At 71.9% G+C, this 55,521-nt stretch carries 53 protein-coding genes (2 of these 53 running past the window's edge); 20 read left to right on the top strand and 33 right to left on the bottom strand.

Translation table 11 applies throughout. The features are described from left to right. From ABZZ74_RS13665 to ABZZ74_RS13655, 3 genes are all read left to right on the top strand, one after another. A protein-coding gene (locus tag ABZZ74_RS13665; protein WP_356764345.1) for a hypothetical protein crosses the window boundary here: on the top strand, positions 1-716 show its 3' portion. 175 nt of this gene lie to the left of the window's left edge; 716 of the gene's 891 nt are visible here — the last part of the coding sequence; its start codon lies beyond the left edge, outside the window; the stop codon is at positions 714-716. A gap of 120 nt (positions 717-836) precedes the next feature. After that, on the top strand, positions 837-1,424 hold the full coding sequence (locus ABZZ74_RS13660; protein WP_356764343.1) for a pyridoxamine 5'-phosphate oxidase family protein: 588 nt from the start codon (positions 837-839) through the stop codon (positions 1,422-1,424). Between the two features lie 3 nt (positions 1,425-1,427). Then, positions 1,428-2,132, top strand: a complete 705-nt coding sequence (locus ABZZ74_RS13655; protein WP_356764341.1) for a L,D-transpeptidase family protein — start codon at positions 1,428-1,430, stop codon at positions 2,130-2,132. On the opposite strand, the gene ABZZ74_RS13650 is transcribed toward ABZZ74_RS13655, so the two are convergent. Together ABZZ74_RS13650 and ABZZ74_RS13645 are read right to left on the bottom strand one after the other, a co-directional pair. After that, positions 2,119-3,576, bottom strand: coding sequence for a HAMP domain-containing sensor histidine kinase (locus ABZZ74_RS13650; RefSeq protein WP_356764339.1), 1,458 nt, complete (start codon positions 3,574-3,576; stop codon positions 2,119-2,121). The two genes, ABZZ74_RS13655 and ABZZ74_RS13650, sit on opposite strands and share 14 nt — an antisense overlap. Further along, the gene (locus tag ABZZ74_RS13645; protein ID WP_356764337.1) at positions 3,573-4,313 is read right to left on the bottom strand and encodes a response regulator transcription factor; all 741 of its coding nucleotides are present in this window, start codon (positions 4,311-4,313) and stop codon (positions 3,573-3,575) included. Before ABZZ74_RS13645 ends, ABZZ74_RS13650 begins: the two co-directional genes overlap by 4 nt. A 149-nt stretch (positions 4,314-4,462) precedes the next feature. On the opposite strand from ABZZ74_RS13645, the gene ABZZ74_RS13640 reads away from it, so the two are divergent. From ABZZ74_RS13640 to ABZZ74_RS13620, 5 genes are all read left to right on the top strand, one after another. Beyond that, complete coding sequence (locus ABZZ74_RS13640; RefSeq protein ID WP_356764335.1) at positions 4,463-5,815, top strand: ferredoxin reductase family protein; 1,353 nt, start codon at positions 4,463-4,465, stop codon at positions 5,813-5,815. 19 nt (positions 5,816-5,834) lie between these two features. Then, positions 5,835-6,314: an FMN-binding protein gene (locus tag ABZZ74_RS13635; RefSeq protein WP_356764333.1), complete on the top strand. Its 480-nt coding sequence runs from the start codon at positions 5,835-5,837 to the stop codon at positions 6,312-6,314. Between the two features lie 75 nt (positions 6,315-6,389). Further along, complete coding sequence (locus ABZZ74_RS13630) at positions 6,390-7,772, top strand: ferredoxin reductase family protein (protein WP_356764331.1); 1,383 nt, start codon at positions 6,390-6,392, stop codon at positions 7,770-7,772. Positions 7,773-7,801: 29 nt separating this feature from the next. After that, positions 7,802-8,596 carry an FMN-binding protein gene (locus ABZZ74_RS13625; protein ID WP_356764329.1) on the top strand — a complete coding sequence of 265 codons (795 nt, stop codon included), beginning with the start codon at positions 7,802-7,804 and terminating at the stop codon, positions 8,594-8,596. A gap of 55 nt (positions 8,597-8,651) precedes the next feature. Beyond that, positions 8,652-9,389 (top strand): FAD:protein FMN transferase, encoded by a 738-nt coding sequence (locus ABZZ74_RS13620; RefSeq protein ID WP_356764327.1) that lies wholly within the window; start codon positions 8,652-8,654, stop codon positions 9,387-9,389. Positions 9,390-9,470: 81 nt separating this feature from the next. Here the strand turns inward: ABZZ74_RS13620 and ABZZ74_RS13615 are convergent, their stop codons facing one another. From ABZZ74_RS13615 to ABZZ74_RS13580, 8 genes are all read right to left on the bottom strand, one after another. Then, positions 9,471-10,010: an arginine repressor gene (locus ABZZ74_RS13615; RefSeq protein ID WP_208779647.1), complete on the bottom strand. Its 540-nt coding sequence runs from the start codon at positions 10,008-10,010 to the stop codon at positions 9,471-9,473. 19 nt (positions 10,011-10,029) lie between these two features. Then, complete coding sequence (locus tag ABZZ74_RS13610; protein WP_356764324.1) at positions 10,030-11,208, bottom strand: acetylornithine transaminase; 1,179 nt, start codon at positions 11,206-11,208, stop codon at positions 10,030-10,032. Next, positions 11,205-12,149 (bottom strand): acetylglutamate kinase, encoded by a 945-nt coding sequence (gene argB / locus ABZZ74_RS13605; RefSeq protein WP_356764322.1) that lies wholly within the window; start codon positions 12,147-12,149, stop codon positions 11,205-11,207. Before argB ends, ABZZ74_RS13610 begins: the two co-directional genes overlap by 4 nt. Further along, positions 12,146-13,297: a bifunctional glutamate N-acetyltransferase/amino-acid acetyltransferase ArgJ gene (gene argJ / locus ABZZ74_RS13600; RefSeq protein WP_356764320.1), complete on the bottom strand. Its 1,152-nt coding sequence runs from the start codon at positions 13,295-13,297 to the stop codon at positions 12,146-12,148. Before argJ ends, argB begins: the two co-directional genes overlap by 4 nt. Before the next feature lie 88 nt (positions 13,298-13,385). Continuing rightward, positions 13,386-14,414 carry an N-acetyl-gamma-glutamyl-phosphate reductase gene (gene argC, locus ABZZ74_RS13595; protein WP_356764318.1) on the bottom strand — a complete coding sequence of 343 codons (1,029 nt, stop codon included), beginning with the start codon at positions 14,412-14,414 and terminating at the stop codon, positions 13,386-13,388. Positions 14,415-14,459: 45 nt separating this feature from the next. Further along, a complete protein-coding gene (locus ABZZ74_RS13590) occupies positions 14,460-14,852 on the bottom strand; it encodes a GtrA family protein (RefSeq protein WP_356764316.1) in 393 nt (130 codons plus the stop codon). A gap of 11 nt (positions 14,853-14,863) precedes the next feature. Next, a complete protein-coding gene (locus ABZZ74_RS13585) occupies positions 14,864-15,814 on the bottom strand; it encodes a glycosyltransferase family 2 protein (RefSeq protein ID WP_356764314.1) in 951 nt (316 codons plus the stop codon). Positions 15,815-15,835: 21 nt separating this feature from the next. After that, positions 15,836-18,451 (bottom strand): YfhO family protein, encoded by a 2,616-nt coding sequence (locus ABZZ74_RS13580; RefSeq protein ID WP_356764312.1) that lies wholly within the window; start codon positions 18,449-18,451, stop codon positions 15,836-15,838. 221 nt (positions 18,452-18,672) lie between these two features. Between ABZZ74_RS13580 and ABZZ74_RS13575 the strand changes: the two genes are divergently transcribed. After that, positions 18,673-19,116 (top strand): DUF6314 family protein, encoded by a 444-nt coding sequence (locus tag ABZZ74_RS13575; RefSeq protein WP_356764511.1) that lies wholly within the window; start codon positions 18,673-18,675, stop codon positions 19,114-19,116. Here ABZZ74_RS13575 and ABZZ74_RS13570 read toward each other — a convergent pair. The 3 genes from ABZZ74_RS13570 to ABZZ74_RS13560 form a co-directional block, all read right to left on the bottom strand. Continuing rightward, entirely contained in the window at positions 19,098-19,691 is a 594-nt protein-coding gene (locus ABZZ74_RS13570) for a histidine phosphatase family protein (RefSeq protein WP_133044961.1), read from the bottom strand. The two genes, ABZZ74_RS13575 and ABZZ74_RS13570, sit on opposite strands and share 19 nt — an antisense overlap. A gap of 103 nt (positions 19,692-19,794) precedes the next feature. Then, positions 19,795-20,232 carry a GNAT family N-acetyltransferase gene (locus ABZZ74_RS13565; protein ID WP_356764310.1) on the bottom strand — a complete coding sequence of 146 codons (438 nt, stop codon included), beginning with the start codon at positions 20,230-20,232 and terminating at the stop codon, positions 19,795-19,797. A gap of 40 nt (positions 20,233-20,272) precedes the next feature. After that, entirely contained in the window at positions 20,273-21,709 is a 1,437-nt protein-coding gene (locus ABZZ74_RS13560; RefSeq protein WP_356764308.1) for a PLP-dependent aminotransferase family protein, read from the bottom strand. Here ABZZ74_RS13560 and ABZZ74_RS13555 point away from each other — a divergent pair. After that, positions 21,708-22,640 (top strand): DMT family transporter, encoded by a 933-nt coding sequence (locus ABZZ74_RS13555; protein ID WP_356764306.1) that lies wholly within the window; start codon positions 21,708-21,710, stop codon positions 22,638-22,640. The genes ABZZ74_RS13560 and ABZZ74_RS13555 overlap by 2 nt on opposite strands. 90 nt (positions 22,641-22,730) lie before the next feature. Beyond that, positions 22,731-22,925: a DUF1918 domain-containing protein gene (locus tag ABZZ74_RS13550; RefSeq protein WP_133044965.1), complete on the top strand. Its 195-nt coding sequence runs from the start codon at positions 22,731-22,733 to the stop codon at positions 22,923-22,925. Positions 22,926-22,934: 9 nt separating this feature from the next. Here the strand turns inward: ABZZ74_RS13550 and ABZZ74_RS13545 are convergent, their stop codons facing one another. Continuing rightward, on the bottom strand, positions 22,935-24,209 hold the full coding sequence (locus ABZZ74_RS13545) for a family 10 glycosylhydrolase (RefSeq protein ID WP_356764303.1): 1,275 nt from the start codon (positions 24,207-24,209) through the stop codon (positions 22,935-22,937). A 187-nt stretch (positions 24,210-24,396) separates the two neighbouring features. Between ABZZ74_RS13545 and ABZZ74_RS13540 the strand changes: the two genes are divergently transcribed. Further along, positions 24,397-25,257, top strand: a complete 861-nt coding sequence (locus ABZZ74_RS13540; protein WP_356764301.1) for a 3-hydroxybutyryl-CoA dehydrogenase — start codon at positions 24,397-24,399, stop codon at positions 25,255-25,257. 224 nt (positions 25,258-25,481) lie between these two features. Beyond that, positions 25,482-25,739, top strand: a complete 258-nt coding sequence (locus ABZZ74_RS13535) for a hypothetical protein (RefSeq protein WP_133044968.1) — start codon at positions 25,482-25,484, stop codon at positions 25,737-25,739. A gap of 2 nt (positions 25,740-25,741) precedes the next feature. Here the strand turns inward: ABZZ74_RS13535 and ABZZ74_RS13530 are convergent, their stop codons facing one another. From ABZZ74_RS13530 to infC, 10 genes are all read right to left on the bottom strand, one after another. Next, the gene (locus ABZZ74_RS13530) at positions 25,742-26,287 is read right to left on the bottom strand and encodes an NUDIX hydrolase (RefSeq protein ID WP_356764298.1); all 546 of its coding nucleotides are present in this window, start codon (positions 26,285-26,287) and stop codon (positions 25,742-25,744) included. A 75-nt stretch (positions 26,288-26,362) separates the two neighbouring features. Continuing rightward, complete coding sequence (locus tag ABZZ74_RS13525; protein ID WP_356764296.1) at positions 26,363-27,703, bottom strand: transcriptional regulator; 1,341 nt, start codon at positions 27,701-27,703, stop codon at positions 26,363-26,365. A 275-nt stretch (positions 27,704-27,978) separates the two neighbouring features. Beyond that, positions 27,979-29,055, bottom strand: a complete 1,077-nt coding sequence (locus ABZZ74_RS13520) for a PP2C family protein-serine/threonine phosphatase (protein ID WP_356764294.1) — start codon at positions 29,053-29,055, stop codon at positions 27,979-27,981. Positions 29,056-29,218: 163 nt separating this feature from the next. Then, complete coding sequence (gene pheT / locus ABZZ74_RS13515; protein WP_356764292.1) at positions 29,219-31,732, bottom strand: phenylalanine--tRNA ligase subunit beta; 2,514 nt, start codon at positions 31,730-31,732, stop codon at positions 29,219-29,221. Continuing rightward, positions 31,732-32,853, bottom strand: coding sequence for a phenylalanine--tRNA ligase subunit alpha (pheS, locus tag ABZZ74_RS13510; RefSeq protein WP_356764290.1), 1,122 nt, complete (start codon positions 32,851-32,853; stop codon positions 31,732-31,734). The genes pheT and pheS overlap by 1 nt, the downstream gene beginning before the upstream one ends. A gap of 150 nt (positions 32,854-33,003) precedes the next feature. After that, positions 33,004-34,149 carry an ATP-binding protein gene (locus ABZZ74_RS13505; protein ID WP_133044974.1) on the bottom strand — a complete coding sequence of 382 codons (1,146 nt, stop codon included), beginning with the start codon at positions 34,147-34,149 and terminating at the stop codon, positions 33,004-33,006. A 53-nt stretch (positions 34,150-34,202) separates the two neighbouring features. After that, the gene (locus ABZZ74_RS13500) at positions 34,203-35,045 is read right to left on the bottom strand and encodes an RNA methyltransferase (protein ID WP_356764287.1); all 843 of its coding nucleotides are present in this window, start codon (positions 35,043-35,045) and stop codon (positions 34,203-34,205) included. A gap of 157 nt (positions 35,046-35,202) precedes the next feature. Beyond that, positions 35,203-35,586 (bottom strand): 50S ribosomal protein L20, encoded by a 384-nt coding sequence (rplT, locus tag ABZZ74_RS13495; protein WP_004002577.1) that lies wholly within the window; start codon positions 35,584-35,586, stop codon positions 35,203-35,205. A 112-nt stretch (positions 35,587-35,698) separates the two neighbouring features. Beyond that, entirely contained in the window at positions 35,699-35,893 is a 195-nt protein-coding gene (gene rpmI / locus ABZZ74_RS13490; protein ID WP_004933563.1) for a 50S ribosomal protein L35, read from the bottom strand. A 112-nt stretch (positions 35,894-36,005) separates the two neighbouring features. After that, positions 36,006-36,683 carry a translation initiation factor IF-3 gene (infC, locus tag ABZZ74_RS13485; protein ID WP_356764509.1) on the bottom strand — a complete coding sequence of 226 codons (678 nt, stop codon included), beginning with the start codon at positions 36,681-36,683 and terminating at the stop codon, positions 36,006-36,008. Positions 36,684-37,046: 363 nt separating this feature from the next. On the opposite strand from infC, the gene ABZZ74_RS13480 reads away from it, so the two are divergent. Then, on the top strand, positions 37,047-37,427 hold the full coding sequence (locus ABZZ74_RS13480; protein ID WP_356764285.1) for a DUF1844 domain-containing protein: 381 nt from the start codon (positions 37,047-37,049) through the stop codon (positions 37,425-37,427). 14 nt (positions 37,428-37,441) lie between these two features. On the opposite strand, the gene ABZZ74_RS13475 is transcribed toward ABZZ74_RS13480, so the two are convergent. Continuing rightward, the gene (locus ABZZ74_RS13475; protein WP_356764283.1) at positions 37,442-38,179 is read right to left on the bottom strand and encodes an SseB family protein; all 738 of its coding nucleotides are present in this window, start codon (positions 38,177-38,179) and stop codon (positions 37,442-37,444) included. Positions 38,180-38,329: 150 nt separating this feature from the next. Here ABZZ74_RS13475 and ABZZ74_RS13470 point away from each other — a divergent pair, with 150 nt between their 5' ends. Further along, entirely contained in the window at positions 38,330-39,310 is a 981-nt protein-coding gene (locus tag ABZZ74_RS13470) for a serine hydrolase (RefSeq protein WP_356764281.1), read from the top strand. Positions 39,311-39,335: 25 nt separating this feature from the next. Here the strand turns inward: ABZZ74_RS13470 and mycP are convergent, their stop codons facing one another. Further along, a complete protein-coding gene (mycP, locus tag ABZZ74_RS13465) occupies positions 39,336-40,508 on the bottom strand; it encodes a type VII secretion-associated serine protease mycosin (RefSeq protein ID WP_356764279.1) in 1,173 nt (390 codons plus the stop codon). Next, on the bottom strand, positions 40,505-41,320 hold the full coding sequence (locus ABZZ74_RS13460; protein WP_356764277.1) for a hypothetical protein: 816 nt from the start codon (positions 41,318-41,320) through the stop codon (positions 40,505-40,507). The genes mycP and ABZZ74_RS13460 overlap by 4 nt, the downstream gene beginning before the upstream one ends. 2,662 nt (positions 41,321-43,982) lie before the next feature. On the opposite strand from ABZZ74_RS13460, the gene ABZZ74_RS13455 reads away from it, so the two are divergent. Continuing rightward, a complete protein-coding gene (locus ABZZ74_RS13455; RefSeq protein WP_356764275.1) occupies positions 43,983-45,185 on the top strand; it encodes an amino acid deaminase/aldolase in 1,203 nt (400 codons plus the stop codon). Between the two features lie 26 nt (positions 45,186-45,211). Here the strand turns inward: ABZZ74_RS13455 and ABZZ74_RS13450 are convergent, their stop codons facing one another. From ABZZ74_RS13450 to ABZZ74_RS13435, 4 genes are all read right to left on the bottom strand, one after another. After that, positions 45,212-46,102, bottom strand: a complete 891-nt coding sequence (locus ABZZ74_RS13450; RefSeq protein WP_356764507.1) for a DUF2510 domain-containing protein — start codon at positions 46,100-46,102, stop codon at positions 45,212-45,214. A 61-nt stretch (positions 46,103-46,163) separates the two neighbouring features. Beyond that, positions 46,164-46,955, bottom strand: a complete 792-nt coding sequence (locus ABZZ74_RS13445; RefSeq protein WP_356764273.1) for a 3-oxoacyl-ACP reductase — start codon at positions 46,953-46,955, stop codon at positions 46,164-46,166. Then, positions 46,952-48,325, bottom strand: coding sequence for an aldehyde dehydrogenase family protein (locus tag ABZZ74_RS13440; protein ID WP_356764271.1), 1,374 nt, complete (start codon positions 48,323-48,325; stop codon positions 46,952-46,954). Before ABZZ74_RS13440 ends, ABZZ74_RS13445 begins: the two co-directional genes overlap by 4 nt. 8 nt (positions 48,326-48,333) lie before the next feature. Next, positions 48,334-49,692, bottom strand: coding sequence for a glutamine synthetase family protein (locus ABZZ74_RS13435; protein ID WP_356764269.1), 1,359 nt, complete (start codon positions 49,690-49,692; stop codon positions 48,334-48,336). 91 nt (positions 49,693-49,783) lie between these two features. Between ABZZ74_RS13435 and ABZZ74_RS13430 the strand changes: the two genes are divergently transcribed. Next, the gene (locus ABZZ74_RS13430) at positions 49,784-50,518 is read left to right on the top strand and encodes an FCD domain-containing protein (protein WP_356764267.1); all 735 of its coding nucleotides are present in this window, start codon (positions 49,784-49,786) and stop codon (positions 50,516-50,518) included. Between the two features lie 85 nt (positions 50,519-50,603). Beyond that, positions 50,604-51,290, top strand: coding sequence for a gamma-glutamyl-gamma-aminobutyrate hydrolase family protein (locus ABZZ74_RS13425; RefSeq protein ID WP_356764265.1), 687 nt, complete (start codon positions 50,604-50,606; stop codon positions 51,288-51,290). Here the strand turns inward: ABZZ74_RS13425 and ABZZ74_RS13420 are convergent. Further along, entirely contained in the window at positions 51,259-52,233 is a 975-nt protein-coding gene (locus ABZZ74_RS13420) for an aminoglycoside phosphotransferase family protein (RefSeq protein WP_356764263.1), read from the bottom strand. The genes ABZZ74_RS13425 and ABZZ74_RS13420 overlap by 32 nt on opposite strands. A 200-nt stretch (positions 52,234-52,433) precedes the next feature. Here ABZZ74_RS13420 and rox point away from each other — a divergent pair, with 200 nt between their 5' ends. After that, a complete protein-coding gene (rox, locus tag ABZZ74_RS13415; RefSeq protein ID WP_356764261.1) occupies positions 52,434-53,885 on the top strand; it encodes a rifampin monooxygenase in 1,452 nt (483 codons plus the stop codon). Between the two features lie 7 nt (positions 53,886-53,892). Here rox and ABZZ74_RS13410 read toward each other — a convergent pair whose 3' ends face one another. Beyond that, entirely contained in the window at positions 53,893-54,816 is a 924-nt protein-coding gene (locus ABZZ74_RS13410; protein ID WP_356764259.1) for a LysR family transcriptional regulator, read from the bottom strand. A 70-nt stretch (positions 54,817-54,886) separates the two neighbouring features. On the opposite strand from ABZZ74_RS13410, the gene ABZZ74_RS13405 reads away from it, so the two are divergent. Then, on the top strand, positions 54,887-55,521 hold the 5' portion of the coding sequence (locus ABZZ74_RS13405) for a TDT family transporter (protein WP_356764257.1). The gene runs 529 nt beyond the window's last position; 635 of the gene's 1,164 nt are visible here — the first part of the coding sequence; the start codon lies at positions 54,887-54,889; the stop codon falls past the right edge of the window.

Below are 55,521 nucleotides of genomic sequence, written 5' to 3'. Positions count from 1 at the left end.
GCCCGGACGTCGCTTCGAAGCTCCCTGCGATCCCGGCCTCCGCCCAGGCCGAGGTCACCCGGAACCTCACCCTGCTGCAGACCCAGATCGACGAGGCCAACAAGCGCCTGGTCGACACGGTGGGCCAGGGCGGACCGAACTTCGTGAACAACGCCATCCTGGGCCCGCTCAAGGACAAGCGCGTCGCCACGATCAACCGCATCGCCACGGCCATCGGCCGTACGGCGGCCAAGCCCACCGGCCTGGACTCGCTCGCGCCGTGCGCCCTCAACGCGGCCGGCGGGGGCAACCCGAACACGGGCAAGGCCAACGCGGGCAACAACGCGAACGCGGGCGGCAAGGCCAACAACGGCGGCAACGCCAACGCCGGCGGGACCGCGAACACCAACGCGGGCGGACAGGCCGGCACCGGCGCCGCCGGCGTGGGCACCATCACCTGCCCGGACGTCGCCTCGAAGCTCCCCGCGATCCCGGCCTCCGCCCAGGCCGAGGTCACCCGGAACCTCACCCTGCTGCAGACCCAGATCGACGAGGCCAACAAGCGCCTGGTCGACACGGTGGGCCAGGGCGGACCGAACTTCGTGAACAACGCGATCCTCGGCCCGCTGGCGGACAAGCGGAAGTCGACGATCGACCGCATCGCCATCGCGATCGGTCGCACCTCGACCAAGCCGACCGGCCTGGACTCCCTGGCCGCCTGCACGCTCACCAAGTGACGTGACAGGCGCTGTGGCCGCCCCGATGGAACGCCGGCCGGGGCGGCCGCGGCGGGATCCGGCATCCGGACCCCGCAATTCCTTAGACGGGCGAAAGGATCGCGTTCATAATCGTCAGGCGTGGGAAAGACTTATGAGCGCATAGACGGCAGGCTGCGTACGTTCATCGAGGCGCAGCCTCTTTTCTTCACCGCGACCGCCCCGCTCTCCGGCGACGGCACGGTCAACCTCTCCCCCAAGGGCCTCAAGGGCTCGTTCGCCGTCCTGGACGAACTCACCGTGGCCTACCTGGACTTCGCCGGGTCCAACGCCGAGACCATCGCGCATCTGCGGGAGAACGGGCGGATCACGCTGATGTGGTGCGCGTTCCAGGGACCGCCGAACATCGTGCGGGTGCACGGGCGCGGCGAGCCGGTCTTCCGTGACGACCCGCGGTTCGGGGAACTCCTCGCCCGCTTCCCGGACATCGACGAGACCCAGCACGGGCTGCGCGCGATCATCGTGGTGCACGCCGAACTCGTCCGTGACACCTGCGGTTACGCGGTGCCCTTCATGACGTACGACGAGGACCGCGACCTGCACGGCAAGCGGTTCGCGCGCGAGGACGACGCCTCGCTGAACGCCTACTTCACCAAGAAGGAGCACATCGCGACCAGCCTGGATGGCCTACCCGGGCTGCCGTTGCCGCTGCCGCCCTCTACGGTCTGAGCCATGCGAACCTCTGCCGTCGCCGGCGCTCTGGCGTCCGCGTCCCTGCTGGTCCTCGGTGCCGCCGCGCCGAACGCCGTGGCACCGCTTCCCGCGCGCATGGCCGACACCGGGGGCGGTACCCAGCTGATCACCGCCGTGGCCCCGACGAAGAGTTCGACCACCGGCACCCTCACCTGGTGGGACCGCAGGAACGGGCGGTGGGTGAAGGTCGGTTCCGCCTCCGCCCGCTTCGGGGCGAAGGGGCTGGTCGAGGGGGCCTCACGGAAGCAGAACACGAACACGACGCCCACCGGGCTGTACGACCTTCCCTTCGCCTTCGGGATCAAGGGCGCACCGAGTGGCACCGCGTACAAGTACCGCCCGGTGCACGCGAGTTCGTGGTGGTGCGAGGACAACGCGTCGCGCTCCTACAACCGTTGGACCGAGCCGCGTCCGTCCGACTGCCGGGCGTCGGAGTCGGAGCGGCTCGGCGCCTACCCGACGCAGTACGCGTACGCCCTCGTCATCGGGTTCAACTACCAGCAGCCGGTGCGGGGACGCGGAGCCGGCATCTTCCTGCACGTCAACGGGCGCGGGGCGACGGCGGGTTGCGTGTCCGTGCCCGGTGACGCGATGCGGGCCATCCTCCGGTGGGCCGCTCCCGGGAAGAAGCCGCACATCGCGATCGGCACGACGAGCGGGAGCACGGCGATCACCCGGTACTGATGCGCACGGTGAATGTCGTCGACCCCGGCCTGCTCTCCAGCTCCACGCTCCCGCCGTGCGCCTCGGTGACCGCCGCCACGATCGACAGGCCCAGGCCCGCTCCACCGCCCGAGGAGTCGGCGCGGCGGCGGTGGTCGGCCCGGGTGAAGCGTTCGAAGACGCCGGGCTGGACGTCCTCGGGGACTCCGGGGCCGTCGTCGTGGACGTGCAGGACGGCGGCGGAGTCCTCGGTCTCCAGGGTCACCGTGACCTTCGTGCCCGCGGGAGTGTGCAGACGCGCGTTGGCCAAGAGGTTGGCCACCACCTGGTGGAGGCGGTGCCTGTCGCCGACGACGCTGACCGGTTCCTCGGGCAGGTCCAGCTCCCAGCGGTGCTCGGGGCCCGCCGCCCGGGCGTCGGTGACGGCGTCCAGGACCAGCATGGTGAGGTCGACGGGCTGCCGTTCCAGCGGGCGGCCCGCGTCCAGTCGGGCCAGCAGCAGCATCTCGTCGACCATCTCGCCCATCCGGGACGACTCCGCGGCGATGCGTTCCAGGGCGCGATGGATCTCCGGCGGTACCGGGCCGGGGTGCAACAGGGCCAGTTCCGCGTGGCCGCGGACCGAGGCGACCGGGGTGCGCAGTTCGTGGCTGGCGTCGGCCGCGAAGCTGCGCAGCCGCTCCTCGCCGGCGTGCCGTTTGGTGAGCGCGTCCTCGACATGGCCCAGCATCCGGTTGAAGGCTCCGGCCACCTGGCCCACCTCGCTGCGCGGGTCGGACTCCGGTGCCCGGGGCGGCAGGGCCACCTCGCCGCTGGCGAGCGGGAGTTCGCTGACCCGGGTTGCGGTGGCCGCGACCCGGCTGAGCGGGCGCAGCGACCAGCGGACCCAGAAGGCGCCGACCACGCCGGTGACGGTGAGCGCGGCGCCGAAGACGATCCCCGAGACCAGCTCCAGTCGGTGGACAGCGGCCTCCACCGGCTCCAGCGGCAGTCCGGTGAGCAGTACGTCTCCGTCGGCGCCCCGGGAGGAGACGATCCGGTAGGCGTGCAGGGCGGAGAGGCGGACGGTGTGTCCCCGGCCGTCGGCGGGGATCCCGGCGAGCCGCTTCTTGTCCTGCGCGCTCAGCGGGACGTGCTGGATGCCTTCGGAGCGGACGACCGCCGCGTCGGTGACCGTCCCGTCGACCAGCCGGGCGCCCAGGGTGCCCGTGGACTGCCGGCGGGTGTCGCCGTGTTCGTCGCCGTCGTGGTCGTCGGGCAGCACCTTGTGCTCCAGGCTCACGGCGAACCGGTTCCCGGCCTCGGTCAGCTGCTGGTCCAGCCGGCTGATGAGGAACCCGTTCAGTTCGAACACCGCGGCCACCCCGACCGCGGCGCAGCTGACCGCGAGCAGCACGACCAGGCCGACGGTGAGCCGGGCCCGCAGGGTGCGGGGCCGGGGCAGGCGCCGCCACGGCACCCTCATGACGCCACCGGCTTGAGCACGTACCCGGCGCCGCGCACCGTGTGGATCATCGGCTCGCGGCCGGCGTCCACCTTCTTGCGCAGGTAGGAGATGTACAGCTCGACGACGTGGGCGCGGCCGCCGAAGTCGTAGGACCAGACCCGGTCGAGGATCTGCGCCTTGCTGAGGACCCGCCGCGGGTTGCGCATGAGGAAGCGGAGCAGCTCGAACTCGGTGGGCGACAGCTCGATGAGTTCGCCGGCGCGGGTGACCTCGTGGGAGTCCTCGTCCATGACCAGGTCGCCGACGGTGAGATGTGGGCCCTCCTCCAGCTGGCGGGCCATGCCGGCACGGCGCAGCAGACCGCGGACCCGGGCGACGACCTCCTCCAGGCTGAAGGGTTTGGTGACGTAGTCGTCGCCGCCCGCGGTGATGCCGGCGATACGGTCCTCGACGGCGTCCCGGGCGGTCAGGAACAGCACGCAGACGTCCGGTTTCACGGCGTGCAGGGAGCGCAGCACGGCGAAGCCGTCGGTGTCCGGGAGCATCACGTCGAGGACGACCGCGTCCGGCATCAGCTCGCGGGCCTCGGCGAGCGCGGAGGCGCCGTCGCCGGCCGCGCGGACCTGCCAGCCCTCGTAGCGCAGGGCGCCGGAGAGCACCTCGGCGAGATCGGGGTCGTCGTCGACGACGAGGACGCGCAGGGGGGTGCCGTCGGGGCGGGTGAGGGCGGGACGGCCGGATCTGGTGGTGTTCATCTCCTCCCCAGGATCACCCCTCGCGCCCGCGTCACGCAGCGGACGACGCTCTGAGTTTCCTCTGAGTGGGCTCGGTGAGGGTCCTTTCAGAGGGTGCTCAGAGGTTGCGGAGGCACAGTGGCGTCCCGGACAGGCGAAAGGACGCACAGATGACCACCGTGTACGAGCGGAGGGCGGCACCGCGGGTCGCGCCGCCCGCCCGGCGCTCACCCGCGGGCGCCATGCTCGCGCTGCTGTGGGCCGGTGCGGCCGCCGTGGTCGCGATGTGGTGGGCGGACACCGGTTCGGTGGTCGGCGCCGCGGGCTGGCTGACCGGGGCCGGGCGGATCGCCGGGCTGCTGTGCGGGTACGCCTGCGCGGTGCTGGTCGGGCTGATGGCGCGAGTGCCGCTGCTGGAGCGCCGGGTCGGCTCGGACCGGGTGGCCCGCTGGCACGCGATGGCCGGCCGCTACACGGTCTGTCTGCTGGCGTCGCACGTCGTGCTGATCCTGCTCGGGTACGCCGCCCAGGACCGTGACTCGGTCTGGCGCGAGACGGTGACGGTGGTGCTGGACTACCCGGACATGCTGAAGGCCACCGCCGGCACGGTCATCCTGTTCGCCGTCGGCATCACCTCGGCCCGCGCGGTGCGCCGCCGTACGAGCTACGAGTTCTGGTACTACGTGCACCTGCTGACCTACGCGGCCGTCTTCCTCGCCTTCTTCCACCAGCTGACCCTGGGCAACGAGTTCAACGGCCACCGGATCGCCACGGCCGTCTGGTACGCGCTGTACCTCGGGGTCGCCGCCCTGGTGCTGTGGTTCCGGATCCTCGCCCCGGTGCGGCTGAACCTGCGCCACCGGCTGCGGGTGCAGTCCGTGCACCGGGAGGCGCCGGGCGTGTACTCGGTCGTCGTCCACGGGCGGCGGCTGGACGAACTGGGCGCTCGGCCGGGGCAGTTCTTCCGCTGGCGGTTCCTCGGCGAGGGCTTGGGCTGGACGTCGACGCCGTACTCGCTGTCGGCGCCGCCCCGCCCGGACCTGATGCGGATCACGGTCAAGGCGCTCGGCGACCACAGCGCGGCCGTCTCGCTGCTGCGGCCCGGCACCCGCGTGTGGGCGGAGGGGCCGTACGGCTCGATGACCGAGGACCGGCAGACCTCGCCCAGGTCCCTCCTGATCGCGGCCGGCGTCGGCATCACCCCGCTGCGGGCCCTGTTCGAGACGCTCCCGGGTGAGGTGACGCTGCTGTACCGGGCCCGGACGGCCGAGGACCTGGCCCTGGGCGCGGAGCTGGAGGCCATCGCCCGGTGGCGTGGCGCGAAGGTGCTGTACGCGCTCAACGGACCGGGCGGACAGCGCCCGAAGCTGACCGCGCAGTCGCTGCGGGCAACCTTCCCCGACCTGGCCGGCCACGACGTCTACATCTGCGGTCCGCACGGTTTCGCCCGGGACCTGTACGAGGAGCTGCGTGCCGCCGGGGTCCCGGACCGCCGCATCCACCACGAGTCGTTCGAACTCTGAGACCTGTGAGGCCGTAGAAGTGCACGCGCTGAAGAAGAACCGCCCCCTGCGCCGGATCGTGCTGGCGAGCGCCGCCACCGTCTCCGGGATGGTGCTGCTGCTGTCCCTGAAGCCGCACAGCACGCCGACGGCCGCGCTGGCGATCCCGGCGCCCTCCAGCAGTTCGAGCGCCTCGAGCGGATCCGGCAGTTCGGGCGGCACCGGAGGGTCGACCACCACCGGCACGAAGACCGTCACCGGGAGCACGATCCAGACCCGCTGGGGCCCCGTCCAGGTGAAGGTCACCGTCAAGAGCGGCAAACTCACCGACGTGACCGCGGTGCAGTACCCCACGGACAACCCGCGCGACCAGGAGATCAACAGCTACGCCCTCCCCCGGTTGCGCAGCGAGGCCCTCCAGGCCCAGAGCGCGAACATCGACACCGTCTCCGGGGCCACTTACACGAGTGACGGTTACCGCCAGTCACTCCAGTCCGCCCTGGACTCTGCACGCGGCTGAACGCACCGGCGTCACGGCACGTATCTCTGGGCCAAGGGACCACGCCAACCCCCTTGCCCCCGCCCCGGAGGAACAGTGACCACCACGCTCGCAGGCGGCCGCGCCGCCCGCCGCCAGACGATGCGCCGCATCCGCCCGCGCCGCTCCCCGGCGACCGTCCTGCTGCTCGCCGTATGGGCGGGCGCGGTCGGTGTGCTGTGGCTGTGGTGGATGAACACGCCGTCCATCGCCGACCAGAACGGCAAGATCCTCAACGCGGGCCGGATCACCGGTCTGCTGGCCGGCTATCTGATGGCACTGGTCGTGCTGCAGATGGCCCGGGTACCCGCGCTGGAGCGGCGGGTCGGCTCGGACCGCGTGGCGCGCTGGCACGCGATGAGCGGCCGCTACACGCTCTGCCTGGTCTTCGCGCACGTCTTCCTCATCATGTGGGGCTACGCGCTGCAGGCCGGCAAGTCGCTCGGCGACATCGTCCAGCAGACGATCGACTCCATCAACCAGCTGCCGGACATGGGCAAGGCGGCCATCGGCACCGGCCTGTTCGTGCTGATCGGCCTGACCTCGATCGGCCCGGTCCGTCGCCGGCTGCCGTACGACACCTGGTACCACGTGCACCTGCTGACGTACGGGGCCGTGTTCCTGACGTTCTGGCACCAGATCACCACCGGCAACGACTTCGCCGTCGAGCCGACCGCCAAGACCTTCTGGTACGCCCTGTACGGCTCGGTCACCGCGCTGGTGATCTGGTACCGCATCCTCGTCCCGATCCGGCTCAACATGCGGCACCGCATGCGCGTCGAGGCGGTCATCGAGGAGACGCCGGGCATCGTGTCGGTGCTCATCGGCGGGCGGAAGCTGCACCGGATGGGCGCGGAGGCGGGGCAGTTCTTCCGCTGGCGGTTCCTCGCGCCGGGCATGCGGTTCAGCTCCCACCCGTACTCGCTCTCCGCGGCGCCCCGGCCGGACATGCTGCGGATCACCGTCAAGGCGATCGGCGACCACAGCGCCCGGCTGCGCGAGCTGACGCCCGGCACCCGGGTGTGGGCCGAGGGGCCGTACGGCGCCATGACCGCCCAGCGTCGCAGCCGCGGCAAGGTGCTGCTGGTGGCGGGCGGTGTGGGCATCACGCCGATGCGGGCGCTGTTCGAGACGCTGCCGGGCGCGGCCGGCGACATCACCCTGCTCTACCGGGCCAACACCACCCAGGACCTGGCCCTGTGGGACGAGCTCGCCGCCATCGCCGACGACCGCGGCGCCCGGCTGATGTACGCCGTGAACAGCCCGGACGGGGAGCGCCCCGACATCTCGGCCGACCGGCTGCGGCAGAAGCTGCCGGACATCGACAAGCACGACGTGTTCATGTGCGGGCCGGCCGGGTTCGCGCAGTCCGTGTACGAAGCACTGCGCGGCGCGGGAGTGCCCGCCCGCCGCATCCATCACGAGTCGTTCGAGATGTGAGCGACGGGATTCCAGGAGCCCAGGTACCGATGAAGAAGAGTCACCCCATCCGGCGTGTCGTGCTGGCCAGCGCCGCCACCGTCTCGGGTGTCGTGCTGCTGCTCTCGCTGAAGCCGGCCTCCGACCCCAACGCCCAGGCGGCGGGGGCGGCACCGCAGCAGACCGCGGGCGCCCAGGCCTCGCCCCAGGGCGGCACCGGGTCGAGCGGGACGGCGTCCGGCACGATCGACGGCAACGTGGCGCAGACGCAGTACGGCAACGTGCAGGTACGGCTGACCGTCGCCAATGGCAAGATCACCAAGGCCGAGGCGATCCAGGCGCCCAAGGGCGGCACCAGCGACCAGAAGACGGCCCTGTCCATCCCCAAGCTCACCCAGGAGACGGTCACCGCGCAGAGCGCGCAGATCGACGCGGTGTCCGGGGCGACCTACACGAGCAACGGCTACAAGCAGTCTCTGCAGTCGGCCCTCGACAAGATGAAGGCGAGCGCCGGTTCCGCGCAGAGCGGCGGCTCGGGCTCGTCCTCCGGTGCCGCTTCCGGTGCCGCGCAGGCCAAGACGGTGACCGGTGCCGTCGCGCAGACCCAGTACGGCCCGGTCCAGGTCCGTATCACCGTCGCGAACGGCAAGATCACCAAGGCGGACGCGGTGCAGGCGCCCAAGGGCGGCCTCAGCGACCAGAAGACGGCCCTCGCGATCCCCAAGCTCAACCAGGAGGCGGTGGCCGCGGGCACCGCGCAGATCGACTCCGTGTCCGGGGCCACGTACACCAGCGGCGGCTACAAGCAGTCGCTGCAGTCCGCGCTGGACCAGGCCGGTGGCTGAGTCGGTGGCGGAGTCTGCGGAAGCTCCCGCCGCGGTGCGTCATGCGGAGGAGGTCATGGGGACCGTCTTCTCCTTCGACGTCCGCGGCGGGGAACCCGGTGCGGTACGGGCGGCACTCGGGGAGGCGATCTCCGGGCTGCACCGGGTCAACGCGGTGTTCAGCACCTACCGCGAGGACAGCCAGGTCTCCCGGCTCGCCCGCGGTGAGCTGACGCCGGCCGAGTGCGATCCCGAGGTCGCGGAGGTGCTCGACCTGGGCGCCGAGGCCGAGCGGGTGAGCGACGGCTGGTTCAGCCTGCGCTACGAGGGCCGCCTCGACCCCACCGGCATCGTCAAGGGCTGGGCGGCCGAGCGCGCGGCCCGGCGACTGCGGGCGGCCGGCGCGACCGGGGTGAGCGTCAACGGCGGCGGCGACGTGCAGATGTTCGGCACGCCGGAACCCCACCGCCCCTGGCGCGTGGGCATCGCCGACCCGCTGCGCCCGGGCGGACTTGCGGCGGTGGTCTCGGCGGCCGGCGCGGACGAACTGGCGGTCGCCACCTCAGGCACCGCCGAACGCGGCGCCCACATCGTCGACCCCCGCACCGGCCGCTCCGCGGTGACGGACCTCGTAGCCGTGACGGTGGTAGCCCCCACCCTCACCTGGGCGGACTGCTGGGCAACAGCGGCCTTCGCGATGGGCTCCCGAGACGGCCTGCGCTGGCTGGAGTCACTACCCGATGTGGAGGCGCTGCTCATAACGGCCGGGGACGAGGTCAGATGCACAGGAGGCCTCGCGTCCCGACTCGGGTAAGCGGAAGGCTTTTAGGGGCGCGGGGAACTGCGCGACCAGCCCCCAGCGCTCCGCAGTCGGCAAAAGACCGCAAGTCCCCCTTCAGTGGCCGTTCTGAGCCAACCGCAACAAATGCTCCGCCAACGCCTGTCCCCCCGTCGGCTCCCGGCTGATCAACAGCAACGTGTCGTCACCCGCGATCGTCCCCAGAATGTCGTGCAGCTCCGCCTGATCGATGGCCGACGCCAGGAACTGCGCGGCACCCGGCGGCGTCCGAAGAACCACCAGGTTCGCCGAAGCCTCCGCAGAGATCAGCAGCTCCTGCGAGAGCCGCCGCATCCGCTCCTCCTTCGCCGACTCCCCCAGCGGCGCACGAGGGGTACGGAAACCCCCCTCGCTCGGCACCGCGTAGATCAGGTCACCGTCGTTGTTGCGGATCTTCACCGCGTTCAGCTCGTCCAGGTCCCGGGAGAGCGTCGCCTGAGTGACCGTCAGCCCGTCATCGGCGAGCAACTTCGCCAACTGGCTCTGCGACCGCACCGGTTGCCGGTTGAGGATGTCCACGATCCGGCGGTGCCGCGCGGTCCGCGTCTGCGGCACGGCAGGCCCGGCGTGCTGTGCGTCGTCCTGCGCCTGACTCATCGTCGTCCCATTCTCCGGCTCATCCGTCCCCGTCGAGGATGCCGGGCAGTGCCCGAAGGAACGCCGCCACTTCGTCGTCGCCGAGATTCAGCGGCGGCATCAGCCGTACGACGTCGTCGGCGGGCGCGTTCACCAGGAACCCGGCCTCCTGAGCCGCCTGTCGCACCCGGGGCGCGTGCGGCTCGGTGAGCACGATACCCAGGAGCAGGCCCGCGCCCCGGACATGCCCGACCAACGGGTGGCCCAGCGCCTCGATCCCGTCCCGCAACGCCCCGCTCTGCCGCTTGACGTTGTCCAGCAACCCGTCGTTCGCGATCGTATCGAGCACGGCGAGCCCGGCGGCGCACGCGACCGGGTTGCCGCCGAACGTCGTCCCGTGGTGCCCCGGCTGCAGCAGCTCGGCGGCCCGCCCGAAGGCGACGGTCGCGCCGAGCGGCAGCCCACCCCCGAGGCCCTTCGCCAGCGTCACGACGTCCGGCAGGACACCCTCGTGCGCCTGGTACTCGAACCAGTGCCCGGTCCGCCCGACCCCGGTCTGCACCTCGTCCAGGACGAGCAGCGCACCGTTCGCGGCGGTGATCGCGCGGGCGGCCTTGAGGTAACCGGGCGGCGGGACGACGACGCCGATCTCGCCCTGGATCGGCTCCAGGATCACCAGCGCGGTCTCCTCGGTCACCGCCGCGGCCAGGGCCTGCGCGTCGCCGTAGGGCACGTGCGTGACCTCGCCGGGCAGCGGCAGGAACGGCTCCCGCTTGCCCTGCTGGCCGGTCATCGCCAGGGCGCCCATGGTGCGGCCGTGGAAGGCGCCCTCGGTGGCGACCACGTGGGTGCGCCCGGTCAGCCGGCCGATCTTGAAGGCTGCCTCGTTGGCCTCGGCCCCGGAGTTGCAGAAGAAGACCCGGCCGTCACGGCCGAAGAGCTGCAGGAGCCGTTCGGCGAGCGTCACGGTCGGCTCGGACATGAAGAAGTTGGAGATGTGCCCGAGGGACGCGATCTGCGTGCTGACGGCCTCGACGATCGCCGGGTGGGCATGGCCGAGCGCATTGACCGCGATACCGCCGACGAAGTCGAGGTACTCGTTGCCGTCGGCGTCCCACACCCGGGCGCCCTCGCCGCGCACGAGGGGCAGCAGCGGGGTGCCGTAGTTGTTCATGAGCGAGCCCTGCCAGCGCTCGCTCAGCTCCTGGTTGTGCGTCATACGGCATCCCCCTCTTGTTCGTCTTGTGCGTCTTGTTCGTCTTGTTCGTCTTGTCCGTCGGGCACGACCATCGTGCCGATGCCCTCGTCGGTGAAGATCTCCAGCAGGATCGAGTGCTGGACCCGGCCGTCGATGACCCGGGCGGTGGTGACGCCGTTGCGTACGGCGTGCAGACAGCCCTCCATCTTCGGCACCATCCCGGAGCTCAGCTCCGGCAGCAGCTTCTCCAGCTGGGAAGCGGTGAGGCGGCTGATCACCTCGTCGCTGTTGGGCCAGTCCTCGTAAAGGCCCTCGACGTCCGTGAGGACCATGAGCGTCTCCGCCCCAAGCGCAGCAGCGAGTGCCGCAGCCGCCGTATCAGCATTGACGTTGTAGACATGTCCGTCGTCCTGGCTACGGGCGATCGACGAGACGACCGGGATCCGGCCGTCGGCGAGCAGTGCCTCGATCGCGCCCGTGTCGATCTCGGTGATCTCGCCCACCCGCCCGATGTCGACCAACTCGCCGTCGATCTCGGGCTGGTGCTTGGTGGCGGTGATGGTGTGCGCGTCCTCGCCGGTCAGTCCGACGGCGAGCGGCCCGTGCTGGTTGAGCAGGTTGACCAGCTCCCGCTGCACCTGCCCGGCCAGCACCATCCGTACGACGTCCATGGCGTCCTCGGTGGTGACGCGCAGGCCGGCCTTGAACTCGCTGACGATGCCGTGGGTTTCGAGCGCCCGGCTGATCTGCGGGCCGCCGCCGTGCACGACGACGGGTTTGAGCCCGGCGTGGTGCAGGAAGACGACGTCCTGGGCGAACGCGGCCTTGAGGTCCTCGTCGATCATGGCGTTGCCGCCGAACTTGATGACGACCGTCTTGCCGTTGTGCCGGACCAGCCAGGGCAGCGCCTCGATGAGGATCTGGGCCTTGGGGAGCGCGGTGTGCTTACGCGTGGTGCTCATGACGAATAGGCGCTGTTCTCGTGGACGTAGTCGGCGGTGAGGTCGTTGGTCCAGATGGTGGCGGTCTCGGAGCCGGCGGCGAGGTCGGCGACGATGTGCACTTCGCGGTAGCGCATGTCGACCTTCTCGCGGTCCTCGCCCACACCGCCGTTCTTGCAGACCCAGACGCCGTTGATGGCGACGTTCAGCCGGTCCGGCTCGAAGGCGGCCTTGGTGGTGCCGATCGCGGAGAGCACGCGGCCCCAGTTGGGGTCCTCGCCGTGGATGGCGCACTTGAGCAGGTTGTTGCGGGCGACGGCGCGGCCCACCTCGACGGCGTCGACCTCGCTCGCGGCGTTGACGACCTCGACCTTGATGTCCTTGCTGGCGCCCTCGGCGTCCCGGATCAGCTGCTGTCCGAGGTCGTCACAGACGGCACGCACGGCCTCGGCGAACTCCGCGTACTCCGGGGTCACTTCGGCGGAGCCGCTGGCCAGCAGCAGCACGGTGTCGTTGGTGGACATGCAGCCGTCGGAGTCGACGCGGTCGAAGGTCGTGCGGGTCGCGGCCCGCAGCGCCCTGTCCAGTACGTCGTCGTCGAGTGCCGCGTCCGTGGTGAGGACGACCAGCATGGTGGCGAGGCCGGGAGCGAGCATGCCCGCGCCCTTCGCCATGCCGCCGACCGTCCAGCCGTCCTTCGTCACGACGGACGTCTTGTGGACGGTGTCGGTGGTCTTGATGGCGATGGCGGCCTTCTCGCCGCCGTGCTCGGAGAGTTGGGCGGCGGCCGTCTCGACTCCCGAGAGCAGCTTGTCCATCGGGAGCAGGACGCCGATGAGGCCGGTCGAGCAGACCGCGACCTCGATCGCGCCCCGCCCCAGCACCTCGGCTGCCTTCTCGGCGGTCGCGTGCGTGTCCTGGAAGCCCTTGGGGCCCGTACAGGCGTTGGCACCACCGGAGTTGAGGACGACGGCGGAGACCTGGCCGCTCTTCAGGACCTGCTCGGACCACAGGACCGGCGCGGCCTTCACACGGTTGGAGGTGAAGACGCCGGCGGCGGCGCGGCGCGGACCGTTGTTGACCACGAGGGCCAGGTCCGGGTTGCCGTTCTCCTTGATCCCGGCGGCGATGCCCGCCGCCGTGAATCCCTTGGCTGCCGTGACGCTCACTGCATCTCCTTGTTCGCTTCTCCGCCCGTGCAGCGCAGAGGTGCGGCTTTCGTCGTTGCCTGCAGCCCGGTGGCTGCACGTGCGTCGCTCACGGTGCGACTCCGATCGTGGAAAGCCCCGTGGTCTCGTCGAGCCCGAGGGCGAGGTTCATGCTCTGGACGGCACCGCCCGCGGTGCCCTTGGTCAGGTTGTCGATGGCGCTGATCGCGATGATGCGGCCGGCGGCCTCGTCGTACGCGACCTGCACCTGAACGGCGTTGGAACCGTTGACGGACGCCGTGGCGGGCCACTGGCCCTCGGGCAGCAGATGGACGAAGGGCTCGTCGGCGTAGGCCTTCTCGTAGGCGGCGCGGACGGACTCGGCCGTCACTCCGGCGACCGCCTTGGCGCTGCACGTGGCGAGGATGCCGCGGGACATCGGCGCGAGGGTCGGCGTGAAGGAGACGGAGACCCGCTCCCCCGCGGCGGCGCTGAGGTTCTGGACGATCTCCGGGGTGTGCCGGTGGCCGCCGCCGACACCGTACGGCGACATGGAGCCCATGACCTCGCTGCCCAGCAGATGCGGCTTGGGCGTCTTGCCGGCGCCGGAGGTGCCGGAGGCGGCGACGATCACGGCCTCGTTCTCGGCGAGGGAGGCGGCGTAGGCCGGGAAGAGGGCCAGCGAGGCGGCCGTCGGGTAGCAACCGGGTACCGCGATGCGCTTGGACCCCTCCAGCGCCGCGCGGGCACCCGGCAGTTCGGGCAGGCCGTAGGGCCAGGTCCCGGCGTGCGCGGAGCCGTAGAACCGCTCCCAGTCGGCCGGGTCCTGCAGCCGGAAGTCGGCGCCCATGTCCACGACCAGGACGTCCGGGCCGAGCTGTTCGGCGACGGCGGCGGACTGGCCGTGTGGCAGGGCGAGGAACACGACGTCGTGGCCGGCGAGGACGTCGGCGGTGGTCTCCTCGAGCACCCGGCCGGCCAGCGGCAGCAGGTGCGGCTGGAGCGCGCCGAGCTTCTGGCCGGCGTTGGAGTTGCCGGTCAGGGCCCCGATCTCGACCTCGGGGTGCGTGAGCAGCAGACGCAGGAGCTCTCCGCCCGCGTATCCGCTCGCCCCGGCCACCGCCGCACGTACCGCCATGTCATCCTCCTCCTGGATGGCATGACTATACGTTTCCCTGCACGTTTATGCAATCCGACCGGGCTCCGCCTCCACCAGGGCGTTCTCCGCCTTCGGCAGCATGATCCAGCGAGAGACGACGAAGGTGATCGGGATCGCCGCCATGGAGGCGATCAGCGGGGCGTACCGGCTGCCGAGACCCAGGAGGTCGACGAGCACGTAGACCCCCACCGTGGTGACCACGAAGTTCGCGGCGTTGGTGAGGGGAAAAAGGAGGAATTTCCGCCAGGTGGGCCGGGTCCGGTAGGTGAACCTCGCGTTCAGGAAAAAGGAGCCGACCATGCTGAGCGCGGTCGCCAGAATATGCGCGACAAGATAAGGGAAACGCGGGAGGAACAGCAGGTAAAAACCGTAGTACGTGCCGGTGTTCACCACGCCTATGACGGCGAAGGTCAGCATCTGCCGAGAGATCACGGAATGAGGTCTTTCGCTCGTTTCACGTTGGTCGCCTTCACCAGGAAGTGCGGACGTCCCTTGACCTCGTAGTAGATCCGCCCGGTGTACTCCCCGATCACACCCAGCATGATCATCTGCACTCCGGCGAGTCCGGTGAGGGCCGTGATGATGGTGACATAGCCGGGCGTCGACACGCCGTTGATGATGGCGGCGCCCACGATCCAGGCGGTGTACGCGGCGGCGCACAGCAGCAGGGCGAAGCCGAGGTGCAGGGCGGCCCGCAGCGGACGGTTGTTGAAGGAGATCAGTCCGTCCAGGCCGTAGTTGAGCAGGCTGCGCATGCTCCAGGAACTGCGGCCGGCCTCGCGGACGGCGTTCTCGTAGTCGAAGGTGGTGCTGGGGAAGCCGACCCAGGCGAACAGGCCCTTGGAGAAGCGGTTGTACTCGGTGAGGTCCACCACCGCGTCCACCACGCGCCGCGACAGCAGCCGGAAGTCGCCCACGCCGTCCTTGAGCTCGACGTCCACGAGGCGGTTCACGAGCCGGTAGTACAGGCGCGCGGTGAGGGTGCGGGTGAAGCGGTCGCCGGTGCGGGTGCGGCGGGCGATGACCTGGTCGTAGCCCTCGGCGCGCAGCTCGATCATGCGCTTGATGAGCTCCGGCGGGTGCTGGAGGTCGGAGTCCATGACGACCACGCAGTCGCCGGAGGCGTGGCGCAGGCCGGCGAGCAGGGCCGCCTCCTTGCCGAAGTTGCGGCTGAAGGACACGTACCGCACCCGGGCGTCGAGTTCGGCCAGCTTCTCCAGGACCAGGAGCGTGCGGTCGCGGCTGCCGTCGTCGACGTACACGAACTCCATGTCGTGGCCGAGCGGCAGCAGGTCCTCCGCGACCTTCTGGACCGCCTCGTGGAAGCGTTCTATGACGTCTTCCTCGTTGTAGCAGGGCGCGACGATCGATATGAGCATGGGTTTCCCCCTGAGTGCGGGTCAGAGTGTGCCGGACACGCGCTCACGCGGCCGGATCGTGGCGGACGAGGAGGGCTCGGGGGTACGCCGTCGGCGGACGGCGGTGAGGACGCCGAGCAGGGCCAGGGTCAGCAGCGATGCCGCTCCGACGACCGTGCCGAGCCGCAGCCCGGGCGGACGGAAGGTGCAGGTGAGGCTGGTCGATTCGCCGTCGAGCGGGACCGCGATCAGACCGTGGAACTCCTTGGCCGGTTGGGTGTCGCCGCCGCCCGCCGCACAGCGCCAGCCCGCGATGCGGGGCGTCGCGACCACGGCGGTTCCCTTGCTGCCCGCGGGGAGTTCGGCGTGGATCGTGCCGTCGGAGACGGTGACCCGGGTGGCGCCGGTGGCCTTGAGATGGTCGACGGCGGAGCGCAGCCGCTTGGTGTCCAGGCAGCCCACGGCGCCGTCCGGGACGAGACCGGGGCGGTTGGGGGTCAGGGTGATGCGCAGCCGCCCGGACGCGGGGACCTGGCCGAGCGGCTCCATGGCGGCGCGGTTGCGGGGGTAGAGCGAGCGGAAGCGTGCGGAGTCCTCGCCCAGCCGCGCGGTGCCGGAGAAGCGGGGGGCCCAGAGGTAGGCCTGGCTGCCGGCCGGGCAGCGGGCCGTGATCACCGGCCTCTTCGCGGCGCTCCCGGAGCCCACCTGGCCGCCCTGGACCGGCTGCCCGGAGTCGTCCCGCAGGACGATCGTGGGGACGGTGTAGACGCGGGAGCCCAGCAGCAGCTCCTGGTTGCGGTACGGCGACTCGCCGAAGCCGCCCGCGGCCGCGGCGGAGGGCCGTACCGTCACCAGCGGCGGTACGGCCTCCCGGGAGACGGTCGGTGCGGTGCCGTCCTGCGGGAACCAGTCCTGGTGCGGGTCGGGCGGTGACTGCACCCGGGCGCCGATCGAGAAGATCGCGTCGGTCACGGCGTTGTCGAGGCTCTGCAGGCTGCGGCCGCGGGAGGTCCAGCCGCCGCCGAGGGCGGTGAGCGTGCGGCTGAGGACGTTCGAGGTGAGGCTGCTGTAGTACTGGGCGCCCTGGCCGCCGACCAGCATCGGATCGTTGGCGACGGTCTGCTCGCGGCCGGCGTCGGTGCGGTACGCCGGCCAGTCGTCCGTCTGCGCGATCAGCTCCGACTGCCGCTCCTGCCGCTGCCCCCAGGGCGCGTAGTTGTCCATGTGCCGCAGCCGCTGCCGGGAGGCGTCGGCGGAGGTGGCCATGGCCTCCCCGAACTGGCCGCCGAACAGCAGGGCCACGGCGAGGACGGTGAAGGCGGTACGCAGTCCGCGCCTGGCGGTCGTGTCGGAGGCGGTGTCCGCGAGCCGCAGCAGGACCAGTCCGCCCAGCGCGCCGACGACGGCGAGTGACAGCACCACCCAGGTGAGGTGCTGCACCAGGGCACTGCGGCTCGCGACGGCGGTGATCAGCGCCAGCAGACCGGTCGCCGCGCCCAGGGCACGCCAGTCCGGCGGCCCGTACGACAGCGCGTGCCAGGCGGCGACCACCACCAGGCCGCACAGGACGAACGCCTGCCGGTACGGGCTGCCCTGCGGGGTGGCGAAGGCGTGCCAGACCAGATGGGTCGGCTCCCACTGCAGCGACAGCGTCACCGCGACGACCAGTGCCGTCCAGGCGACGCGCACACGCACCGGGACCGCCCGGTGGAAGGGCAGGGCGAGGGCGAGCAGAAGGGCGGCGGTGCCCGCGTAGAGCGCGGGGCTGCCGAAGGTGTACGTCGTCGGAAGCAGACGGGCCAGCAGGTCCTCCGTCGACACGGGGGTGAAGTGCACGACGCGGCCCGGGTAGGCGTGCTTGGTGCCGAAGTAGATGACCGTCACCAGCGGGGCGGCCAGGCCCACGCCCAGCGCGACGGTGGCGGCGGCGCGGCCTGCGGCCCGCAGCCGCTGCCTGCGCGAGAGGTCGGAGAGCCACAGCCTGAGCAGCAGCACCAGACCGGCGGCGAGGGTGGCCATGTAGGCGGTGTAGAAGTTGGCGATCCACGCCTCCGTCAGCACCAGCACGCCGAGCAGCGGCCGTCGGCGCCGCAGCGTCCACTCGCCGACCAGGCAGAACAGCGGCAGCGCGATCAGGCCGTCGAGCCACATCGGGTTGTACGAGGCGACGGCCACGCTCCAGCCGCACAGCCCGTACGAGGCGCCCAGCAGCCCCGCCGCCCACCAGCGCCCGGAGCGCAGGCTCAGCAGCAGCCAGGCCATGGCGGCGCCGGCGGTGGCCGTCTTCAGCACGGTGATCACGTACACCGCGAGGTCGATCTCGTGCCGCGGGAAGACGCCGACGAGCAGGGCGAACGGGCTGCTGAGGTAGGTGCCGAGGTCGGGCAGGAAGCTGGAGCCGAAGCCGGACTGCCAGTTGATGAAGAGGCCGCCGTCGGCCTTGCCGTGCAGCAGGTCCCACAGGTGGGCGTGGAACGGTACGTACTGGTTGCCGAGGTCGTTGACGTCGCGGGTGCGGGGTCCGAAGGGGTAGCTGCGGGCCGCCGCGTCGGCCACGCAGAACACGGCGGCGGTGAGGACCGCCGCGAGCAGCGCGGCGGTCCCCCTGGTCCTGAAACGGCCGCTCGAAACGGCTTTGGACAGGGTCGAGCGGCTCATTCCTTGTTACTCCCCGCGGGTTATCGATTCGACGGCTTAGACGATCCGCGAATGCGATCGGTTGTTCCGTACGCGGAAAGAAATCAAGCCGATTCCGAATGCCCCTCCGGGTTTACGTATGGGTTGGTTAACGGACGGGAAACAGTAATTTCCCGGCGCGTAATTTAATGATGAATTCGCCGGAGGCGGGGCGGGGGCGTAGGGTCACGGGCATGGATGGACTGGGCGATTTCTGGCCCGTGGCGGACGTGCTGGGGTATCTGGCGGGACGGTGGCGGGTGGATCGTGTCGTGCGGGATCTCGTCGGTGGGGACGAGGGTCGCTTCGAAGGGGGCACCGCGTTCGGTCCGCTGGAGGGCGGTGGGCTGCTGCACGTCGAGGCCGGGACCTTCGTCTGGCAGGGGGTCGCGCGGCCCGCCGAGCGGACCCTGCGTTTCCTGCCGGGGAGTGCGCCGGGGACGGCCGAGGTCCGCTTCGGTGACGGGCGGCCCTTCCACGACCTGGATCTCACCACCGGCCGCCATGTGGCCGACCATCCCTGCGCGGCCGATCTCTACCGCGGCGAGTTCACCGCCCGGGACTCGGACCACTGGCGGACGGTGTGGCGGGTGGGCGGTCCGGCGAAGGACCTCGTGCTGACGACCGACTACGCCCGCGTGGGCTGAGCCGGCACTCCGTCGAAGCGGAGGTTCCAGCGCCCGGCGTGACCGGTGACGGTGGTCGTCGACAGGGGGCGGACGTCGATGTTCCAGTACGTGGACGGTGGCGCCTTCAGCGCGTACACCAGGGCGGCCCGGATGACGGACGGCTCGGCCACGGCGACGATCCGCCCGCCGTCGTCGACGGGCCGGGTGTCGAGCCAGTTGCCCACCCGGGAGATGAACTCCACCAGCGACTCGCCCCCGTGCGGGACGGCACGCGGGTCGGCGAGCCAGGCGTCCACCGCCTCCGGCTCGCGGGCCATCGCCTCGCCCAGGGTCAGCCCCCGCCAGCGGCCCATGTCGCAGTCGCGCAACGCGAGCTGCACCAGGGGCGCGTACCCGAGGGCGTCGCCGGTCGCGCGGCTGCGGGGCGTGGGCGAGCAGTAGCGCAGCTCGGCCGCCGCCAGGGGGATCAGGTCCGGGGCGACGCGCAACACCTCGTCCCACCCGGCCTGGTCGAGCGGCCGGTCGTCCTCGAAGCGCTCCGCGAGCAGCGGGGAGCTGCGCGCGGCGGCGACGAACGTGACCCGAAGTTGCATGCGGCGATGGTGAGTCTCGAGAGTGCGCAGGTCAAGGGCTGTTGCGCGCGAGTGACCCAGGGTGGCCGAGAACTTACTTCAAGGTCAGGACCTGGCGGACATTTCACTCCAGGACCAGCGCCATCCAGATGTCGGGCTGGGCGAGCGGCTCGAAACCGAGCTTGGCGTAAACCCCGTGCGCGTCGGCCGTGGCGAGCAGGATGCGCCGCAGCCCGAAGGGCAGCAGGTGGTCGCGCACGACGCCCACCATCGCCGTACCGATGTCCTTGCCGCGCACGGACCGGTCGACGTAGACGTCGCACAGCCAGGCGAAGGTCGCCCGGTCGGTGACGACCCGGGCATACGCCACCTGATCACCTGAGACCATGTCATACACCCCGAAGTTGAGCGACGAGGCGACCGCCCGATCGTGCTTCTCACGCGAGCGGCCCTTCGCCCAGTACGCGTCGGTGGACAGCCAGCGGTGCACCCGGTCGATGTCGAGGCGGTCGGGGTCGGTGGATATCTCGTAGCCGTCGGGGAGGCTCGGGGCGTCGTTCATGGCGGGATGCTCGCAGGACGCGGCGGCCGGCGTCGAACGGTTATCCCAGCGCCTCGTCGCAGGCCGTACGCAGGCGCCGTACCCCTTCGGTGATCTCCCCCGTCCCCGCGACCGCGGCGAAGCTCAACCGGACGTGGGCGGCCGGGGGTTCGGCGCTGAAGTAGGGGCGGCCGGGGGTGATGGCGACGCCCGCGCGCAGGGCGGCCGAGGTCAGCGCGCCGTCGTCGGTGCCGTCGGGCAGGCGCAGCCAGAGGTGGTAGCCGCCGGAGGGGATGTGCGGCAGGGCGAGTTCGGGCAGGTCGACACGGAGGGCCGCGGTCATGGTGTCTCGGCGGGCCTTCAACTCCGCCGAGATCGCGCGGAGATGGCGGGGCCAGGCCGGGGAGCCGACGAGTTCGAGGGCCGCTTCCTGGAGCGGGCGGGGGACGAAGAAGGTGTCGACGACCTGGATGGCGCGCAGGCGTTCGAGGACCGGGCCGCGGGCGGCGAGCGCGCTGACCCGGAAGCTCGGCGAGGTCGCCTTGGTCAGCGAGCCGACGTGGACGACGACTCCGTCGGGGTCGTCGGCGACGAGCGGGCTCGGCAGCGGTCCGGCGTCCTCGTGCACGAGCCGTCGTACGAAGTCGTCCTCCACGACGAAGGCGCCGACCGCGCGGGCGATGCCCAGCACCTCGGCCCGGCGGTCGGGGGCGAGCACCGCACCGGTCGGGTTCTGGAACAGGGGCTGGCAGACGAGGACACGGGCGCCGGTCGCGCGGAAGGCGTCGGCGAGGAGGGTCGGCCGGACGCCGTCGGGGTCCACGGGGACCGGTACCGGGCGCAGGCCGGCCGACCGGGCGATCGCCAACATGCCCGGGTAGGTGGGGGATTCGACGAGCACCGGCGCTCCCGGCGGGGCGAGGGCGCGCAGGGCCGTCGTCAGCGCGGACTGGCCGCCCGCCGTGATCAGCACCTCCGCCGCGGTGACCCCACCGCCGAGGCCGCGCGCGAACCACTCGCGCAGTTCCGGCAGTCCCTCCATCGGTGGCCGCCCCCAGGCCCCGGGCCGGCGTCCCGCACGCGCCAGGGCGGCCGCCATCGCCCGCTCCGGCTGCAGGGAGGGGTGCAGATAGCCGCCGTTGAACTCGATGACGCCGGGCGGCGGCGCGGCGAGGGACACCACCACGCCGGACGCGTCCACCGTGCGCGGTACGAGGTCGGCGGCGCCGTCCGCGCTCAGGGCGACCTCCTGCCAGGAGGTGTCTCCGGCGGGAGCGGTGGCGGCACGCGGCTCGGCGCGGTAGGCGCCGGCACCGGGCCGGGTGACGACCAGGCCCTCGGCGGCGAGCTGGGCGAGGGCGCGGGAGACGGTCACCGGGCTGACGCGGAACCGCTCGACCAGGGCACGGCTCGACGGGAGCTTTCCACCGGATGGATAGCGGTTGAGTTCCCGCTTCAGCTGGTTCGCCAGTTCGCCGACACTGCTACGCTCTTGCATGAGAGCACAGAGTAGCGCTACTGCTGCCACACCGATAGCAGTCGACACCCCGGTCGGCGTCCCCTCGAAGGCGCCGGGCACCGGCGGAACCCTCCTGGCCGCCCTCGGTGTCACCGCCTTCTCGCTCACCTTCCCGGCCACCGCCTGGGGACTGGAGGGGTTCGGGCCCTGGGCGCTGGTCGCCGTGCGATGTGTGCTGGCCGCGGTCATCGCGGGCGGGTGTCTGCTGGTCCTGCGGGTGCCGGTGCCGCAGCGGCGGCACTGGGCGGGGCTCGCGGTGGTCGCCGCGGGAGTGGTGGTCGGGTTCCCGCTGCTGACCACGCTCGCGCTGCGGACGTCCACCACCGCGCACGCGGCCGTCGTGGTCGGACTGCTGCCGCTGACGACCGCGTTGCTGTCCGCCCTGCGCATGGGCAGCCGGCCCTCGCGCACCTTCTGGACGGCTGCGCTCGCGGGTGCGGCCGCGGTCGTCGCGTTCACCGTGCAGCAGAGCGGCGGGGCGCTGACGGCCGCCGATCTCTATCTGTTCGCCGCCCTGTTGGTGTGCGCGGCCGGGTACACCGAGGGCGGCCGGCTGGCCCGGGTGATGCCGGGCTGGCAGGTGATCGGCTGGGCGCTGGTGCTGTGCCTGCCGGCCGCCGTGCCGGCCGCGGCGGTTGCTCTGTCGTACGAACCCGCGCACCTGACCGCGCACAGCGTGGCCGGGCTGTTGTGGGTGGCGGCGGGCTCGCAGTTCCTCGGTCTGGTCGTCTGGTACCGGGGCATGGCGGCCGTCGGCATCCCCAAGGCCAGCCAGTTGCAGCTTGCCCAGCCCCTGCTCACACTGGTGTGGTCGGTGCTGCTGCTGGGCGAGCACCTGACGGTGGCCGCCCCGCTGACGGCCGCGGCGGTACTGGTGTGCATCGCCGTCACCCAGCGGGCGCGGGGTTGAGGACGTTCGGCCCGCTTCCCAGGAGGCCCCCGCGCCGTAGACTCAAGGCCACGGACCGCTGCTCCCGCACTTGGTGAGGAGGCCCTACAGATGCGTGCAACCGTGGGCGACCAGCTTGTCCAGCACGGCAGGGTGGTAGGCCAGCACGACAAGGTCGGCGAGATCGTCGAGATCCTGGGCCAGGAGGGCAACCCCCCGTACCGCGTCCGCTTCGAGGACGGGCACACGGGCATCTGCTCCCCCGGCCCGGACACCGAGATCCGCCACAGGGAAACACAACGCTGATCCGCCGGTTCAGCGCGGGGGTCTCGCCGGCCGCCGGTAGTGGTCGGCGACCACCCGTGCCATCGCGCCGATCCGGTCCGTCGCCACGTCCCCGGCGGCGAAGAAGGCGTGCCCGCGGACCTGTGGGTACGTCGCGGCCAGGGTGAGGTGCCGGGACAGTTCGGCCGGGTCCTGCCAGGCGGCGGGCTGGGCCGGGTCGCCGGCCTTGTAGAGCGCCTCGCCGATGTACAGCTGCGTCGGCGTGCCCTTGGCCACCTCCGCCCACCAGGGCACGAGCGTGGCGTAGTCGGCGGCGGCGAAGCCGATGTTCCAGTAGATCTGCGGGCAGATGTAGTCGATCCAGTGCTCGCGCACCCACTTGCGGGTGTCCGCGTGCAGGTCGTCGTACGTCTGCACGCCCGCCCTGGTGTCCGAGCCGCGCGAGTCGGTGGTGCTGTTGCGCCACACGCCGAACGGGCTGATGCCGAACCGGGTGCCGGGGCGGGTCCGCCTGATCCTGGCCGCCGTCTCGCGCACCAGCTTGTCGATGTTGTCCCGGCGCCAGGCGGCCCGGTCGGAGAAGGCGCCGCCGTAGCGGTCGTAGGCCTCGTCGTCGTCGAAGGTCTGGCCGGCCACCGGGTAGGGGTAGAAGTAGTCGTCGAAGTGCACGGCGTCGACCGGGTACTTCCGCACCGCGTCGAGGATCGCGTCCTCCACGAAGGTCCGCACCTGGGGCAGTCCGGGGTTGTAGTACATCTTCCCGCCGTAGGTCACCACCCAGTCCGGGTGCCTGCGCGCGGGGTGCGAGGCGGCCAGCTTCGTCGGATCGGTGTGGTTGGCGACGCGGTACGGGTTGAACCAGGCGTGCAGTTCCAGACCGCGCACGTGGGCCTCCTTCACCGCCGTGCCCAGCGGGTCCCAGCCCGGGGCCTTGCCCTGGGTGCCGGTGAGGACGTCCGACCAGGGCTCGTAGGGCGAGGGCCACAGCGCATCGGCCGTCGGGCGGACCTGGAAGATCACGGCATTGAGACGGTCCTCGACGGCCCGGTCGAGGATCGCGGTCAGCTCCGCCTTCTGCCGGTCCACGGTCAGGCCCGGCTTGGACGGCCAGTCCCGGTTGGTCACGGTCGCCACCCACACGCCCCGCAGCTGACCCGACGCCTTCCGCCGGCCCGAGTCGTCCGAGGTGTCCGAGCCGCCCGCCATCGCCGCACCGGCCGCCATCGCGCCGCCCCCCGCAACGAGTGCCGACAGGGCCGTCACCGCGAACGCCCGCCTCGACAGCCGACTCCTCCGGTGCAGCATTCCCCTACCTCCCGATGCCCAAGTGCGTGTCCGGGCGCGATTCTCGGCCCGGGCCGTGTCCCGCGTCAGACTGCCACGCGGTACCCGAACGATCGATCAACGATCGCCGGAGGTAACGTGCAGGTTCGGAGCAGGAACCGGACCACGGGGCGACCTGCCGGATTCGTAGATCAGCGAAGGGGACGATGTGACCGACATCGAGCGCGTCGGAGTGGTCGGCTGCGGCCAGATGGGAGCGGGCATCGCCGAGGTGTGCGCCCGGGCCGGACTGGATGTGAAGGTCGCCGAGACCACCGGTGAGGCCCTGGAGATCGGCCGGACCCGGCTGTTCAACTCCCTGTCCAAGGCGGCCGAGCGCGGCAAGATCACCGAGGATGAGCTGGCGACGACCCAGGCGCGGCTCAGCTTCACCACCGACCTCGGCGAGTTCGCCGACCGGGATCTGGTGATCGAGGCCGTCGTGGAGAACGAGCAGGTGAAGACGGAGATCTTCCAGGTGCTCGACCAGGTGGTGACCCGGCCCGACGCGATCCTGGCCTCCAACACCTCCTCCATCCCGCTGGTGAAGCTGGCGGTCGCCACCTCGCGTCCGGACCAGATCGTCGGCATCCACTTCTTCAACCCCGCGCCGGTGCAGAAGCTCGTCGAGCTGATCCCCGCGCTCACCACGTCCGAGGGCACGCTCAGCCGCGCCCAGGTCTTCGCCGAGAAGGTCCTCGGCAAGCACGCGATCCGCGCCCAGGACCGCTCCGGCTTCGTGGTCAACGCGCTGCTCGTGCCGTATCTGCTCTCCGCGATCCGGATGTTCGAGTCGGGCATCGCGGGCCGCGAGGACATCGACAACGGCATGGAGATGGGCTGTGCCCACCCGATGGGCCCGCTGAAGCTGTCCGACCTGATCGGCCTGGACACCATCGTCTCCATCGCCCACTCGATGTACGAGGAGTACAAGGAGCCTCTGTACGCCGCTCCCCCGCTGCTGCAGCGCATGGTCGACGCGGGCCGGCTCGGCCGCAAGACCGGCTCGGGGTTCTACACCTACGGCTGACGACCGCCCGCCCGGTGCACAGTGCCCGTTCCAGGGTGCTGCTCACACAGTGCGACGAACAGGGGCCCGGCACTCTTCGGAGTGCCGGGCCCGCGCCGTTCACACGCCGTGTGCGCATCGGGCCCGCATATGCCGACCGCACACTCTCCCCACCTGCCCACCAGGCGAGTTGACTCATCATGCGCATGCAACTGATGAGAGACGAGCAAGGAAAGGAGCGGTTCGTGACCGCCGACCCCGAGCATTTGGTCGTCCAGGGAGAACTCGCAGAGTTACGACGCCGCCTCGACGTGGCGTACGCGCGTGTCGAGGGCGGACTGGCACTGCTCACCCATCGCACCGAGGAGACCTCCAAGGAACTGGACGAGCTGAACACCCGGCTCGTCACCCTGGAACACGCCCGCTGGCCGCTGCCCTCGATCGCGGCCGTCACCGCGGTGGGGGCCCTCGTCGTGGCGGTCTGGCAGGCACTGGGGCGCTGACGTCAGCGCGCGGCGTCCTGCCCGAGCCTGAGGTGGTGCAGGAGCAGTAACGCGGCCGCCATGTTGGCGGCCGGGACCTCACCGCGGGCGACCATGTCCGGCACCACCTTCAGGGAGACCCACTCCCGGCGGTCCGACTCGAAGTCGTCCACCGGGTGTCCGATGTACTCACCCTCGTCCGACCAGTAGATGTGGTGCCGGGCGTCGGTGAGTCCGTTGGACGGTTCCACCGTCATGAGGTGGTGCAGGGGTCCCGGCCGCCAGCCGGTCTCCTCCTCCAGTTCCCTGGCGGCCGCGCGGGCGATGTCCTCTCCGTTCTCCACGACGCCCGCGGCGAGTTCCCAGCCCCAGCTGTCGGTGATGAAGCGATGGCGCCACAGCAGAAGGACCTCGTTGGCCTCGTTGACCACGGTCGCCACGGCCACCGGCCGCAGCCGTATCAGGAAGTGGTCGAGATGCCGGCCGTCCGGCAGCTCGACATCCGCGAGGTTGACGCTGAACCAGCGGTTTGAGTACACAGTTTGTTCGTTCTGTTTCGTCCACTGCACGGTTCTGCCACCTTCCGTCGAGTAAGTGGCAATATCGCAGCAGGGACTGTGGGATGGCGGTGCTCGGGAACCGGCCTACAGCGGCACGCGCAGCGCACCGTCGATGAGTTCGGCGGCCTCGGCGGTGCCCGCGCATCCGTTGCGCACCAGGTGTTCGCGGACCGCCCGGAGTCTGTCGCGCAGCCGCTGCGACTCCATTCCGCGCGCCTGCTCGGCCATCTGCACAGCGGTGGCCACGGCCTTGTCGGCGTTGCCCCGGCGCAACTCGATCGTGCTGAGCATGGCGAGCCGGTGCACCCGGCCGCGGTCGTGCGCCGGGTTGTCCACGGCGGCCGCCGCGTGCTCCCCCGCCGCCACGAGTTCGCCGAGGCTGAGCAGCGCCTCCGCCACCTGGACGTTGACCAACCCCGGCTGGACATAGCCGGTCTCGTCGGGTTCGTAGCCCCGCCGGATGCGTTCGGCGGCCTGCTCCGCACGCCGGATGCAGGACAGCGCGCTCGTGCCGTCACCGAGGTGTGCGTACGCCTTGGCCTGCATCGCGTACAGATCGGAGGCGAGCGCCGGGGTGATGTGCTTGCCGGCGGCGCGCAGCGCGGCCTCGGCGAACGCCACCGCCTGCCGGTACTCCCGCATGAACAGGGCCTGGTTGACCAGCAGCGCGATCACATAGGCGCCCAGTCCCCGGTCGCCGCTGGCCTTCGCCAGCCGCAGGGCCTGGTGGAAGTAGCGCTGGGCGAGCCCGTGTGCGTCCGAGTCATACGCGCAGATGCCGGCGATCGCCACCAACCCGCCGGTGGCCCGGTGCAGTTGACGGCCCGTGGCGTCGGTGTAGCTGCCCCGCAGCAGCGGCGCGGCCTCGGCGTTCAGGAAGCCGACGATCCGGGTCCGGGTCGCGATACCGCCCGCCTTGCGGTACATCTGCTCGTAGTGCGTGCGGGCGGCCCGCAGCATCTCCAGGTCGGCCGGGGTGACCCGGTGCCGCCCTCCTCGCGAGACGTCGACGTCCTCGGGCGGGTTCTCCCACTCCCACACGGGCATGACCGCGGGCGTGCCGGTCACCGCGGGCGCGCCCAGGATGTGCGGGCGCTGCTGCTCGTCGGAGCGCCACAGCGCGGTGGCCCGCTCGACGAAGCCGGACAGGGAGGTGGCGTGCGGGGTGGAGGGCTCACCGGGGACGCCGAGGCCGATGTCGTCGAGGGTGACCGGGCGGCGCAGCCGGCCGGCGAGCACCTCGCAGATCAGGTCGGGCACCTGCCCCCGGGGCCGCTGTCCCTTCAACCACCGGGCCACAGCCGTGTGTTCGTAGCGCAAGGCGAGACCGCGTGCCCGCCCCGCCTGATTGACGTGTGCCGCCAGCCCCGCGTGCGAGATCCCCGCCTCGTCCAGGATCGCGTCGAGCAGAGTGTTGGGCTGCATGGATGCCCCCCGGGAGCCTCGGTGCGGACAGAGTAGTGCGAACGGCTTCACACGGGGTGTGAACGGAGTGCAGGAATCCGTAGCGTACGCGCACTGTCGCGGAGAGTTTCCTACCGGTTGACTGAAATGCCTCGCAAGAGGCCGGCCGGGCCGCCGGCTCCCCCTCGTACAGTGCGGCGGTCCGAATCCATGCCGTCCGCCCGGCTGCCTGCCCGACACTCCGTGGCGGGGCGGACGGCCTGCCGGCGGCACGCTGCGCTGCAAACGCCGTTCAGCTACAGGTGGTTGGTTGGCTGCGGGTGCGTCGTGGCTGGTCGCGCAGTTCCTCGCGCCCCTGGGGGGTGTCGAGGCTGACGATCGTTCATCAGTACGAGCAGTGCCACGTCGTCCTGGGGCGCTCCCGCTGTGTGGCGGAGCAGTGCGGTGAAGACAGATCCCAGCACTGCCTGGGGAGTCGCCACGGAGTCTCGTAGGCACTGGGCCAAGACCTCGCCCAAAGGAAAGAAGCGGCCGCGGCTGTCGCGTGCGTCCTCCGCGCCGTCCGTGTGGAGGAAGAGGGTTTCACCGGGCAGCAGATGACCGCAGTGTTCCGTGTCCAGTTCGGGCGGGAGGGGGAAGGGCCCGAGCGGAGGGAGGGGATCCGCTCGGGCCAGGGGCTCGACACGGGGTCCACTGAGCCGATACGGCCACGGATGACCGCAGTTGAGGCCGCGCAGCTCGCCGTCCGGCCCGATCTCCAGGAGCAGTACGGTGACGAACTCCTCGGCGACCGGATGCTCGGGCTCGGCCCCGGCCGAGGGATGCTCGGCACGGGCGCGCTCTCTCAGGTGCCGTGCCAGCGCCCGCTCCAGCCTGCGCAGCACGCCCCCCAGCTCCGGCTCGTCGTGCACCGCCTCCCGGAAGCTGCCGAGGACGGCGGCGGCCGTGGCGATGGCGCCGATCCCGTGCCCGCGCACGTCCCCCATGACGACCCGAACGCCGTGCTCGGTGGCGATGACCTCGTACAGGTCACCGCCGATGGCCGCGCCCCGGTCGGCGGAGAGCTGGGCAGCGGCCACGTTCAGCCCCTCCACCCGCGGTGGCAGCGGTCGTAGCAGCACGCTCTGGGCGGCGCCCGCGACCTTGCGCGCCTCCCGCAACTCGCGCAGCAGCGCGTGCCGTACATGGAGGACGAGCCCGGTGCCGACGGCGAAGAAGACGGCGCTGCTCACGGTGCGCGCGCCCAGCCCGCTCTGCTGGGCGACCGGACAGGCCAGCTTGTATGTGACGGCCGCGCCACCCCACGCCAGGGGAAGCCCCAACGCGAGCAAGCGCTTGCGAAATGGGGAAGCCCCAGCCCTGATGCGAATCATGCCGATGGCCCCCCATACAGGCCCCGAAAGCACAACCGGACCGGCCTCGAAAGGCCGGTCCGATTCTGTCGACCGCATGGCCCGGGAGGACCAGATCGCCCGGGATTGTCACCCAAATGAGTGACCATCCGTCAGCGCCCGCATTTATGCAGGTGAGGCGCGGCTAAGCCCGCAGCACCGCCCCGGTCCGCTCACCCGCGAGCGCGACAGCCGCGTCCCGAGCCGCGGTCGCCTCGTCGACGGTCAGGGTCCGATCCGACGCCCGGAACCGCAGCGCGTAGGCCAGGGACTTCCGGCCCTCGCCCAACTGCTCCGCGTTCTCATACACGTCGAACAGCCGGACGGACTCCAGCAGCTCGCCCGCGCCGTCCCGCAGTGCGGCCTCCACCTCGGCATGCGGCACGAACTGGTCGACGACGAGGGCGACATCCTGCGTCGCCACCGGGAACGTGGAGATGCGCGGCGCCTGAGGCGTGTCGTTGCCGGCCGCCTCCACCGCGTCCAGGTCCAGTTCCATCGCACTGGTGCGGTCGGGCAGCCCCAGGGCCTTCACGACCCGCGGGTGCAGCTCACCGGCGTGGCCCACGACCGTCTCCGCGCCGTCGGCGACCACCACCAGCTCGGCGGTACGCCCCGGGTGCCACGGCCCGTACTGCCCCTTGCGCACGACCAGTTCGGCACCGGCCTCCCGGGCCACGGCCCGAGCCGCCTCCACGGCGTCGGCCCAGTCCGCCGGCCGGCCCTTGCCCCACCAGCCGGCCTGCTCCCGCGCACCGGCGAGCACGGCGGCCACGTGCCGCGGCTGCACCGGCAGAGCGGCGTTCAGTTCGGCGATCTCCTCGTCCGTGGGACGCCGGTCCACCGGCAGCGCGGCGGCCACCTTACGCTCCTCGCGCGGGTGGAACACCAGCCCCGTCTCGAACAGGGCGAGGTCGTGTGAGCCCCGCCCGGCGTTGCGCCGCAGCGCGCCGAGCAGACCCGGCACCAGCGACGTACGCAGCGCGGGCTCCTCGTCGCTGAGGGGGTTCGTCAGCTTCACGACGCGGCGGTTCGGGTCGTCCGCCTCCAGCAGCAGCTGGTCGAAGACCTGCTCGCTGACGAAGGGGTAGTTCGGCGCCTCGACATACCCTGCCCCGGCCAGCGCGCGCCCGACCCGGCGGTGCAGTCGCTGGCGGTGGGTCAGACCGCGGCCCGAGGGGAGCTTGGGCAGCGTGGAGGGCAGGTTCTCGTAACCCTCGAGGCGGATGACCTCCTCGGCGAGGTCGTTGGCCTCGAGGAGGTCGGGCCGCCAGGACGGCACGGTGACGATCAGCTCGTCCTGCCCGTACACGTCACAGCCGACCTCCTGCAGCCGCCGTACGACGGTCTCGCGCCCGTAGTCGACACCGGCCACCTTGTCCGGGTGGTTGGCCGGGAGGGTGATGGTGTGCGGGGCGGACGGCGCGGTGATCTCGGTGACGCCTGCCTCGGCGGTGCCGCCGGCGAGCAGCACCAGCAGGTCGACCGTGCGCTGGGCGGCGGCGGCCGCGGCCTGCGGGTCGACGCCCCGCTCGAAGCGGCGGGACGCCTCGGAGGACAGCTTGTGGCGTCGGGCCGTCCGCGCGATCGACACCGCGTTGAAGTGGGCGGCCTCGATCACCACGTCGGTGGTGGCGTTCTGTACGTCGTCGTGGTCGGCGATCTCGGTGTTCGCGCCGCCCATGACGCCCGCGAGGCCGATGGGGCCGCGGTCGTCGGTGATGACCAGGTCCTCGGCGTCCAGCGTGCGCTCCACGCCGTCCAGGGTGACGAGCTTCTCGCCCGCCTCCGCCCGGCGCACGCCGATGGTGCCCTGGACCAGCCCCCGGTCGTAGGCGTGCAGGGGCTGGCCGAGCTCCATCATCACGTAGTTGGGGACGTCGACGGCGAGCGAGATCGGGCGCATGCCGACCTTCTGCAGCCGGCGCTGGAGCCAGATCGGCGAGCGGGCCTCGGGGCTGAGACCGATCACCGTGCGGGCGGTGAAGCGGTCGCAGCCGACCGGGTCGGAGACCTGGACCGGGTAGCCGAAGGCGTTCGGGCCGGGCACGTCGATCAGGGCCGGGTCGCGCAGCGGCAGGCCGTAGGCGATGGCGGTCTCGCGGGCGACACCGCGGATGGACAGGCAGTCGCCGCGGTTGGCGGTGACGGCGATGTCCAGGACCTCGTCGACGAGCTCCAGCAGCTCGACGGCGTCCTTGCCGACCTCGGTCTCCGGCGGCAGCACGATGATGCCGTGCGTGCCGTCGTCCCCCATGCCCAGCTCGTCGCTGGAGCAGATCATGCCGTGTGACGTCTTGCCGTACGTCTTGCGCGCGGAGATGGAGAAGCCGCCGGGCAGGGTGGCGCCGGGAAGCACGACCACGACCTTGTCGCCGACGACGAAGTTCCGGGCGCCGCAGACGATCTCCTGCGGCTCGCCGGTGCCGTTGGCCTGTCCGACGTCGACCGTGCAGAAGCGGATCGGCTTCTTGAAGCCCTCCAGCTCCTCGATGGTCAGCACCTGACCGACGACCAGGGGGCCCTTGAGGTCGTGGCCGAGCTGCTCGACCGTCTCGACCTCAAGACCGGCCGAAATGAGCTTGGCCTGGACGTCACGGCCGGTCTCGGTGGCCGGCAGGTCGACGTACTCCCGCAGCCAGGAAAGCGGGACCCGCATCAGATCTCCATCCCGAACGGCCGAGTGAACCGGACGTCACCCTCGACCATGTCTCGCATGTCCTCGACGTTGTGGCGGAACATCAGCATCCGCTCGATGCCGAACCCGAAGGCGAAGCCGCTGTACTTCTCCGGGTCGACGCCGCAGGCGGTCAGCACCCGCGGGTTGACCATGCCGCAGCCGCCCAGCTCGATCCAGCCCTCGCTGGAACAGGTGCGGCAGGGCCGGTCGGGGTTGCCGACGGACTCGCCGCGGCAGACGTAGCACACCATGTCCATCTCGGCGGACGGCTCGGTGAAGGGGAAGAAGTTCGGCCGCAGCCGGGTCTTCATGCCCTCGCCGAACAGCGACTGGACCATGTGGTCCAGGGTGCCCTTGAGGTCGGCCATGGTCAGGCCCTCGTCGACGGCGAGCAGCTCGACCTGGCGGAAGACCGGCGTGTGGGTGGCGTCCAGCTCGTCGGTGCGGTAGACGACACCGGGGCAGATCACGTACACCGGCAGCTCACGCTCCAGCAGCGAGCGGATCTGCACGGGCGAGGTGTGGGTGCGCAGCACGACACCGGACTCGGTGCCGCCCTCGGGGCCGGCCACGAAGAAGGTGTCGGCCTCGCCGCGGGCCGGGTGGTCCGGGCCGATGTTCAGGGCGTCGAAGTTGAACCACTCGGCCTCGGCCTGCGGACCCTCGGCGACCTCGTAGCCCATGGCCACGAAGACGTCCTCGATGCGCTCCGACAGGGTGGTCAGCGGGTGGCGGGCGCCGGCCGGTACGCGGTCGTACGGCAGCGTGACGTCCACCGACTCCTCGACCAGCACACGCGCGTCCCGCTCGGCCTCCAGTTCGGCCTGGCGGGCGGCGAGCGCCTTGCTCACGGCGCCGCGGGCCTGGCCGACCAGCTTGCCGGCGGCGGCCTTGGCGTGCGGGGGCAGGGCGCCGATCTCGCGGTTGGCGAGGGCCAGCGGGGAGGTGCCCCCGGTGTGGGCGACCTTGGCCTCCTGGAGCGCGTCGAGGGAGTCCGCTGCGCTGAAGGCGGCGAGCGCCTCGTCCCGCATGCGCTCGATCTCTTCCGGTTTCAACGCCTCGACCTCTACAGGGTCGTACGACTTATTGGGTGCCGACATCTCTTCCCGTGCTTCCGATTGGCTGGCTGAAGGTCCCCGTCACCGACTCACTCAGAGGTCAGAGGGCCGTCCATGGGACACATGGGTGCCAAAGGCCGAGTCTAACGGGGTGGAGGTATACGAATGCGCCCGTGGGGCGCTCGCCGGTTCTCAGGTGAGATACGCCGGGGCCGCCACGGGCAGGGTAAATCGGAACTCGGCGCCGCCCTGGGGGCCGCGGCCGACGGTGATGGTGCCGCCGTGGGCCTCGACGATGCCCTTGACGATGTAGAGCCCGAGGCCGGTGCCACCGCGCTTGCTGCCCCGCCAGAAGCGGGTGAAGACGCGGTTCATGGACTCCTCCGGGATGCCGGGCCCCTCGTCGGTCACCGTGACCGACGTGCCGGTGTCCTCGTCCTCGCGGGGGGACTCCGTGGCCGTGACGTCTATGGTGACGGTTCCCTCGCCGTGCCGCACGGCATTTTCCAGCAGGTTGCTGAGCACCTGGTCGATCTTGTCGGGATCGGCCCACAGCGCGGGCAGCGGCTGCTCGATCCGCAGCAGGAACCGGTCGGCGGGCTGCCCGGCGGCGACGTACGCCTGGATGTGCCGGCCCACGGCCGCGCCGATGTCGACCGGCTGGCGCCTGACCTCCAGCCGTCCGCTGTCGATGCGCGAGATGTCGAGCAGCTCGGCGATGAGCCGGGTGACCCGGTCGGCGTCGGCGTCGACGGTTTCCAGCATCAGCCGCTTCTGGTCGTCCGTGAAGCGTTCCCACTTGGCCAGCAGCGTGGCGGTGAAGCCCTTGACGGAGGTGAGCGGCGAGCGCAGCTCATGGGCGACGGTGGCTATCAGCTCCGCGTGGGAGCGCTCGGTACGGCGGCGGGCCTCGGTGTCGCGGAGGGAGACGACGACGCGGCGGACCGGACCGGTGGGCTCGGCGCGCACATAGCGGGCGGAGACGAGGACCTCACGTCCCCCGGGCAGCAGCAGGTTCCGCTCGGGCTGCCGCTGCCGGATGGCGAGTCCGCCGTAGGGGTCGGTCAGTTGCCACCAGCGGCGCCCCTCCAGGTCCTCTAACGGGAGCGCCTTCTCCAGCCGCTGTCCCAGGGCGTCCTCGGCCGGCGTGGCGGTGATGCGTTCGGCGGCCGCGTTGAAGCAGATCACCCGGCCGTGCTCGTCGGCGATCACCAGGCCGTCGGGCAGCTCGTCCGGGTCGATGCCGAGCCCGGCCGGATCACCGTGCCGGGGCGCGGGTGGCCGGCGCACGTCCCGTGCCCGCAGTGCCCTGTCCGCACCGCCCGTGCCGACACCCATCCCCGAACCCCACCTCTCAGACGGCGCAGGTGGCCCCCGAGCTGGTCACCCTACTAGGCCCCGGTGACGGAGCGGCACCCCGTGGAGGCGCGCTGTGCACGGGCCGAGGCATAGAGACATACGGCGGCCGCGGTGGCGAGGTTCAGGCTCTCGGCCTTCCCGTGGATCGGGACGCGCACCACGGCGTCCGCGAGTGCGCGGGTCTCCTCCGGGAGCCCCCATGCCTCGTTCCCGAACACCCATGCGGTGGGCCCGCCCATGGTCCCCTTGTCGAGCTCGTCGTCGAGGTCGTCGGTGCCCGCTCCGTCGGCGGCGAGCACCCGGACGCCGGCCCCCTTGAGCCCTGCCACGGCCTCCTCGACGGGCACGCCGACGGCGACGGGGAGATGGAAGAGGGACCCGACGGAGGCCCGTACGGCCTTCGGGTTGTACAGATCGACGGACGCGTCGGTCAGTACGACGGCCTCGGCCCCGGCGGCATCGGCGCACCGCAGCACGGTTCCGGCGTTGCCGGGGTCGCGGACGTGCGCGAGGACGGCGACGAGCTTGGGCCGGGCCGCGAGGATCTCCTCGAAGGGCGTGTCGACGAAACGGCAGATCCCGACGAGCCCCTGCGGCGTGACGGTCGTCGAGATGTCGGCGATCACGTCGTCGGAGGCGAGATGGACGCGGACCCCGGTGTCCCGGGCCTCGCCCACGATGTCGGCGTACCGCTCCGCGGCCTCGACGGTGGCGAACAGCTCCACCAGCCCGTGCCCGGCGGCCTCCCGCACAGCCTGCGGCCCCTCGGCCAGGAACAGCCGCTCCTTGCCCCGGAAGTTCCGCTTGGCGAGCCGCCGGGCGGCGGAGACACGAGGGGAACGGGGAGAGATCAACTCCGGGGTTACAGGGGGCATCCAACTCACCTTCGGTACCAGTTCTCCGCCGCAACGGCGATCAACCACGACGGCGCATGTCGGCGGTGCCGAACCCACGCGCACCACTCAACGCAACGGACCCGCGGGCAGAAACCCACGGGTCCGCACACTCACACCGGCTCAGGCCAGCGCAGCGTCACGCGGCCTTCGGCGCGTTGACGTCGCTCGGCAGCGCCTTCTGGGCGACCTCGACCAGGGCGGCGAACGCGCCCGCGTCGTTGACGGCCAGCTCCGCGAGGATCTTGCGGTCGACCTCGACGTTGGCGGCCTTCAGGCCCTGGATGAAGCGGTTGTACGTGATGCCGTTGGCGCGGGCAGCGGCGTTGATGCGCTGGATCCACAGCTGGCGGAAGTCACCCTTGCGCTTCTTGCGGTCGTTGTAGTTGTAGACCAGCGAGTGGGTGACCTGCTCCTTGGCCTTGCGGTACAGACGCGAACGCTGACCGCGGTAGCCGGAAGCCTGCTCGAGGATCGCCCGGCGCTTCTTGTGGGCGTTGACTGCCCGCTTGACGCGTGCCACTTGTTAACTCCTTGTAGCGGGGCCGTGGTTGGACTCACACGGCCCGGAATCGATGGGGTCCCGGTCCAGACGTACGGCGCGAGGGGATCCGTTGATCACCGCGCCGCGTACGTCACTTGCCGAGAAGCTTCTTGATCTTCGCGGCGTCGCCCGGGGCCATCTCGGCGTTGCCGGTGAGGCGACGCGTCACGCGGGACGACTTGTGCTCGAGCAGGTGGCGCTTGCCGGCGCGCTCACGGAGCACCTTGCCGGAGCCGGTGACCTTGAAGCGCTTGCTGGCACCGCTGTGCGACTTGTTCTTCGGCATAGCGCCGTTCTCTCCTCGTCGGTGGCGCTCCGGTGCCCGGTCGCGAAAACCGGGCACGTCGGAACGTCGCTTGTATCGGTTACTGCCTGTCCTGGGACTCACGTCCCCGGGATCACGCCTCGGCGGAAGCCTCGGCAGGTGCCTCGGTGTCCACGACGACGTTCTCGTCGTCACCGACACTGTCGGTGTCCGCGGCGTTCTGCGAGCGGCCGGGGTGGGCCTTCGCCTCCGCCTTGCGGGCTTCCTGCGCCTGGCGGGCCTCGGCCATCGCCTCGGTCTTCTTCTTGTGCGGACCGAGAACCATGATCATGTTCCGGCCGTCCTGCTTCGGGTTCGACTCCACGAAACCGAGGTCCTGGACGTCCTCCGCGAGCCGCTGCAGCAGTCGGTAGCCCAGTTCGGGCCGGGACTGCTCGCGCCCACGGAACATGATCGTGATCTTGACCTTGTCGCCCTGCTTGAGGAACCGGACGACGTGACCCTTCTTGGTGTCATAGTCGTGCGGGTCGATCTTCGGCCGGAGCTTCATCTCCTTGATGACCGTGTGCGCCTGGTTCTTGCGCGCCTCACGGGCCTTCATGGCCGACTCGTACTTGAACTTCCCGTAGTCCATGAGCTTGCACACGGGCGGACGGGCGTTCGCCGCTACCTCGACGAGGTCGAGGTCGTACTCCTGGGCAAGCTCCAGTGCCTTGGCCAGCGGGACGATGCCCACCTGCTCGCCACTGGGACCGACAAGTCGCACCTCGGGAACGCGAATCCGGTCGTTGATGCGGGGCTCGGCGCTGATGGATCCTCCTCAGTTAGCACCACACGGTTGTCTGGCGGACAGCCGCGTATGTCTCTACTTCTGTTAGACCTAACCGCGCCGAAGCATGAAAAATGCCCCGGACGATCACAGGCGGGGCCCCGAATACACTGCCGGAGCACCGCCGCGATGCCGCGGGGCGCGCTTTCGGGCGACTCCATCGTCCGTACGGAACGATGGTGGCCGCCTGACCGGGGTGACCCGCCGTCCCGGAGGACGGTCAGGTGGGAGATCGGAGCCTCCACTTGTAGGCCGGACATGTCTGTCCGGCCGGTCGTTACACAAGGTTAGCAGCTGCCCGGGGGTGGTGCGAACCGGCCTGCACCGGGGCCTATCGTGTGGGGCATGAGTGACACCCCTCCCGAGTCCGCACAGTCCCCCGAGTCTGCCGCGCCCGACTTCGACGAGATGACCCGCGACATCGCCGAGGTCCCCGCCGTCGAGGTGATCGTGACGGTCGCCGTCAACCTGATGAGCGCCGCCGCGGTGAAGCTCGGCCTGACCGAGGAGGGCGACAAGTACAAGGACCTGGACGAGGCCCGGAAGCTGGTCACCGCCCTGGCCGGGCTGCTGGACGCGAGCGCGACCGAGATCAGCTCCTTCCACGCGGCCCCGCTGCGCGACGGCCTGAAGTCGCTGCAGCTGGCCTTCCGCGAGGCGTCGATCGTCCCGGACGAGCCGGGCCAGGGCCCCGGCGAGAAGTACACGGGGCCGATCTACGGCTAGCGCGGGTAGTGCATTTACCGCCCACTTCGTACGTACAAGGGCTCGCCGGGAGGCGTCGCCCCGGCCGGCAGCAGTGCCAGGTCGAGGCCGCGCACCAGGCGGGCCCTCAGTGCCTCGTCGGCGGCGAGCCGCTCGGCCACGGCACGGGCGGCCTCGGCGGGCGCGGCCGACTCGTCGAGCACGAGGGCGAGGGTGCCATCGGCTCGACCGGGCCCGAGGTGGGCGCGCAGCACGGCGGGTTCGGCGGCCACCGCGGCCCGTACCGCCTCCCGCACGGCCGGGTCGGCGAGCGGGTCGGTGCTCGTCCGGCCCTCGGCGAGCGCGAGCAGGACGGGTCCCGTCAGCTCGAAGGGCACCGGGCCTGACAGGTCCAGCACGATCGTGTCCGCCTTCTCGTGCGCGGCGGCCTGCAGCGCCTGGTGCAGGGGTACGGCGACGGGGCGGGCCGCCGGGTCCCAGCGGGCCAGCGACTCGGTGGAGGTGAAGGCCGGCAGGGCGGTCCGGGACCCGGCCCTCAGGGTCGGTACGGCCATGTCGCTGGTCTTCTCGCGGCGCAGCCCGTTCTCGTCCTCCTCGACCTCGCCGAGCACGGCGACCACGGGCACGAGCAGCCGGGCGCCCTTGAGCGCCTCGAGGACCGGCTCCAGGGCGGTGCGGTCCTCGGCCCAGGCGGCGAGCGCGGTGCTCAGCCGGGGGTCGGCGGAGCCGTCGTCGTCGGAGTAGCCGGGGTCGGGAATGTTCTTGTTCGCCACGGTCACCGACCCTATAGGGGGCTTGCTGCTGGGCTTGTGCGGCCCCGGAAACAGCTGGTTCACCGCCTTCACGGCTTTCTCAGATTCCCCTGACACACATCTAACGTCCGTCTAACGGCCCGCACAGTCACCGCCCCGAGCATCGCGGGCATGGAGTCCTCCAGAGCCCGCCGCAGCCGCCGCGCCCGTCCGTCCAGGACGCGTCCTCTGCTCTACACCGTCCTCGCAACGGTCGCCGTCGTGGGCGGTACGGCAGCCGGGACGGTGTATGTGAAGGCGCGGGCGCACTCCGGTGCGGGCGCCGTATCGTCGGCGTCGCCGACGGACTCCCCGTCGGCGGACGGGGAGGAATCGGTGAAACCGGTGAAACCGGTGAAACCAGTGGCGGAGCCGACGGTGGATCACGACGCGCGGCTGGCCGAGGCGATGAAGTCGGTGGCCGTCGAGGGAAGGGCGAAGGTGTCGGCGGCGGTGCTGGACCCGGACTCCGGGGTGAGCGCCGTCTACGGCGACGGCGCGTTCGACACGGCCAGCATCGTGAAGGTGGACATCCTGGCGACGCTCCTGCTGCAGGCGCAGGACGCGGACCGCCGACTGACGGCGGCCGAGAAGTCGTACGCCACGAAGATGATCGAGAACAGCGACAACACGGCCGCCTCCGCCCTGTGGGACGTCATCGGGCAGGCCGGCGGGCTGGACGCGGCGAACAAGACGTTCGGGCTGACCGGCACGCAAGGTGGTGAGGGTGCCCTGTGGGGGCTGACGCAGACCACGGCGGCCGACCAACTCACCCTGCTCCAGCAGGTGTTCGGCGACGACTCGAAGCTGAGCGAGGCCTCGCGCTCGTATGTACGGGGGCTCATGGGTGAGATCGAGGCCGATCAGCAGTGGGGGGTGTCCGCGGCGGCCGACGGTTCGCGGTGGGCGCTGAAGAACGGCTGGCTGGCCCGCAGTACGACCGGTTTGTGGGACATCAACAGCATCGGGCGCGTGACGGTCGGCGGCCACGCGTATCTGGTCGCCGTGCTCTCCAAGGGCAACGCGACGCAGGCGAAGGGCATTTCGCTGGTCGAGTCGGCGGCGAAGGCGGCGGTGTCGGTGTTCGCCGGGGACGGCTCCTCGGTGTCCTGAGGCCCGGAGGCGGCCCGCGAGCGCCCTAGAACTCGTAGCGCCTGGGACGTCCGCGCCACAGAACGACCGCCGCGACCAGCAGCACCCCGCCGAAGCCGCCCGCGAGCGGGGCGGCCCAGTCGCTGGTGGAGCTCTCGGACTTGGCGGTGTCCGGGCCGCTGCCGAAGTACCGCTTGCCGTAGGAGGCGGCCTGCAGGCCCTCCGGCTTGAGGCGGGCGGCGGCCTTGATCGCGGCGGCCGGGTCGACCATGCCGAAGCCGCGGGAGTCGTCCCGGCCTCCGACGGGCGGGTTGCGGGCGGTGTCCTCCAGCAACTGCTTGATCTGCGCGGGGGCAAGGCCGGGGTGGGCGGCCTTGACGAGGGCCACGGCCCCCGAGACGAACGCGGAGGCGGCGCTTGTGCCCCAGCCCTCGTAGTACTTGTGGTCCGGGTCGGCGATGACGATGTCGTCGCCCGGAGCGCTGACCGTGGCGTACCAGCGGCGGGTGGAGAAGTCGGCGCGGGTGCCGTAGCGGTCGACGGCGGTGGCGGCGATGACGCCCGGGTAGGCGGCCGGGTAGGAGGTGTGGTCGCCCTTCTTTCCGCCGTTGCCGGCGGAGGCGACGACGCTGACGTCCTTCTTCAGGGCGTACTGGATCGCCTCGTCCTCGGCGGGTTCGGGGTGGGCGGAGGCGGAGTCGTCGCCGAGGGAGAGGTTGATGACGTCGGCACCGTGGTCGGCGGCCCAGCGGATGCCCTCGGCGAGGGCGTTGCCGCGGGTGGAGCGGGCCTGTGGGCGGGCGGAGTCGCCGTCCTCGAGGATCACCCGGACCGGCAGGATCTTGGCCTCCGGGGCGATGCCCATCACTCCGTCGGAGTCACCGGGGCCATGGCCGTGTCCGGCGATGATCCCCGCCATGGCGGTGCCGTGCCGGGCCCAGTTCCGGTTTCCCCGCTCCGCCCCGAAGCCGATCATGTCCTTGGCGGGCAGGACGTTGCCGACGAGGTCGGGGTGGTCGGCCTCCACGCCGGTGTCGAGGACGGCGACGGTGATGCCCCGGCCCTTGGTGGTGCGCCAGGCCTGCTGCGTGTGCATGGCGTCCAGGCCCCACTGCTGGGCGCGGATGCCGTCGGCGTGGGCGGCGGTGGAGGGGACGAGGGCGAGGGAGCCGGCGAGGAGCAGGCTCAGTGCCGCGACCCGGCGGCTGGGGTGTCTCATGAGGGCCGTTCCGTGGGCGGGCTGGTGACGTCCTTGCGCAGGGCGCGTTCGACGCGGTCGGCGATGCCCTGGGCCTCGTGGCCGAGGCCCGCCTGGGCGGGGGCGGTGGTGGCGCCGGACTGCATGGCCTGTGCGGCGGGCTGGGGAGCGTCGACGGTACGGCCGTCGGCCCAGCCGGAGACCGCGTAGACGACGACGGGGGCGTCGGCGAGCACGGAGACGGTCCAGGAGGCGCGTTGCTGGGGGCCGAAGCGCGCGGCGGGGGTGCCCTTGGCGGCGTACGGGCGGGGCATGAGGTCGGTGCGGTTGCCGAGGCCCTCGCTCTGGAACCGTTTGGCGAGGGCGGTCATGGCGGGGGCGTCTGCCTTGGTGAACAGCAGGCCGACGGTGGTCACGAAGCTCTCGGTGGCGTCGGTGTAGGTGGCGCGCAGCAGCCGCTGGCATCCCACGGGTGCGAGCGCCTTGCCCAGCAGGGGGTCGAAGGCGCCCTTGCAGCCGCTGTCGGGCGCGACGGCGATACGGGTCCAGGTGCGGTCGGCGCCACCGGGGCCGGCGCCGAGCCCCTGCAGGGTGGGCGGGAACAGCTGATCCACCGGCACGCTGTGCCACAGCCCGGAGGCCGCGGAGAACGTCCCCCGCGCACCATCACCGCCATCATCCCCGGCCAGCCAACTCCCGGTGACGGCACCGCCGATGAGTCCGAGTCCCAGCACCAGACTGGCGGCGACGACAGCGGTACGACCCCGCACCCGCCCCAGCAGCGGCCTGGCCCGGGCCCGCTCGTCATACCCCTCCGGCTCCCCGAACGACACGACGGGCCGACTCCCACCCGGGTTCATGGGTGCACTCCAGGAAAGAGCAGGATCAGGCGCCACGACCCCCCGGCCGCCGTCGGGCTGATCGGCCGAGCCGGTCCGACGCACGTGAACATCATCGAGCGTGCCGAAGCCCTCGAACCCCTCGAACGCCTCAAACGTTGAACGCCCGGAGGGGAAACCGGGGTTCGGGCGATTGGGCGGGGCACTTGCTGCCGGGCGGGTGCTGGGGCCACCGGATTCCGGGCGGGCGAGAGGGTCACCGGACCCCGGGCGGGTGAGGGGGGCGCCGGACGTCGGGCGGGTGAGACGGTCACCGGATCCCGAGCGGGGATGAGGCTCGCCGGACGTCGGGCGGGTGAGGGGGGCACCCGACGTCGGGCGGGTGTTGGGGTCACCGGACGCCGGGCGAGCCAGCGGGTCACCGGACCCCGGGCCGGTGGCACCGGACCCCGGGCGAAGAAGAGGGTCGCCGGACGCGGGGCGGGTCCGCGGTTCGTTGGACACAGGGTCGGTTTGGGGATTGCCGGGCGCCGGGCGGGTGCGCGATTCGCTGGACGTGGGGCGGGTCCTGGGGTCGCCGGGCGCCGGGCGCGTGCGCGATTCGCCGGCGACGGGGCGGGATTGGGGATCACTGGACGCCGGGCGAGCCAGCGGGTCGCCGGAGGGCGGGCGGGTACGCGAGTCGCCGGACGTCGAGTCGGCGGGCGGCATCGAGGGCTTGGGGGGTGTGCTCGCCCGCGGTCCGGAAGGCGAAGCTTCCGGCGGGGCTGCGGGGTTGGTTCGGTTCGCGGGCGCCCCTCGTTTGGGGGGATGGGCGGACACCGCGCCGACCGGATCATCGGCGGGCACCCGGCGGGTCGGGTCAGGGGTGGGCTCCGGACCAGCGGGGCGTTCGCTCGGCACCGAGCGGTCGCGCTGATCGCCGGGCGCCGATCGAGTGGGCGGCACAGGGCGCTTCGGGGGCGTGGGTGGGCGCCGGTCGGGTGCCGTGGCTGGCTGGGAGGCCTGGTCGGCGGATGTTTCCGTGGGCACGGTGGCACCGGAGTGGCGGAAGCTTTCGGCCGTGGTGGAGCCGTTCGGTGCCTGCGGGGAGGCGGCCGAGCGGCGGGCCGGATCGGTCGGCGAGGGGTGGCTGGACGGCATCGGAGGCGTGGGGGTGGGACGGGCGGGCGGTACTCGGGGGGTGAACACGTCGGCATCGACATCCGCCCCCGGGGACACGGCGGAACCAGGGCGGCGGAACTCTTCGGCGGGCGGGACCCGGGGCGGCGTGGATAGGTCACGGTCAGAGGGCGCGTCCGAGGCCGCGGCAGAACTGGGGCGACGGAAGCCGTCTGTGGGCGGGACCCGGGGAGGTACGTCGCGATCAGGGCCCCTGTCCGAGGGCGCCGCAGGGCCCGAACGACCCAAACCCTCCGCCGCAGGACCCCGACCCGCCGATGCCTCGCGCTCAGATCGCCCATCCGACACCGCAGCAGAACCCGAACGACCCAAACCCTCCGCCGACGAAACCCGGGGGGTCACGTCGCGGTCGGCGCCCCGGTCCGACGGCGCCGCAGAGCCCGGGCGGACGAAGCTCTCCGTGGAGGTCGAGGTGGGACGGCGAGTCGCGTTCGGTTCGGGGGATACCGGCGGGCGGTGGGGTGGGCGTGGGGGTATGGGGGCGGCTGTGGGGCGGGCGTTCGACGGAGGGGTGTCCGGAAAGCGGGCCGAGGCCGGGGGTGGAGGCGGGGTTTCGGAGTCGGCGTCTCGGGGCGTGGGCGCGTGCAGGCGCGGGAAGCGGAACTGGGGCGCGTCGGAAGAACGGGACGAATCATCCTTCCGCCCCGCTTCCGAGGCCGCTCGACGCTGGGCGGCGGGACCTGAGGGGTGGCCACCTGCCGCTCCTGCCGAACCCGGCGCACGCTCGGCACCGGGGCGGCGTACCGAATCCGTGCCCTCGGTCCCGTTCTTCCCCGCCGCAGGCCACGCGTCATTCGCGCCCGCGGACGTACTCCCCGCCCGCTCGGCCTCAACGTTCCTGTCGTTCGGGGCACCCGGCGCCGGCGTACGGTCCCCGAAGCTCTGGAAGGGCTCGGCGTTGAGCCAGGGCGACCACACTCCACTGGCACCGGGCGCCGTCGAGCTGCGATCCCCGGCGACCGGCGCCCATGAATTCCCGCCCCTTCCGCCGGCCGTCGTCCAGACGCCCGTGGACGACCCTCCCTGCGAGCCCGAACCCGAGCTCGAGCCCGTGGGGGGCACGTCCGCCCGGTCCTCGGTCGGCTCCGCGTCCGCGTTCCCCCCGTCCCGGCCCACCGTGGGCGGCTGGGCCGGACGTGGCGGGGTGGTGGGGCGTGGTGGAAAAGAGGCGTGCTGGGCTTCCGTGCTCATGCACCCCCCGTTTCCTCGCGCCCCGGGCCGTCTACTGTTACGCGAACCGTCGTCCTTGCGCTCAACCGCTCGACGCCGGACCCGGCACGAGCGGTCGACCGTCCCGGGCACGCATACATACCCGTACGGGAGGACCGGCATCCCGCGATAGGCGCCCGACCTCCGTACGTGCGCGTCACTCTACGGCGTGCCCCGCTCGGAACGGGAACCAGTCCGCACCCCCGGGGCATCTGCCCGGAACGTCCCCCTACCCTGCGGTAATCCTGTCTGGCAGGCTTCGTTCATGACTGCGCGCGCCGCCGACCGGGCCCGTTACGACCGGGCCACCGCCCACCTCGACGCCCCTGTGGCCATCGTGGACCTGGACGCCTTCGACGCCAACGCGGATGATCTCGTCCGACGGGCGGGAGGCAAGCCGATCCGCGTGGCCAGCAAGTCCGTCCGCTGCCGGGCCCTGCTGGAACGGGTGCTCGCGAAGGACGGCTTCGCCGGGATCATGTCGTTCACCCTGGCAGAGTCGCTGTGGCTCGTGCGGAGCGGCTTCGAGGACGTGCTGCTCGCCTACCCGTCCGCCGACCGCGCCCGCTTCGCCGAACTGGCCTCCGACCCCAAGCTCGCCGCCGCCGTCACCGTCATGATCGACGACCCCGCGCAGCTCCGTTTCATCGACGAGGCCCGTGACGGCGGCCGTGAAGTCATCCGGGTCTGCCTGGAGTTGGACACCTCGCTGAAGCTGCTGGGCGGCCGGGTACGGGTCGGGGCGCGCCGTTCGCCGCTGCACTCACCGGCGCAGGTCGCCGACATGACCCGCGCGGTGGCCCGGCGCCCGGGCTTCAAGGTCGTCGGGATCATGGCGTACGAGGGGCACATCGCGGGCGTCGGCGACTCCGTCGCGGGGCGGCCGCTGCGCTCGCGTGCGGTACGGCTGATGCAGGCCACCGCCCGCCGCGAACTCGCCGAGCGGCGTGGCGAGGTGGTGCGGGCGGTCCGGGCCGTCGTACCCGATCTGGAGTTCGTCAACGGCGGCGGGACCGGCAGTGTGCAGCACACCGCCGCCGAGGACGCCGTCACCGAGATCGGCGCCGGGTCCGGGCTCTACGTGCCGCGCCTGTTCGACAACTACACCTCGTTCAGCGGCCGTCCGGCGGCGCTCTTCGCCCAGCCGGTCGTACGGCGCCCGGGAGTCGGCGTCGTGACCGTCCTCGGGGGCGGCTATCCGGCCTCCGGCGCGCCCGGCAAGGACCGGCTCCCGGTGCCGTATCTGCCGGAGGGGCTGCGTTACGACCCCCAGGAAGGGCCCGGCGAGGTGCAGACCCCGCTGCTGGGCTCGCCCGCGGACGATCTGCTGATCGGCGACAAGGTGTGGTTCCGGCACGCCAAGGCCGGTGAGCTGTGCGAGCGTTTCGACGTGCTGCACCTGGTGGAGGGGGACGCGGTCACGGCGACCGTCCCGACCTATCGCGGGGAGGGCCACACCTTCCTCTGATTCCTCTGACCCCTGGCCGCCCGGCCCTACTTCGCGGGGCCGATGCTGCTGCCCACTCCCCCGTCCGTCGCCGCGTCGCCGGCCGGGCGGATGCCTCGGGTGATCCGGTCCATGTCGGCGAGCGGCGGTCCGTCCTCGCCCGCGTCGAAGACGAACCGGATGAGGACGGGGGACTCGGTGCCGACGCTGGAGGGGAAGGCGAGGGACTCGACGTACCCGCCGGGTCCATCGGCGGTCCTCACCCGCCAGCGCACGAAGTACCCGGCGCGGCCCGCCACCGCGATCTGGCCGGAGCCGACCTCCCGGTGGGACTCGATGCCGCCGTAGGGACGCCGGCCGGTGAGGTCGCGGTCGTAGGCGGCGTCGGCCGCGTCGGAGACGTCCCGGCGGGCGAGGGTCCGGGGCGAGGTCTCGTCGGTGCTTGTCGCCGTACGGGAGATGACCAGGCCGTGTCGGCAGACACCGGAGTCACCGGGGCAGTCGTAGGTGCCGTCGGTGGTCATGACGACGTCGTCCTCGCTGACGTACCGCGGCCTGACCCAGCCGTCGGGCAGGGGCAGGGTGATGCCGTTGAGCTGGTCCACGACGACGGGCGAGTCGTCGGTGGAGGGGGCCGAGGGGGACGCGGACGGGGACGGGGTGGAGTCGTCGATCGTCGGGGCGTCCGTGGTGGCGGCGCCGGGCTCGGTCTGCACCTGGGCCGCGGGCTCGTTGCCGCGCAGGTAGACGGCTCCCGTGACGATCGCGGCCACGAGGACGGCGCCCGCCGTGACGAGCGCGACGATCCGCGCCCGGCCCGAACCCCCGGCCGGCGGCTGCCCGGGCTGGTTCCAGTGGTCGGTCCAGGCCGTGCCGTCCCACCAGCGCTGCAGATGGGGTGCCGACGGATCGGGGTACCAGCCGGGCGGTGGCGTCATGCTCATCCCGGACACCATAGAACGGCCCCGGGGAGCCGTACACGGTGTCCGGGAACAGGCACTAGAGAGGCGTGACGTACGCGCCCGAGATTCCGCCGTCCACCAGGAAGTCGCTGGCGTTGACGAAGGAGGAGTCGTCGCTGGCCAGGAAGGCCACGGCGGCGGCGATCTCCTCGGCCTCGGCGAACCGGCCGACCGGGATGTGGACGAGGCGGCGCGCGGCCCGCTCGGGGTCCTTGGCGAACAGCTCCTGCAGGAGCGGGGTGTTGACCGGGCCCGGGCAGAGGGCGTTGACGCGGATGCCCTCGCGGGCGAACTGCACGCCCAGCTCGCGGGACATGGCGAGGACGCCGCCCTTGGAGGCCGTGTACGAGATCTGGGAGGTCGCCGCGCCCATCCGGGCCACGAAGGACGCCGTGTTGATGATGGAGCCCTTGCCCTGGCGCCGCATGTAGGGGATGGCGGCCTTGCAGCACAGGTACACGGAGGTCAGGTTGACCTCCTGGACGCGCTTCCAGGCCTCGAGGCCGGTCTCCAGGATGGAGTCGTCGTCGGGCGGGGAGATGCCCGCGTTGTTGAAGGCGACATCGACGCTGCCGTAGGTGTCGTACGCCGTCTTGAACAGGGCCTCCACCTGGTCGGGGTCGGTGACGTCGACCTTCACGAAGATCCCGCCGGTTTCGTCCGCTGCGGCCTTGCCGCGGGCCTCGTCGACATCGCCGCAGACGACGTTGGCGCCTTCGGAGGCGAGCCGGCGCGCGGTGGCGAGGCCGATGCCGCTGCCGGCTCCGGTGATGACGGCGGTGCGGCCGACCAGACGGCGGCAGACGATGTCGGTGTCCTGAGAGGTCACTGTGCGGGGCCTTCCGTGCTGATGAAGACGTTCTTGGTTTCGGTGAAGGCGGTCAGGGCGTCCGGGCCGAGCTCGCGGCCGAGGCCGGACTGCTTGAAGCCGCCGAAGGGGGTCCAGTAGCGCACGCTGGAGTGGGAGTTGACGGACAGGTTGCCGGCCCGCACGCCCTGGGAGACGCGGAGCGCGCGGCCCACGTCCCGCGTCCAGATGGAGCCGGAGAGGCCGTAGGGCGTCTCGTTGGCGAGGCGGATCGCGTCCTGTTCGTCGGTGAAGGGCAGGAGGACGGCGACGGGGCCGAAGATCTCCTCGCGGGCGGCGGCGGAGTCGGGCCGTTCGCCGGTGAGGACGGTCGGCGGGAACCAGAAGCCGGGGCCCTCGGGTGCGGTGCCGCGCAGAGCGCGGGCGTCCTCGGGGACGTAGCCGCGGACCCGGTCCAGCTGACGGCGCGAGATCAGCGGGCCCATCTGCGTCTTCTCGTCGGCCGGGTCGCCCACCACGACGGCGGCGAGCGCGTCGGCGAGGAGGGCGGACACCTCGTCGTACACCGACTCCTGGACCAGGATGCGGGTGCGGGCGCAGCAGTCCTGGCCGGAGTTGTCGAGGAAGGAGAAGGGGTCGACGGCCGTATTGAGGTCGGCGTCGGCGAAGACGATGTTGGGGCTCTTGCCGCCGAGTTCGAGGGTGACCCGCTTGAGCAGGGCCGAGCCCTTGGCCAGCACCTGCTTGCCCACGGCCGTCGACCCGGTGAAGACGATCTTCGCGACTCCGGGGTGCTCGACGAGCGCGTTGCCCGCGACCGGTCCGTGGCCGGGCAGCACCTGGAACAGGCCGTCGGGCAGGCCCGCCTCCAGGGCGAGTTCGGCCAGGCGCAGGGCGGTCAGCGGGGTCGTCTCGGCCGGTTTGAGGAGGACGGCGTTGCCGGCCGCCAGGGCGGGGGCGGTGCCCCAGGCGGCGATCGGCATGGGGAAGTTCCAGGGCGCGATGACGCCGACGACGCCCAGCGGCTCCAGGATGGTGACGTCCAGGCCGCCCGCCACCGGAATCTGACGTCCCGTCAGGCGTTCGACGCCACCCGCCGCGTAGTCGAGCAGGTCGCGGACGTTGCCCGCCTCCCAGCGGGCGTTTCCGACGGTGTGCCCGGCCTCCCGGACCTCCAACCTGGCGAGTTCCTCCAGGTGTTCGTCGACGGCGACGGCGAACCGGCGCAGCAGCCGCGCCCGGTCGGCGGGCGACAGGGCGGACCAGCGCGTCTGGGCCGCGGCGGCCCGGGCGACGGCCGCGTCCACGTCGGCCGCGGTGGCGGCCGGGACGGTGGCGACGACCTCCTCGGTCGCGGGGTTCAGTACTTCGAGTTCGTACTCGGCAGACAAGAAGGTCCTCACAGGCGTTCGAAGGAGCGGCGCAGCTCCCAGTCGGTGACCGCGGCGTCGAAGGCGGCCAGCTCGACGTGGGCCATGTTGCGGTAGTGCGCGACGACCTCGTCGCCGAAGGCGGCCCGGGCGATCGGGCTGTTCTCCCAGAGTTCGGCGGCCTCCCGCAGAGTGCTCGGGACGTGCTCGAACTCCGCGGTGTAGGCGTTGCCCGGACAGGGCTCGGGCAGTTCCAGCTTGTGCTCGATGCCGTACAGCCCGGCCGCGACCAGCCCGGCGACGGCGAGGTGCGGGTTGACGTCGCCGCCCGGCAGCCGGTTCTCGAAGCGCAGGGAGCGGCCGTGGCCGACGACCCGGAGGGCGCAGGTGCGGTTGTCGTGGCCCCAGGCGACGGCGGTCGGGGCGAAGGAGCCGGGCTGGAACCGCTTGTAGGAGTTGATGTTGGGGGCGTAGAGGAGGGAGAAGTCGCGCAGGGCGGCCAGCTGTCCGGCGAGGAAGTACCGCATGACGTCGGACATCCCGTCGGGCCCGGCCATGGCGTTGTTGCCGGCCGCGTCCGCCAACGACAGGTGGATGTGGCAGGAGTTGCCCTCGCGCTCGTTGTACTTGGCCATGAAGGTGATCGACACGCCCTCCTGGGCGGCGATCTCCTTGGTGCCGGTCTTGTAGATCGCGTGCTGGTCGCAGGTGCGCAGCGCCTCGTCGTAGCGGAAGGCGATCTCGTGCTGGCCGGGGTTGCACTCGCCCTTGGCGGACTCGACGGTCAGGCCGGCACCGGCCATCTCGTTGCGGATGCGGCGCAGCAGCGGCTCGATCCGCCCGGTGCCGAGGACCGAGTAGTCGATGTTGTACTGGTTCGCCGGGGTGAGTCCCCGGTAGTTGGCGTCCCAGGCCTGCTCGTAGGTGTCCTTGAAGACGATGAACTCCAGCTCGGTGCCGACCTGGGCGGTGTAGCCGAGCTCGGCCAGGCGCTCCAGCTGACGGCGCAGGATCTGGCGCGGGGCGGCGACCACCGGTGAGCCGTCGTTCCAGGCGAGGTCGGCGATCACCATGGCCGTGCCGGCGTTCCAGGGCACGCGGCGCAGGGTGGACAGGTCGGGGTGCATGGCGAAGTCGCCGTAGCCGCGGTCCCAGGAGGACATCGCGTAGCCGTCGACGGTGTTCATCTCGGTGTCCACGGCGAGGAGGTAATTGCAGCCCTCGGTGCCGTGGTGGAGGACCTCGTCGAGGAAGAAGCGGGCGGCGAACCGCTTGCCCTGGAGGCGCCCTTGCATGTCGGGGAAGGCCAGGACGACAGTGTCGATCTCTCCGCTCGCGACGAGGGCGTGCAGCTCCTCGACGCTGAGCGGGGGTGTGCGGTCTGCCACGGGAGAGCTCCTTCGGCTGCGCGTTTTTCCGACCGGGCCGGGAGCCATAAGGTATTGCGGAGAACCATTGCTTGGGAAGGGGGTGCGGCGGGTGTCGCCGGATCAGGACGGCAGCCTGGAGGACCGGTTGACGCCGGTACTGCGGCCGGTGCGGGCGGGGAACGGCTTCGAGGAGGCACTGGAGCAGATCCTGCAGGTGGTACGGCTGGGCCTGGTGCCGGGCGGCGAGCGGCTGCCGGCCGAGCGGGAGCTGGCGGACCGGCTGGGGATCAGCCGGGTCACCCTGCGCGAGGTGCTGAAGGTGCTGCAGGACCAGGGGCTGGTGGAGTCCCGGCGCGGACGCTACGGCGGCACCTTCGTGCTGCCCCGCGCGGACGCGGGCGGCGAGGACGAGCTGCGGCGGCGGATCTCCGAGGTCGACATCGAGGACGTGCTGCGCTTCCGCGAGGTGCTGGAGGTGGGCGCGGCGGGACTGTGCGCGGCGCACGGGCTGAGCGACGACCAGGCGGACCGGCTGCGCGAGGCGCTGACCCGCACGCATGACGCGCCGCTCGCCGACTACCGCCGCCTGGACACGCTGCTGCACCTCACCCTGGCCGAGCTGTGCGGCTCCCCGACGCTCACCGCCCAGTACGCGGCGGTACGGGCCGCGGTGAACGACCTGCTGGACTGCATCCCGCTGCTCGTCCGCAACCTGGAGCACTCGCAGCGCCAGCACATCGCCCTGGTGGAGGCGGTCCTGGACGGGGACGCGGACGGAGCGCGGGAGATGATGCGGGAGCACTGCGCGGGAACGGCGGCACTGCTCAGAGGGTTCCTGGCGTGACGAGGGTTCCTGGCGTGACCTTGTCCTCGTGGGGGTGGGTCGGCAAAGGTATGAACGGGATCCATTGCTCCGGGTGGGAGGTCGTATGACAGCCAGGCCGCTGATCGGTGTCAGCACGTATCTGGAGGCCGGGGCGCGCTGGGGCGTCTGGGAGCTGGAGGCAGCGCTGCTGCCGGTCGGCTATCCGCGCCTGGTGCAGCGGTCGGGCGGACTGGCCGCGATGCTGCCGCCGGACGAGCAGGAGCAGGCGGCGGCCACCGTCGCACGCCTCGACGCGCTGGTGATCGCCGGCGGCCCCGACGTCGATCCGGCCCGCTACGGCGCCGAGCGGGACCCCCGCACCGGCCCGCCGGCCCATGCCCGGGACACCTGGGAACTGGCGCTGATCGACGCCGCCCTGTCCGCGGGCGTCCCCCTGCTGGGCATCTGCCGGGGCATGCAGCTGTTGAACGTGGCCCTGGGCGGCACGCTGGTCCAGCACGTCGAGGGCCACGCCGAGGTCGTCGGCGTCTTCGGCCGGCACACGGTCAAGCCGGTGCCCGGCACCCGGTACGCCGAGGCCGTGCCCGAGGAGACGTCCGTGCCCGCCTATCACCACCAGGCCGTCGACCGCCTCGGCGCCGGCCTTGTCCCGTCGGCGTACGCGGAGGACGGCACGGTGGAGGCCGTCGAACTGCCCGCCGCGGACGGCTGGGCGCTCGGCGTGCAGTGGCACCCCGAGATGGGCGAGGACTCGCGGGTCATGCGGGCCCTGGTGCGAGCCGTCTCCTGAGCCAGGCGAGCCCGGCCTCGCCCTGGGCGCGCTGGAAGGGGCGCAGGGTGGGCAGTCCGGGCGGGGCGGGAAGCAGGGACTGCTCGATGAAGAACCCGGTCAGGGCGGCCAGGGTGGCGGTGGCACCGGCCGGATCCGCGGCCCGGCCCAGCGGATGCGCGCGGAACACCTCGTCCGGGTCGGGTCCGCCCTGGGCGCCGACGCTGGGCAGCAGCGTCAGCAGGTCGAACCACGGGGCGGCGCGCACGGCGTGCGGCCAGTCGACGAAGACGACCTCGCCGTCCGCGGTGAGCAGCATGTTGTCGGCGCGCAGGTCGGCATGGGCGAGGGTGTCCCCGGCGGCGGCCTCGGCCCAGTCCGCGGCGAGACGTGCGAGACGGGGCAGCTCCGCGAGGGTCCGGTCGTCGAGACGTCCGCGCACCTCGTGTTCCGGCCGGTCGGCCAGGCGCCGCCAGCCGCCGAAGGCGTCGCCGAGCGCCTCGGCCACGGGCGGGGCGGCGACGGGGGACGGCGTGAGGGTACGGCCGAGGCGCTCCACGGCGTCGAGCACCCGCCGCAACTCCGGTTCGCGCCAAGGGACATGGGGCTGGCGGCCGTCGACCTCCGCCAGCACGAGGGCGACCCAGGTGCCGTCGTCGTAGGTGCCGAGGAGACGGGGCGCGGGCACGCCGGGAGGGAGAGCGGCGGTGTTACGGGCCTCGGCGCGGTGCATGGCCGGGCTGTCGGGGTTGGTGTCCGCGCTGACGGCCTTCACGAAGGCGCGCCGTCCGTCGGCGGTTCTCAGCCGCGCCGCGACGCCCGGGGAGAAGCCGCCGGGCTGGGTCTCCGCATGGACGACCGGGCCGCCGCCGAGCACGTCGGTGACGGCGGTTCGCACCGGGTGCGGAAGGGCTTCCCAGGGGGTGCGGACGCCGGTGGCGGGCGGGGCCGAGGGGGTCGTCATGCAGGGCATGGTGCAGGCCCGGGACGCCGCCGTGCCAAGGGTTTTTCACCGGGGTGGCGGCGGCGGGAACGACAGAGGCGAGGGGTTCCTGACCTCCTCGCCTGTCTCAACGTATAGCGCACCGGGGGGCTTGCGGCAAGGCCCCCGTCGTACCGCACAATCACCGGCCGAGGCCACAACCTGCGGAAACGGGGACTTCGATGATCGACGTGATCGTTGCCGGCGCCGGGCCGACCGGGCTGATGCTCGCCGGTGAACTGCGGCTGCACGGCGTACGCGTGGTCGTGCTGGAGAAGGAGCCGGAGCCGACCAAGGTCGTCCGCGCGCTCGGTCTGCATGTGCGCAGCATCGAGGTGATGGACCAGCGCGGTCTGCTGGAGCGGTTCCTCGCGAACGGGAAGCAGTACCCGGTGGGCGGCTTCTTCGCCGCCATCGACAAGCCCGCCCCCACCGGGATGGACACCGCGCACGCGTACGTCCTCGGCATCCCGCAGCCGGTCGTCGAGCGGCTGCTGACCGAGCATGCCGTCGAGCTCGGCACCGAGATCCGGCGTGGCTGCGAGGTGACCGGGCTGAGCCAGGACGAGGACGGGGTGACGGTCGACCTGGCCGACGGCACACAACTGCGCTCGCGCTACCTCGTCGGCTGCGACGGAGGCCGCAGCACGGTGCGCAAACTGCTCGGCGTCGGTTTCCCCGGCGACCCGGCCACGGTCGAGACGCTGCTGGGCGAGATGGAGGTCGCCGCGCCGCCGGAGACGATCGCCGCGGTGATGGCCCGGGTCCGCGCGACCCAGAAGCGGTTCGGCATCGGCCCCATGGGGAACGGGGCGTACCGCGTGGTCGTCCCCGCCGAGGGCCTGACCGAGGACCGCGCGGTCCCCCCGACGCTGGGGGAGGTCAAGGAGCGCCTGCGGGCGGTCGCCGGCACCGACTTCGGCGTGCACTCACCGCGCTGGCTCTCCCGCTTCGGCGACGCCACCCGGCAGGCCGAGCGCTATCGGGTCGGACGGGTGCTGCTGGCGGGCGACGCGGCGCACATCCACCCGCCGACGGGTGGGCAGGGGCTCAATCTCGGTATCCAGGACGCGTTCAACCTGGGCTGGAAGCTGGCGGCGGAGGTGGCCGGCTGGGCGCCGGAGGGCCTTCTCGACACCTACGAGACCGAACGGCACCCGGTGGCCACCGACGTCCTCGACAACACCCGCGCACAGATGGAACTGATGTCCACGGAGCCGGGTCCGCAAGCGGTACGGCGGCTCTTCTCACGGCTGATGGACTTCGACGAGGTGAACCGCTACCTCACCGAGAAGATCACCGCGATCGAGGTCCGCTACGACTTCGGCGAGGGCGACGCCCTGTTGGGCCGCCGTCTGCGGGACGTCCCCCTGAAACGAGGCCGCCTCTACGACCTCTTCCACACCGGCCGAGGCCTCCTCCTCGACCAGGCGGGCAGCCTGTCGACCGCGGGCTGGGAAGACCGCGTCGACCACGTCCAGGACACGAGCGAGGACGTGACCACCCCGGCGATCCTGCTGCGCCCCGACGGCCACGTGGCCTGGACCGGCGACGACCAGGAGGACCTGAACAAGCACCTGGCCAGGTGGTTCGGCCAACGGCGGTCCGTGCCCTCCGGCCCGTCCGGCGACTGAGGGCGAACTACCCCCGCGTCAGCGACAGCAGATCCCGCGCCGGCCCCGTGGGCCGATGCCCCGTGGGCCACACCGCCCGCAGGTCCCGGGCCAGCGCGATACCCTCCACCGGCACCCGCACCAGCCTCCGCATCCCCAGCTCCTCCCCCACGGCCAGCTCACTCAGCACCGCCGGCCCCGCCCCACCCACCGCCGCCGCCTTCACCGCGGTCGTCGACGACAACTCGATCAACGGCCGCGCCAGTCCCCCCAGCGCGGCGTCCAGCACCTGCCGCGTCCCCGACCCCTTCTCCCGGAGGATCAGAGGAGTCTCCGCCAGCTCGGCCGCCCCCACCGCCCGGCCCCGCCGCGCCCACGCGTGCCCCGGCGCCGTCACCACGATCAGCCGGTCGTGCGCGATGACCGCGGAGTCCAGCCCCGCCGGCACGCTCACCCCCTCCACGAACCCCAGATCCGCCTCCCCCGCCAGCAGCCGCTCCGCCACCGCGGCGGAGTTCCCGGCGAGCAGGGACACCGCGGTGTCCGGCCGCTCCGCCCGAAGGGCCAGCAGCCACCCCGGCAGCAGGTACTCCGCGATCGTCATGCTCGCCGCCACCCGCAGCCGCGAGTCCCGCCGGTCGCGCAGGGCCTGCGCCCCCGCGTCGAAGGCCTCCGCCGCCTCCACGATCCGCCGCGCCCAGTCCGTCACGAGCGCCCCGGCGTCGGTCAGCCGCGACCCCCGGGGCGACCGGTCCACCAGCGCCACCCCCAGTTGCCGCTCCATCGAGCGGATCCGGCTGCTCGCCGCGGGCTGGGTGATCCCCATCTCCCGCGCCGCCCCACCGAGACTCCCGAGCCGCGCCACCGCCAGCAGCAGCTCCAGCGCCCCGAGATCCGGCACCCGATGCGCCAGCGGGCCCCCGCCCCCCGGCCACCCCTCCACCTCGCTCATAAGACCAGCTTATGCCCTCATAGAGACAGGGTCCCTGGTCCGCGGCCCGTGCCCGCGCCACCGTGGACCCATGGTCACCGCAGCCCAGCCACTCCCCCGGGCCCTCCCGCGTGCCACGGCCGTCCGTCACCTCGGACCGAACTGGTACGCCACCGTCATGGGCACCGCGATCGTCGCGACCGCCGGCGCCGGACTCCCCCTCGACCTCCCCGGTCTGCGGACCGTCTGCGCGGGCGTCTGGGCCCTCTCCCTCGGCCTGCTCATCACCCTCCTCGCCGCCCGCGCCCTGCACTGGACCCACCACGGCGACCAGGCGCGCGCCCACCTTCTCGACCCCGCCACGGCGCCCTTCTACGGCTGCCTGGCCATGGCCCTGCTGGCCGTCGGCGGCGGTGCCCTGACCGTCGGCCGGGACTGGATCGGCCCACGGGCCGCCCTCGCCCTGGACGCCGTGCTGTTCACCGCCGGTACGGCCACCGGGCTCGCGGCCGCCGTAGTGGTGCCGTACCTCATGGCCGTACGGCACAAGGTGGAGCCCGGGCAGGCCTCGCCCGTGTGGCTGCTGCCCGTCGTGGCGCCGATGGTGTCCGCCGCGCTGGGCCCGATACTCGTGCCGCATCTGCCGCCCGGCCAGCCGCGGGAGACCCTGCTGCTCGGCTGTCTCGCGATGTTCGGGCTGAGTCTGCTCGCGACCCTGGTGATGAT

The organism is Streptomyces sp. NPDC006476 (assembly GCF_040612015.1).
Classification (GTDB): domain Bacteria; phylum Actinomycetota; class Actinomycetes; order Streptomycetales; family Streptomycetaceae; genus Streptomyces; species Streptomyces griseorubiginosus_B.
The sequence above is the reverse complement of the archived record's forward strand: the minus strand, read 5'-3'. Positions and strand labels throughout refer to the sequence as shown.

Bases quoted from the DNA above. Each gene is read 5' to 3' on its own strand.
- ABZZ74_RS13580 (WP_356764312.1), bottom strand. From the start codon at position 18,451: ATGAGCCGCTCGACCCTGTCCAAAGCCGTTTCGAGCGGCCGTTTCAGG.
- ABZZ74_RS13410 (WP_356764259.1), bottom strand. From the start codon at position 54,816: ATGAGCGAGGTGGAGGGGTGGCCGGGGGGCGGGGGCCCGCTGGCGCAT.
- argC (WP_356764318.1), bottom strand. From the start codon at position 14,414: ATGGCGGTACGTGCGGCGGTGGCCGGGGCGAGCGGATACGCGGGCGGA.
- ABZZ74_RS13450 (WP_356764507.1), bottom strand. From the start codon at position 46,102: ATGACGCCACCGCCCGGCTGGTACCCCGATCCGTCGGCACCCCATCTG.
- ABZZ74_RS13620 (WP_356764327.1), top strand. From the start codon at position 8,652: ATGGGGACCGTCTTCTCCTTCGACGTCCGCGGCGGGGAACCCGGTGCG.
- ABZZ74_RS13615 (WP_208779647.1), bottom strand. From the start codon at position 10,010: ATGAGTCAGGCGCAGGACGACGCACAGCACGCCGGGCCTGCCGTGCCG.
- ABZZ74_RS13585 (WP_356764314.1), bottom strand. From the start codon at position 15,814: ATGCTCATATCGATCGTCGCGCCCTGCTACAACGAGGAAGACGTCATA.
- rox (WP_356764261.1), top strand. From the start codon at position 52,434: ATGATCGACGTGATCGTTGCCGGCGCCGGGCCGACCGGGCTGATGCTC.
- ABZZ74_RS13520 (WP_356764294.1), bottom strand. From the start codon at position 29,055: ATGATTCGCATCAGGGCTGGGGCTTCCCCATTTCGCAAGCGCTTGCTC.
- ABZZ74_RS13610 (WP_356764324.1), bottom strand. From the start codon at position 11,208: ATGACGCACAACCAGGAGCTGAGCGAGCGCTGGCAGGGCTCGCTCATG.
- pheS (WP_356764290.1), bottom strand. From the start codon at position 32,853: ATGTCGGCACCCAATAAGTCGTACGACCCTGTAGAGGTCGAGGCGTTG.
- ABZZ74_RS13500 (WP_356764287.1), bottom strand. From the start codon at position 35,045: ATGCCCCCTGTAACCCCGGAGTTGATCTCTCCCCGTTCCCCTCGTGTC.
- ABZZ74_RS13625 (WP_356764329.1), top strand. From the start codon at position 7,802: ATGAAGAAGAGTCACCCCATCCGGCGTGTCGTGCTGGCCAGCGCCGCC.
- ABZZ74_RS13470 (WP_356764281.1), top strand. From the start codon at position 38,330: ATGGAGTCCTCCAGAGCCCGCCGCAGCCGCCGCGCCCGTCCGTCCAGG.
- ABZZ74_RS13560 (WP_356764308.1), bottom strand. From the start codon at position 21,709: ATGCAAGAGCGTAGCAGTGTCGGCGAACTGGCGAACCAGCTGAAGCGG.
- ABZZ74_RS13425 (WP_356764265.1), top strand. From the start codon at position 50,604: ATGACAGCCAGGCCGCTGATCGGTGTCAGCACGTATCTGGAGGCCGGG.
- ABZZ74_RS13480 (WP_356764285.1), top strand. From the start codon at position 37,047: ATGAGTGACACCCCTCCCGAGTCCGCACAGTCCCCCGAGTCTGCCGCG.
- ABZZ74_RS13645 (WP_356764337.1), bottom strand. From the start codon at position 4,313: ATGAACACCACCAGATCCGGCCGTCCCGCCCTCACCCGCCCCGACGGC.
- ABZZ74_RS13505 (WP_133044974.1), bottom strand. From the start codon at position 34,149: ATGGGTGTCGGCACGGGCGGTGCGGACAGGGCACTGCGGGCACGGGAC.
- mycP (WP_356764279.1), bottom strand. From the start codon at position 40,508: ATGAGACACCCCAGCCGCCGGGTCGCGGCACTGAGCCTGCTCCTCGCC.
- ABZZ74_RS13455 (WP_356764275.1), top strand. From the start codon at position 43,983: ATGACTGCGCGCGCCGCCGACCGGGCCCGTTACGACCGGGCCACCGCC.
- ABZZ74_RS13570 (WP_133044961.1), bottom strand. From the start codon at position 19,691: ATGCAACTTCGGGTCACGTTCGTCGCCGCCGCGCGCAGCTCCCCGCTG.
- ABZZ74_RS13545 (WP_356764303.1), bottom strand. From the start codon at position 24,209: ATGCTGCACCGGAGGAGTCGGCTGTCGAGGCGGGCGTTCGCGGTGACG.
- argB (WP_356764322.1), bottom strand. From the start codon at position 12,149: ATGAGCACCACGCGTAAGCACACCGCGCTCCCCAAGGCCCAGATCCTC.
- ABZZ74_RS13565 (WP_356764310.1), bottom strand. From the start codon at position 20,232: ATGAACGACGCCCCGAGCCTCCCCGACGGCTACGAGATATCCACCGAC.
- ABZZ74_RS13655 (WP_356764341.1), top strand. From the start codon at position 1,428: ATGCGAACCTCTGCCGTCGCCGGCGCTCTGGCGTCCGCGTCCCTGCTG.
- pheT (WP_356764292.1), bottom strand. From the start codon at position 31,732: ATGCGGGTCCCGCTTTCCTGGCTGCGGGAGTACGTCGACCTGCCGGCC.
- ABZZ74_RS13555 (WP_356764306.1), top strand. From the start codon at position 21,708: ATGAGAGCACAGAGTAGCGCTACTGCTGCCACACCGATAGCAGTCGAC.
- ABZZ74_RS13650 (WP_356764339.1), bottom strand. From the start codon at position 3,576: ATGAGGGTGCCGTGGCGGCGCCTGCCCCGGCCCCGCACCCTGCGGGCC.
- ABZZ74_RS13525 (WP_356764296.1), bottom strand. From the start codon at position 27,703: ATGCAGCCCAACACTCTGCTCGACGCGATCCTGGACGAGGCGGGGATC.
- ABZZ74_RS13420 (WP_356764263.1), bottom strand. From the start codon at position 52,233: ATGACGACCCCCTCGGCCCCGCCCGCCACCGGCGTCCGCACCCCCTGG.
- ABZZ74_RS13590 (WP_356764316.1), bottom strand. From the start codon at position 14,852: ATGCTGACCTTCGCCGTCATAGGCGTGGTGAACACCGGCACGTACTAC.
- ABZZ74_RS13640 (WP_356764335.1), top strand. From the start codon at position 4,463: ATGACCACCGTGTACGAGCGGAGGGCGGCACCGCGGGTCGCGCCGCCC.
- ABZZ74_RS13550 (WP_133044965.1), top strand. From the start codon at position 22,731: ATGCGTGCAACCGTGGGCGACCAGCTTGTCCAGCACGGCAGGGTGGTA.
- rpmI (WP_004933563.1), bottom strand. From the start codon at position 35,893: ATGCCGAAGAACAAGTCGCACAGCGGTGCCAGCAAGCGCTTCAAGGTC.